The sequence below is a fragment of the Ferruginivarius sediminum genome, assembly GCF_003344765.1.
Taxonomy (GTDB): domain Bacteria; phylum Pseudomonadota; class Alphaproteobacteria; order Kiloniellales; family Rhodovibrionaceae; genus Ferruginivarius; species Ferruginivarius sediminum.
The window spans coordinates 1-47104 of sequence record NZ_QPMH01000024.1 but is presented as its reverse complement, the minus strand read 5'-3'; the positions used below and the strand labels follow the sequence as shown (position 1 = coordinate 47104).

At 66.4% G+C, this 47104-nt stretch carries 48 protein-coding genes; 28 read left to right on the top strand and 20 right to left on the bottom strand.

Features of this window, described 5'->3' with window-relative positions:
• Positions 1 to 811: LON peptidase substrate-binding domain-containing protein (locus tag DRB17_RS17495; RefSeq protein WP_193725748.1), on the bottom strand; the 811-nt coding region annotated here is incomplete at its 3' end.
• Positions 812 to 1120: 309 nt separating this feature from the next.
• Between DRB17_RS17495 and DRB17_RS17490 the strand changes: the two genes are divergently transcribed.
• From DRB17_RS17490 to DRB17_RS17480, 3 genes are read left to right on the top strand one after another with little or no spacing between them, the layout of a single operon-like run.
• Positions 1121 to 1450: a non-heme iron oxygenase ferredoxin subunit gene (locus DRB17_RS17490; RefSeq protein WP_114583522.1), complete on the top strand. Its 330-nt coding sequence runs from the start codon at positions 1121 to 1123 to the stop codon at positions 1448 to 1450.
• 31 nt (positions 1451 to 1481) lie between these two features.
• Complete coding sequence (locus DRB17_RS17485) at positions 1482 to 2714, top strand: NAD(P)/FAD-dependent oxidoreductase (RefSeq protein ID WP_114583521.1); 1233 nt, start codon at positions 1482 to 1484, stop codon at positions 2712 to 2714.
• A 4-nt stretch (positions 2715 to 2718) separates the two neighbouring features.
• On the top strand, positions 2719 to 2991 hold the full coding sequence (locus tag DRB17_RS17480) for a hypothetical protein (protein WP_114583520.1): 273 nt from the start codon (positions 2719 to 2721) through the stop codon (positions 2989 to 2991).
• Here the strand turns inward: DRB17_RS17480 and DRB17_RS17475 are convergent.
• Entirely contained in the window at positions 2988 to 3620 is a 633-nt protein-coding gene (locus tag DRB17_RS17475; protein WP_161958880.1) for an exopolysaccharide biosynthesis protein, read from the bottom strand. The two genes, DRB17_RS17480 and DRB17_RS17475, sit on opposite strands and share 4 nt — an antisense overlap.
• Before the next feature lie 156 nt (positions 3621 to 3776).
• Between DRB17_RS17475 and DRB17_RS17470 the strand changes: the two genes are divergently transcribed.
• The gene (locus DRB17_RS17470) at positions 3777 to 4772 is read left to right on the top strand and encodes a ribose-phosphate diphosphokinase (RefSeq protein WP_114583518.1); all 996 of its coding nucleotides are present in this window, start codon (positions 3777 to 3779) and stop codon (positions 4770 to 4772) included.
• Positions 4773 to 4776: 4 nt separating this feature from the next.
• Here DRB17_RS17470 and DRB17_RS17465 read toward each other — a convergent pair whose 3' ends face one another.
• A complete protein-coding gene (locus DRB17_RS17465; RefSeq protein ID WP_206607932.1) occupies positions 4777 to 5865 on the bottom strand; it encodes a hypothetical protein in 1089 nt (362 codons plus the stop codon).
• 59 nt (positions 5866 to 5924) lie between these two features.
• Here DRB17_RS17465 and DRB17_RS17460 point away from each other — a divergent pair, with 59 nt between their 5' ends.
• Positions 5925 to 6578 carry a phosphoribosyltransferase gene (locus DRB17_RS17460; protein ID WP_114583516.1) on the top strand — a complete coding sequence of 218 codons (654 nt, stop codon included), beginning with the start codon at positions 5925 to 5927 and terminating at the stop codon, positions 6576 to 6578.
• Between the two features lie 3 nt (positions 6579 to 6581).
• Here the strand turns inward: DRB17_RS17460 and folE are convergent, their stop codons facing one another.
• Complete coding sequence (gene folE, locus DRB17_RS17455) at positions 6582 to 7238, bottom strand: GTP cyclohydrolase I FolE (RefSeq protein WP_114583515.1); 657 nt, start codon at positions 7236 to 7238, stop codon at positions 6582 to 6584.
• A gap of 210 nt (positions 7239 to 7448) precedes the next feature.
• A complete protein-coding gene (locus tag DRB17_RS17450; RefSeq protein ID WP_114583514.1) occupies positions 7449 to 7871 on the bottom strand; it encodes a GlcG/HbpS family heme-binding protein in 423 nt (140 codons plus the stop codon).
• Positions 7872 to 8035: 164 nt separating this feature from the next.
• Here DRB17_RS17450 and DRB17_RS17445 point away from each other — a divergent pair, with 164 nt between their 5' ends.
• From DRB17_RS17445 to DRB17_RS17425, 5 genes are all read left to right on the top strand, one after another.
• Positions 8036 to 8998 (top strand): 2-hydroxyacid dehydrogenase, encoded by a 963-nt coding sequence (locus tag DRB17_RS17445; protein WP_114583513.1) that lies wholly within the window; start codon positions 8036 to 8038, stop codon positions 8996 to 8998.
• Positions 8999 to 9390: 392 nt separating this feature from the next.
• On the top strand, positions 9391 to 10551 hold the full coding sequence (locus DRB17_RS17440) for a TRAP transporter substrate-binding protein (protein WP_114583512.1): 1161 nt from the start codon (positions 9391 to 9393) through the stop codon (positions 10549 to 10551).
• Positions 10552 to 10655: 104 nt separating this feature from the next.
• Complete coding sequence (locus tag DRB17_RS17435) at positions 10656 to 11276, top strand: TRAP transporter small permease subunit (protein WP_114583511.1); 621 nt, start codon at positions 10656 to 10658, stop codon at positions 11274 to 11276.
• On the top strand, positions 11273 to 12592 hold the full coding sequence (locus DRB17_RS17430) for a TRAP transporter large permease (protein ID WP_114583510.1): 1320 nt from the start codon (positions 11273 to 11275) through the stop codon (positions 12590 to 12592). The genes DRB17_RS17435 and DRB17_RS17430 overlap by 4 nt, the downstream gene beginning before the upstream one ends.
• A gap of 127 nt (positions 12593 to 12719) precedes the next feature.
• Positions 12720 to 14066, top strand: a complete 1347-nt coding sequence (locus DRB17_RS17425; RefSeq protein WP_241503882.1) for an amidase — start codon at positions 12720 to 12722, stop codon at positions 14064 to 14066.
• 68 nt (positions 14067 to 14134) lie between these two features.
• Here DRB17_RS17425 and DRB17_RS20270 read toward each other — a convergent pair whose 3' ends face one another.
• On the bottom strand, positions 14135 to 14302 hold the full coding sequence (locus DRB17_RS20270; protein ID WP_153242383.1) for a hypothetical protein: 168 nt from the start codon (positions 14300 to 14302) through the stop codon (positions 14135 to 14137).
• A gap of 195 nt (positions 14303 to 14497) precedes the next feature.
• On the opposite strand from DRB17_RS20270, the gene DRB17_RS17420 reads away from it, so the two are divergent.
• Complete coding sequence (locus DRB17_RS17420; protein ID WP_114583509.1) at positions 14498 to 15388, top strand: 2-hydroxy-3-oxopropionate reductase; 891 nt, start codon at positions 14498 to 14500, stop codon at positions 15386 to 15388.
• A 53-nt stretch (positions 15389 to 15441) separates the two neighbouring features.
• Here the strand turns inward: DRB17_RS17420 and eno are convergent, their stop codons facing one another.
• Together eno and DRB17_RS17410 are read right to left on the bottom strand one after the other, a co-directional pair.
• Positions 15442 to 16740 carry a phosphopyruvate hydratase gene (gene eno, locus DRB17_RS17415; protein WP_114583508.1) on the bottom strand — a complete coding sequence of 433 codons (1299 nt, stop codon included), beginning with the start codon at positions 16738 to 16740 and terminating at the stop codon, positions 15442 to 15444.
• Positions 16737 to 17741, bottom strand: a complete 1005-nt coding sequence (locus tag DRB17_RS17410) for a phosphotransferase family protein (protein WP_193725747.1) — start codon at positions 17739 to 17741, stop codon at positions 16737 to 16739. The genes eno and DRB17_RS17410 overlap by 4 nt, the downstream gene beginning before the upstream one ends.
• Positions 17742 to 18005: 264 nt before the next feature.
• Here DRB17_RS17410 and DRB17_RS17405 point away from each other — a divergent pair, with 264 nt between their 5' ends.
• From DRB17_RS17405 to DRB17_RS17385, 5 genes are read left to right on the top strand one after another with little or no spacing between them, the layout of a single operon-like run.
• The gene (locus DRB17_RS17405) at positions 18006 to 18761 is read left to right on the top strand and encodes an ABC transporter ATP-binding protein (protein WP_114583507.1); all 756 of its coding nucleotides are present in this window, start codon (positions 18006 to 18008) and stop codon (positions 18759 to 18761) included.
• On the top strand, positions 18754 to 19476 hold the full coding sequence (locus DRB17_RS17400) for an ABC transporter ATP-binding protein (protein WP_114583506.1): 723 nt from the start codon (positions 18754 to 18756) through the stop codon (positions 19474 to 19476). The genes DRB17_RS17405 and DRB17_RS17400 overlap by 8 nt, the downstream gene beginning before the upstream one ends.
• Positions 19477 to 19529: 53 nt before the next feature.
• Positions 19530 to 20738, top strand: coding sequence for an ABC transporter substrate-binding protein (locus DRB17_RS17395; protein ID WP_164496356.1), 1209 nt, complete (start codon positions 19530 to 19532; stop codon positions 20736 to 20738).
• Between the two features lie 57 nt (positions 20739 to 20795).
• On the top strand, positions 20796 to 21686 hold the full coding sequence (locus DRB17_RS17390; protein WP_114583505.1) for a branched-chain amino acid ABC transporter permease: 891 nt from the start codon (positions 20796 to 20798) through the stop codon (positions 21684 to 21686).
• Entirely contained in the window at positions 21683 to 22651 is a 969-nt protein-coding gene (locus DRB17_RS17385) for a branched-chain amino acid ABC transporter permease (protein ID WP_114583504.1), read from the top strand. Before DRB17_RS17390 ends, DRB17_RS17385 begins: the two co-directional genes overlap by 4 nt.
• Positions 22652 to 22725: 74 nt before the next feature.
• Here the strand turns inward: DRB17_RS17385 and DRB17_RS17380 are convergent, their stop codons facing one another.
• Positions 22726 to 23028, bottom strand: coding sequence for a GYD domain-containing protein (locus tag DRB17_RS17380; RefSeq protein WP_114583503.1), 303 nt, complete (start codon positions 23026 to 23028; stop codon positions 22726 to 22728).
• A gap of 138 nt (positions 23029 to 23166) precedes the next feature.
• Here DRB17_RS17380 and DRB17_RS17375 point away from each other — a divergent pair, with 138 nt between their 5' ends.
• The gene (locus tag DRB17_RS17375) at positions 23167 to 23736 is read left to right on the top strand and encodes a nicotinamidase (RefSeq protein WP_114583502.1); all 570 of its coding nucleotides are present in this window, start codon (positions 23167 to 23169) and stop codon (positions 23734 to 23736) included.
• Here the strand turns inward: DRB17_RS17375 and DRB17_RS17370 are convergent.
• Genes DRB17_RS17370 through DRB17_RS17360 form a run of 3 tightly spaced genes read right to left on the bottom strand, consistent with a single transcriptional unit; the run spans position 23733 to position 28595 of the window.
• Entirely contained in the window at positions 23733 to 26357 is a 2625-nt protein-coding gene (locus DRB17_RS17370) for an AMP-binding protein (protein WP_114583501.1), read from the bottom strand. The genes DRB17_RS17375 and DRB17_RS17370 overlap by 4 nt on opposite strands.
• Positions 26358 to 26367: 10 nt before the next feature.
• Positions 26368 to 27132 (bottom strand): slipin family protein, encoded by a 765-nt coding sequence (locus DRB17_RS17365; protein WP_114583500.1) that lies wholly within the window; start codon positions 27130 to 27132, stop codon positions 26368 to 26370.
• Positions 27129 to 28595: an NfeD family protein gene (locus DRB17_RS17360; RefSeq protein WP_114583499.1), complete on the bottom strand. Its 1467-nt coding sequence runs from the start codon at positions 28593 to 28595 to the stop codon at positions 27129 to 27131. The genes DRB17_RS17365 and DRB17_RS17360 overlap by 4 nt, the downstream gene beginning before the upstream one ends.
• Before the next feature lie 709 nt (positions 28596 to 29304).
• Between DRB17_RS17360 and DRB17_RS17355 the strand changes: the two genes are divergently transcribed.
• Positions 29305 to 29733, top strand: coding sequence for a CBS domain-containing protein (locus DRB17_RS17355; RefSeq protein WP_114583498.1), 429 nt, complete (start codon positions 29305 to 29307; stop codon positions 29731 to 29733).
• A gap of 27 nt (positions 29734 to 29760) precedes the next feature.
• On the opposite strand, the gene DRB17_RS17350 is transcribed toward DRB17_RS17355, so the two are convergent.
• A complete protein-coding gene (locus DRB17_RS17350) occupies positions 29761 to 30663 on the bottom strand; it encodes a LysR substrate-binding domain-containing protein (RefSeq protein ID WP_114583497.1) in 903 nt (300 codons plus the stop codon).
• A 104-nt stretch (positions 30664 to 30767) separates the two neighbouring features.
• Between DRB17_RS17350 and DRB17_RS17345 the strand changes: the two genes are divergently transcribed.
• Entirely contained in the window at positions 30768 to 32015 is a 1248-nt protein-coding gene (locus DRB17_RS17345; RefSeq protein ID WP_206607931.1) for a M24 family metallopeptidase, read from the top strand.
• 67 nt (positions 32016 to 32082) lie between these two features.
• Positions 32083 to 32946 carry a glycine betaine ABC transporter substrate-binding protein gene (locus DRB17_RS17340; RefSeq protein ID WP_114583495.1) on the top strand — a complete coding sequence of 288 codons (864 nt, stop codon included), beginning with the start codon at positions 32083 to 32085 and terminating at the stop codon, positions 32944 to 32946.
• An 81-nt stretch (positions 32947 to 33027) separates the two neighbouring features.
• Here the strand turns inward: DRB17_RS17340 and ccmI are convergent, their stop codons facing one another.
• The 3 genes from ccmI to DRB17_RS17325 are packed head-to-tail and all read right to left on the bottom strand — an operon-like array spanning position 33028 to position 37273.
• Positions 33028 to 34785, bottom strand: a complete 1758-nt coding sequence (gene ccmI / locus DRB17_RS17335) for a c-type cytochrome biogenesis protein CcmI (protein ID WP_114583494.1) — start codon at positions 34783 to 34785, stop codon at positions 33028 to 33030.
• On the bottom strand, positions 34782 to 35255 hold the full coding sequence (locus DRB17_RS17330) for a cytochrome c-type biogenesis protein (RefSeq protein ID WP_114583524.1): 474 nt from the start codon (positions 35253 to 35255) through the stop codon (positions 34782 to 34784). Before DRB17_RS17330 ends, ccmI begins: the two co-directional genes overlap by 4 nt.
• A gap of 5 nt (positions 35256 to 35260) precedes the next feature.
• Positions 35261 to 37273, bottom strand: a complete 2013-nt coding sequence (locus DRB17_RS17325; RefSeq protein ID WP_114583493.1) for a heme lyase CcmF/NrfE family subunit — start codon at positions 37271 to 37273, stop codon at positions 35261 to 35263.
• Positions 37274 to 37473: 200 nt separating this feature from the next.
• On the opposite strand from DRB17_RS17325, the gene DRB17_RS17320 reads away from it, so the two are divergent.
• The 7 genes from DRB17_RS17320 to DRB17_RS17290 are packed head-to-tail and all read left to right on the top strand — an operon-like array spanning position 37474 to position 42930.
• On the top strand, positions 37474 to 38760 hold the full coding sequence (locus tag DRB17_RS17320; RefSeq protein WP_161958879.1) for a PP2C family protein-serine/threonine phosphatase: 1287 nt from the start codon (positions 37474 to 37476) through the stop codon (positions 38758 to 38760).
• Positions 38757 to 39212 carry an ATP-binding protein gene (locus tag DRB17_RS17315; RefSeq protein WP_114583491.1) on the top strand — a complete coding sequence of 152 codons (456 nt, stop codon included), beginning with the start codon at positions 38757 to 38759 and terminating at the stop codon, positions 39210 to 39212. The genes DRB17_RS17320 and DRB17_RS17315 overlap by 4 nt, the downstream gene beginning before the upstream one ends.
• Positions 39212 to 39553, top strand: a complete 342-nt coding sequence (locus DRB17_RS17310; RefSeq protein WP_241503881.1) for an STAS domain-containing protein — start codon at positions 39212 to 39214, stop codon at positions 39551 to 39553. Before DRB17_RS17315 ends, DRB17_RS17310 begins: the two co-directional genes overlap by 1 nt.
• Entirely contained in the window at positions 39553 to 40365 is an 813-nt protein-coding gene (locus DRB17_RS17305) for an MlaE family ABC transporter permease (protein ID WP_114583490.1), read from the top strand. The genes DRB17_RS17310 and DRB17_RS17305 overlap by 1 nt, the downstream gene beginning before the upstream one ends.
• Positions 40362 to 41210, top strand: a complete 849-nt coding sequence (locus DRB17_RS17300) for an ABC transporter ATP-binding protein (protein ID WP_114583489.1) — start codon at positions 40362 to 40364, stop codon at positions 41208 to 41210. Before DRB17_RS17305 ends, DRB17_RS17300 begins: the two co-directional genes overlap by 4 nt.
• Before the next feature lie 41 nt (positions 41211 to 41251).
• Positions 41252 to 42304 carry an MlaD family protein gene (locus tag DRB17_RS17295; RefSeq protein ID WP_114583488.1) on the top strand — a complete coding sequence of 351 codons (1053 nt, stop codon included), beginning with the start codon at positions 41252 to 41254 and terminating at the stop codon, positions 42302 to 42304.
• Positions 42305 to 42309: 5 nt separating this feature from the next.
• Positions 42310 to 42930: an ABC-type transport auxiliary lipoprotein family protein gene (locus DRB17_RS17290; protein ID WP_114583487.1), complete on the top strand. Its 621-nt coding sequence runs from the start codon at positions 42310 to 42312 to the stop codon at positions 42928 to 42930.
• Between the two features lie 4 nt (positions 42931 to 42934).
• Here the strand turns inward: DRB17_RS17290 and DRB17_RS17285 are convergent, their stop codons facing one another.
• Positions 42935 to 43345, bottom strand: coding sequence for a hypothetical protein (locus tag DRB17_RS17285; protein WP_114583486.1), 411 nt, complete (start codon positions 43343 to 43345; stop codon positions 42935 to 42937).
• On the bottom strand, positions 43342 to 43524 hold the full coding sequence (locus DRB17_RS17280) for a YqaE/Pmp3 family membrane protein (protein ID WP_114583485.1): 183 nt from the start codon (positions 43522 to 43524) through the stop codon (positions 43342 to 43344). The genes DRB17_RS17285 and DRB17_RS17280 overlap by 4 nt, the downstream gene beginning before the upstream one ends.
• 385 nt (positions 43525 to 43909) lie before the next feature.
• Here DRB17_RS17280 and DRB17_RS17275 point away from each other — a divergent pair, with 385 nt between their 5' ends.
• Positions 43910 to 44533, top strand: coding sequence for a peptidoglycan-binding domain-containing protein (locus tag DRB17_RS17275; protein WP_114583484.1), 624 nt, complete (start codon positions 43910 to 43912; stop codon positions 44531 to 44533).
• Between the two features lie 36 nt (positions 44534 to 44569).
• Here the strand turns inward: DRB17_RS17275 and DRB17_RS17270 are convergent, their stop codons facing one another.
• Together DRB17_RS17270 and DRB17_RS17265 are read right to left on the bottom strand one after the other, a co-directional pair.
• Entirely contained in the window at positions 44570 to 45433 is an 864-nt protein-coding gene (locus DRB17_RS17270; RefSeq protein ID WP_114583483.1) for a mechanosensitive ion channel family protein, read from the bottom strand.
• Between the two features lie 138 nt (positions 45434 to 45571).
• Positions 45572 to 47041 carry a trimethylamine methyltransferase family protein gene (locus tag DRB17_RS17265; protein ID WP_114583482.1) on the bottom strand — a complete coding sequence of 490 codons (1470 nt, stop codon included), beginning with the start codon at positions 47039 to 47041 and terminating at the stop codon, positions 45572 to 45574.
• Positions 47042 to 47104 lie beyond the last annotated feature (63 nt).

Genomic DNA, 47104 nt, shown 5'->3' with positions numbered 1-47104 from the left:
CCTTCTCCCGAGCCTCCTTCGACAGCTTCGCCCTGGCAATCCGATCCTCAAGCTCCTGAAGCTCGTCCTGGCCCTCCTCGCCCTCGCCAAGCTCCTTCCGGATCGCCTTCAGCTGCTCGTTCAGGTAGTACTCGCGCTGCGTCTTCTCCATCTGCTTCTTGACGCGGTTGCGCACGCGCTTTTCCGCCTCGAGGCCGCCGATCTCGCCCTCGATAAAGCTGTAGACCTTCTCCAGGCGCTCGCTGACCGCCTCGGTCTCCAGAAGCTCCTGCTTGTCCGGGATCTTCAGCGACAGGTGCGAGGCGACGGTGTCGGCCAGCTTGCTGGCATCCTCGATCTGGCTGACGGTGTTCAGCACCTCGGGCGGGATCTTCTTGTTCAGCTTGATGTACTGCTCGAACTGGGAGACGACGGTGCGCCGGATCGCATCCAGCTCGCGCTCGTCCCCGGTTTCCTCGGCGATCACTTCGGCGCCGGCCTCAAGGAAGCTGTCGTTCTCCGTAAACTCGCGCACACGCGCGCGTTGCCCGCCCTCGACCAGCACCTTGATGGTGCCGTCCGGCAACTTTAGAAGCTGCAGGATGCTGGCGAGCGTGCCGACCTGATAGAGGTCGCCGGGCTGCGGGTCCTCCTGCTGGGCATCCTTCTGCGCCACGAGCAGAATCTGCTTGTCCTCGCTGCGGACCTCTTCAAGCGCGTTCACGGATTTCTCGCGCCCAACGAACAAGGGCACGATCATGTGCGGGAACACGACGATGTCGCGCAGCGGCAGGACGGGGTAACGGGTCGAGCTTTCCGACAATTCCAGCATGTTTCCTCTGATTTCGCCGCCATTAACGGCCTTAGCAGCAGCGCGCTCGCGCGGGTTTCTTACAGACTACCCTGAGCGCCATTGTTGCAACAGTATTTTGGCGTCTTCGAAGGCCGCTTCAAGTGCGCCTCATGGATGAGGCGGTGCAACAGTGCGTGAGAGTCCCGCGACCGCTGACGCACGTCATTGGATTCGTTCGTCGCTTTCGCTCGCGGCGATGGCGAATCCGGCGCAGCGATGCTACAAGCCTATACGCTGCGGTCCTTGGCCGGACCGCGACGACGTGAATCGGGAGAGGGGTACAGGGACATGGCTGATCAGAACGTCGAGTGGCACGCCGTCGCCAAGGCCAGCGAGCTGGAGGCGGAAGAGCCCGAATTCGCGAAGGTCGGGGACACGCTGGTTTGCGTCGTCCGCCTCGACGACGGCATCTATGCGATCAACGATGTCTGCACGCACGAATTCGCGCAGCTTTCCGAGGGGTTCGTCGATGGCTGCGAGATAGAGTGCCCGCTGCATCAGGCGCGCTTCAACCTCAAGACCGGCAAGTGCACCGAGTTGCCGGCCGAGGATGACGTGGCCAGCTATCCGGTGAAGGTCGAGGGCGACGACGTCTACGTCGGCCTGCCCAAGGGCTGAGCCGGCAGTCCGTTCCGATCGGGGGCGCGCCATGAGCCGCACGGATACCTATGTGGTCGTCGGCGCCGGCCAGGCCGGCGGCCGCGCGGCCGAAGCGATACGCGGCGCCGGGTTCTCCGGCCGCCTTGTCGTTGTCGGGGCAGAGCGGGTTCGGCCCTATGAACGCCCGCCGCTGTCGAAGCAGGTGCTCACGGGCGCGGCGGCGCCGGATACGGCCTTCCTGCGCGCGCCCGACTACTACGACGAGCATGGCATCGAGCTGATGCTGAACCAGCGCGTCGAGGCCATCGACCGCGGGAGCGCGCGCCTGACCTTGGCCGGCGGCGAGACCCTTGCCTACGACAAGCTGCTGCTGGCCACCGGCTCGCGGGTGCGGCGCCTGGCGCTGCCGGGCAGCGAGCTTGCGGGGATCCACTACCTGCGCGATCTCGATGACAGCCTGACCATCGCCAAGGCCCTGCGGGCCGGGGCGCGGGTGGTCATCGTCGGCGGCGGGTATATCGGCCTGGAGGTCGCCGCCGCGGCGCGCAAGCGTGGCTGTGCCGTCACCGTGCTGGAAGCGGGCGATGGTCTGATGCGCCGGCAGGTCGCCGAGGAAGTGGGCGACTGGTACGCGGATCTGCACCGCCGCCACGGCGTCGAGATCGTGACCGGCGCCAATGTGGAAGCCTTCGAGGGCGGGTCGCGCGTGCAGGCGGTGCGCCTCGCCGACGGCACCGCTTATCCGGCCGATCTGGCGGTCGTCGGCGTGGGCATTCTGCCCAATGTCGAGCTTGCCGCCGATGCGGGGCTGGAGGTCGACGACGGAATCGTGGTGGACGCGTGCGGGCGCACCTCCGATCCGGCGATTTTCGCGGCCGGCGACGTTACCCGGCATCCCAATCCGATCCTGGGCCGGCGCGTGCGGCTGGAGTCCTGGCAGAACGCGCAGAACCAGGCGGTGGCTGCGGGACGGACCATGGCCGGCGAGGAAACGCCCTATGCGCAGGTGCCGTGGTTCTGGTCGGACCAGTACGACGTCAACCTGCAGATGGTCGGCTTGCCGGATCGAGTGGACCGGCTGGTCCGGCGGGGCGATCCGGAAGGCGGGGCCTTCACGCTATTCTACTTGAAGGATGGCCGGATCGTCGGCGCCAATGCCGTGAACAGCGCCAAGGATATTGCACCGACGCGGAAATTCATCGAGACGGGCGCGAAGCCGGATCCGGACATGCTGTCCGATCCCGAGACGTCCCTGAAGAAGGTTCTGAAAGCCGCGGGTTGATGGGATGGCCCGGATACGCGTGCGTGTCGAGTGCTATGCCGGACATCGCGGCGAGCAGGAGCCGCGGCGCTTCTTCCTGGGCCAGGGCGAGCGGGCAATCCAGGTCGTGGCGATCCTGGACCGCTGGATCGGTCCCGATCACCGCTATTTCAAGCTGACCGGCGACGATCACGCTCTCTACATTCTGCGCCACGACGAAACCGCCGGTGAGTGGGAGATGACTTTCTACGACGCGCGCGGTGGAACCACCCCCGGTGGCGGATCAGCCACGGGCTAGCCCCCGTTCGCCAGCCGCTCGACGTTTGCGCCCACCTCGGCCAACCCCCCGACGACGAGCGCGAAAACAGCGACCGCCACGGCACCGATGCCCAGGCCAAGGAGCACGACGGCGCCGTCACGCTCCAGCAATCCCAGGGCGACGATGATCAGCGACAATGCCGGCAGCCACCCGGTGAGCGGCAGCGGCGCCACGGAAACGCAGGCGATGAAGAAACAGCTCACGCCCAGCAGGTGTGTCGCCGGGCGTGCCCAGACCCACTGGTATCTAGGTCGGATTACCACCTCGACGCGCCGCAGGATGGGCACCATGCGGTTCGTGGCCATCAGCAGACGATCGCGGGACAGCGGCCTGTCCAGCAGCCAGTCGGGTAGCCACAGCGATTTCCGGCCAAGCGCCATCTGCCCGGCCACCAGCAGGATCGGCAGCGCCAGCGCATTCGACAGGCCGAGGGGCATCGGCACAAGCTGCGGCGCCGTCAGCAGAAGCAATGCCGAGGCCAGGCCCCGGTCGCCCAGCACGGCGAAGATGAGCCTGAGACGCACCACCTCGTCCCGGAAGATGTAGGGAAACGAAGCAAGCAACTCGGCCGTGGTCGGCGCCAAGGTGGGCAGCGAACGTTTGTCCACCAGGAGTCTCCTTCAACCTGCGGCGCCGGCATGGGAGCCGATGGCGCGCGCGGACGCAAGCCCGATCGCCCCTTGTGCCTGCCGAGGTATGTCGTCTTGACCCGGCAAGCCGCGCGCTACACCTGTTAGCGGTGGACCTGCCGGGAGGCTGAGGCAATGGTGGCCGACGATGCCCCGCGTGTTTTTGCTCTGGGCGGCAGCCGGGATTTCGGACGCGGCGTCGCCGCACGGCTGAACGTGCCGCTCTCGGAGCATGAGGAGCGCGACTTCGAGGACGGCGAGCACAAGGCCCGGCCGCTGGTGTCCGTGCGCAACCGCGATGTCTTCGTCATCCATTCGCTGTACGGCGACGACACGCAAAGCGCGAACGACAAGCTGTGCCGCCTGTTGTTCTTCTGCGCGGCGTGCCGGGACGCGGCGGCGGCCAGTGTCACGGCGGTGGCGCCCTACCTGTGCTACGCCCGCAAGGACCGCAAGACGAAGGCGCGCGACCCGGTGACGACGCGCTATGTGGCGGCGATGTTCGAGGCCGTCGGGGTCGAGCGGGTCATGGCGTTGGAGGTGCACAACCAAGCGGCGTTCCAGAATGCCTTTCGCTGCGCCACCGAGCATCTGGACGCCCGCCGGCTCTTTGTCGAGCCGCTGCGCCCGCTGATCGAAAACGACGACCTGGTGGTGGTCTCCCCCGACTCCGGCGGCATGAAGCGGGCAGAGGCGTTCCGCAAGACGCTCGCGGGCGCGCTGGATCTCGACATCGCCAGCGCCATGATGGAGAAGTACCGCAGCCGGGGGCAGGTCAGCGGCGAAATGCTGGTGGGCGATTTCGCCGGACGGACGGCGCTGATCGTCGACGACTTGATCGCGTCCGGCGGAACCATGCTGCGCACGGCGCGCAAGGCGCGCGAGCAGGGAGCGGCGCGGGTGTTGGCCCTGGCGACACATGGCCTCTTCGTCGGCGAAGCGAACAAGGTTTTCGCGGACGACGCGATCGAGCGTCTGGTTATCACGAACTCCGTGCCGGCGTTCCGGCTGAGCAACGATACCGCGCGCTCGAAGCTGCTGACGGTCGATGCTGCGCCGCTGGTGGGGGAGGCGATCGCGCGCATCCGCTCTGGTGGGTCGCTGGTCGATCTGCTGGGAATCGAGGCGTAGCCCGTTATCCCAGTTCCTTTGCGCAGGTTTCGGCCAGCGAGAGATAGGCCTCCGTCTTGCGTCGCCATTTCCGCGCGTCGATCCGCGGCTCTTGCAGGTGCCACAGCGACAGCTTGGCGCGAAGCAGGGCGCGGTGGGCCTTGTGGAAGGCGACGAGACGATCCGGAATCCAGTCGCCCGTGACCTCCTGGTAGATCGACAACAGGCGGGGGCCGATCCAGTCCGCGCCGCGCCGCTCGCATTCCATCGCCAGGAAGGCCAGTTCGTCCGCCGGATCGTTGATGCGGAACTCGCGGTTGAATTCGATGCAGTCGATCACGGCCTGGGGCGGACCGAGGTAGATGTGGTCGGGGCGAAGGTCGCCGTGGCCCTCGACCAGCCGCGCGGCACGTTCGGCCAGCAGGTCGGCCTCGCGGTTCACGAATCCAATCAGGCTGTTCAATAGATTATCGACGCGCGTCTCGGACACCTCGCCGGGTTGCTCCAGCAAAGCATCCCGGTTGTCGCGCGCGTCACGTTTCAGTGATTGCGCGTACATCGCCGGGCGACGGTTCTGCCTGGGTTGCGCGTGGTAAAACCGGGCCAGGAGGTGTGCCACGCCGTCCAGCCGTTCCGGCCCGACCGGTCCCGCCGCCATCGCCTCGTCGAGCAAGCCAGCCGCCGGCAGGCGCACCATCTTGACCAGCCAGTCCACGGGCTCTCCCGCGCCGCCAAGGCTCAATGCGCCGTCGCCCTGACTGCGCAGCAGCGGCACCACCGCCAGATAGACCCACGGCGCCAGCCGGCGGTTCAGGTGCACCTCGGCCTGGCAATTGCGGAGCCTGGCCGCCGGGGTGCCATAGTCGAGATAGCTGAAACGAACCGGCTTTTTCAGCTTGTAGACAAAGCGGTCGGTCAGGAAGACCCAGGACATGTGGGTTTCGCGCACATCCACCTTGCCGGTGCGGTCCGGATAGGACGCGGGCCGGCGCAAGAAGGCCACGGCCTCCTCGACGGAAGCGGTCGGCGGCTGGTCGGCGCGGGCTTGCGTCATCGCGGCGGTCTGACCCGGATCAAGGCGCAGGGCGGCGTTGGCGTTCAGAGTCTGTGACACGATAGGCGGGCCGAAACAACGGCCTGAAGCAAAACGCGCCGCGGAAAGGTAAGGGGCCAATGTTCCAGGATCGCCGCGATGCCGGCCGCAGGCTTGCGGATGTCGTAAAGTCCAGGTCTTTCGAGCATGCTGTCGTCCTGGCGCTCCCCAGGGGCGGCGTGCCCGTCGCGGCGGAGATCGCGCGCGCGACCGGCGCGCCGCTGGACCTGGTGATGGTGCGCAAGCTGGGCACACCCGGCCAGCCCGAGCTTGCGATGGGCGCCGTCGCCAGAAGCGGGGAGGCCGCCGACATCGTGCTGAACGACGACGTCGTGCGTCTGCTTGACATTTCGCAGCGGGAGATCGACGAGGTGAAGGAGCGCGAGTTGGCGGAAATCGAGGCGCGGGAAAAGCGCTATCTGGCCGGCCGTCGCCGTACCGGCATCGCGGGACGCACGGCTATCGTCGTCGATGATGGCGTCGCCACCGGTGCCACGACCTGCGCGGCCTTGCGCGCGGTGCGGCGCGCCGGGCCGGAGCGGCTGATCCTGGCCGTTCCGGTGGCACCGCCCGAGGCAATGGATCGGCTGCGTGCCGAGGCCGACGAAGTCATCGCCCTGGACCAGCCTTACGGCATGGGCGCCATTGGTCTCTATTATCGCGATTTCCGGCAAACCTCGGACGACGAGGTCATGACGCTACTGGACGAGCTGGCCGAGGACGCGGGGGATTGAGGGTCAGCGCCGGCGGTGCAGGCCGATCATGGCCTCGAACTCCTGCCGCGTGGCGCGGTCTTCGCGGAACGACCCGATCATCCGGCTGGTCACCATGCTGGTGCCCGGCTTCTGGATGCCGCGGGTGGTCATGCATTGATGCTCGCTTTCGAGCACCACGCCGACGCCAAAGGGCTCCAGCACGTCGGAAAGGGTGTTGGCGATCTGGGCGGTCAGGCGTTCCTGGATCTGCAGGCGCCGGGCGAAGATCTCGACGACTCGGGCCAGCTTGCTGATGCCCACGACCCGCCGGCGTGGCAGGTACCCGACATGCGCCCGGCCGATGATCGGCACCATGTGGTGCTCGCAATGGCTGACGAACTCGATATCCCGCAGCACGACCATCTCGTCGTAGCCATCGATCTCCTCGAAGGTCCGTTCGAGGATGGCCGCCGGATCCTCATTGTAGCCGCCGAAGTATTCGTCGTAGGACCGAACCACCCGCGCCGGCGTGTCCATCAGGCCCTCGCGCGCCGGATCCTCGCCGATATAGGCGATCAGCGTGCGTATGGCGTGCTCCGCCTCGCGGCGGCCGGGGCGGTCGGAGGTGTCCAGCGGCGAATCGGGTGCAAGCGACGAATCGGGGGCCGTCGACTCGGCATATGCGTCCAAGGGAGCCATGGATCGGTTTTCCTTCCCTTCCCCGTCAATCGTGTCGAACGTGATCGCGGCCGCCGCCGGAACGTGTCGGTGAATCCGGCGGAAAGTGCACTCACGCAGGTATTTACTGTGCGAACGGCCGATTGGATGCAGCGACAGGCGGACTATCTGGCACGGATGCGTATTTCAAGTCGCAAATCCAAATCAAGACTCTCGTGATGTGCGAATCGGTCAACCGCCGTTGCGGTAGTGCGCGAGGCCGGCCTCGGCGCAGGCGATGTCCTGCTCCGGCGTGCCCGAGGAAAGGCCGATGGCGCCGACGACCTGCTCGCCCTCGAACACGGGCAGGCCGCCGCCCATGACCGAGAAGCGCCCTTCCAGCGCGGTGTGGATGCCGAAGGTCAGGTTGCCGGGAATGCAGTTGGCGTTGTAGTCGGCGGTCGGCTTGCGCGCGATCGCGGCCGTCATCGCCTTGTTCTGCGCCAGCGTGACGCTGAGGATCTTGGCGCCGTCCATACGCTCGAAGGCGATCAGGTTGCCGCTCTCGTCGGTGACGGCGATGCACATCGGTACGCCGATATCGCGCGCCTTTCCAGCGGCGCCTTCGATGAGCCGGCGTGCGTCCGCCAGCGAAAGCCGTGGTATCGACAGCATCGAATATCCCCCTTCATCGTCCTGCGCGGCCGGCGAACCTACCCCGAAGCCAGACGGCCTGGCCACTGCCGGGGGCCTGATCGCGCGCGCCGGCGTATGTTACACAGCACGTGGAACGAAGGATTCGCCTTCCGCATAGCGACCATCGACAGGGAAACACCGTCATGAGCAAGCCCAAGGTCCTGGTGACCCGCCGCCTGCCGGATGCCGTGCACGAACGACTCAGCCGCGACTACGAGCCTGTGTTCAATATGGACGATCACGTTTTCGACAGGGACGAGCTGCTGCGCAAGGCCGAAGGTATGGCCGCGATCGTGCCGTGCCACACCGAGAAGTTCACCGCCGATGTGATCGCCGAACTGCCGGAGAGCGTGCGGATCATCGCCAACTTTTCCGTCGGCGTGGATCACGTGGATCTGGAAGCGGCGGCGAAGAGGGGGATCGTGGTGACCAACACACCGGACGTTCTCTCCGACGCCACGGCCGAGATCGCCTTGCTGCTGACCCTGGGCGCCGCCCGGCGGGCCAGCGAGGGGGAGCGTCTGGTACGCAGCGGCGGCTGGAAGGACTGGAGCCCGGCCTTCATGGTGGGAACGCAGGTGACCGGAAAGACCGTCGGCATCGTCGGCATGGGTCGCGTGGGGCAGGTCGCGGCCAGGCGGTTCCGTGGATTCGACATGACCGTGCGCTATCACAACCGCAGCCGGGTATCAGCGGAGGCCGAGCAGGGTGCGATCTACCACGCCGATCTGGACGAGATGCTGGGCTACAGCGAATTCCTGTCGCTGCACGCCCCCGCGACGCCCGAGACGACGGGTCTTCTGAATGCCGAGCGCCTCGCCAGGCTCCCGGACGGCGCCATCGTCGTGAATACCGCGCGCGGCGCCCTGGTTGACGATGACGCGCTGATCGCGGCGCTGAAGTCCGGCAAGCTGGCGGCGGCCGGCCTCGACGTGTTCAATGGCGAGCCGGGCGGGGACCCGCGCTACCGGGAATTGGAGAACGTGTTCCTGCTGCCTCATATCGGCAGCGCCACGAAGGAGACGCGAATCGCCATGGGCAACCGCGCGATCGACAACATGGACGCGTTTTTCGCCGGGCGCGGGCCGGGCGACCGGGTCGCCTGAAACCTCGGCGCGCAAGTCGGCGCTTGAGTGCCGCCTTCGTGCTCGCTACCATCGAACGGGAAAAATAACGGACAAAAACAACACTTTGGGGATGGGTAGGTCTGTTCACCGGTATTCCAGAGCTACCGGAATACGTCGCTGGCGCGAGTTCCGGGGCGATACGCGCTCGCCGCGGGGACTTGTGCGGAGGTGGTCCTACCGGTAATCTCGCTCACGCTTCCGACCGTGAAATGAACAGTCGCAACCACCTCGGCTGGACGTTTCACCGAGCTACAACGAACGAAGGCCCACGTTGAGATTTTCACAATCCGGCAACGACGATGGGGCCGGGGCCCGCGCGAGACGGGGCCCTTTCGTCTGGGACCAGAAGTCCTGATAGGGAGGTCAATATCATGAGCAACGACAAGGCCAAGGATACCGCGGCCGAAACCGTGGAGACGGGCGGCGCCTCGCGCCGTAAGTTCCTCACCGGGGCGGCGGCGGCCACGGCGGGCGCCACCGCGGCGGTCGCCGCGCCGCAGATTTCGCGGGCGCAGACGACGACCATCAAGATGCAGGGGGCGTGGGGCTCCGGCGACATCTTCAACGAGTACGCCGAGGATTACGCCAAGATGGTCAACGAGATGGGCGGCGGCCGTCTCAAGATCGACTACCTGACCTCCGGGTCCGTGGTGAAGGCGTTCCGCGTGCAGGACGCCGTCGACAAGGGCGTGCTCGACGCGGGCCACCTCGTCGCCGCGTACTGGTACGGCAAGAACAAGGCAGCCTCGCTGTTCGGCACCGCCCCGGTGTACGGCTGGGACGCGCACATGGGGCTGGGGTGGATCTGGTACGGCGGCGGCCAGGAACTCTATAACGAGCTTGTCCAGGACATTCTCGGCCTGAACGTCGTCGGCTTTTTCTGCATGCCGATGCCGGCGCAGCCGCTGGGCTGGTTCAACAAGGAGGTCAACACCGCCTCCGACATGGACGGGCTCAAGTACCGCACCGTCGGCCTCGCCACGGACGTGATGCAGGCCATGGGCGTGCGGGTGACCCAGCTTCCGGGCGGCGAGATCGTGCCGGCCCTGGAGCGCGGCGTCATCGAGGCGTTCGAGTACAACAACCCGACCTCCGACCGCGCGTTCGGTGCCCACGACGTTGCCGAGCACTACTATCTCGGCAGCTATCACCAGGCCATGGAGTTCTTCGAGGTCATCTTCAACAAGGACCTCTTCGACAGCCTGCCGGACGAGCACAAGGCGATCCTGAACCACGCCGCGAAGGCCGCGTCGTCGGACAACTACTGGAAGGGTCTGGACCGCTACTCCAAGGATCTGCAGTGGCTGCAGGACGAGGGCGGCGTGAAGGTGCACCGCACCGATACGTCGATTCTCGAAGCGCAGCTTCAGGCCTGGGATTCTGTCCTGGAGGAGCTCAACAAGGACGCCTTCTTCAAGAAGGTCACCGACTCGCAGAGGGCGTATGCCGAGCGTGTCGGTTACTACCTGCACAGCGACCAGCCGGACTACGTCCTGGCCTGGGAGCACTACTTCGGGAAGCTTCCGTCCTAGATTCCGGGACATCCCGTCGTTTGTCGCACGGGACGGGGCGGCGCACTGCCGGCGCCGCCCCACCTGTGTGAATAGTCCGTAAACCTGGTCAAGGTACGGATCGCATGTCCTTGTTCTACTTCATCGATCGGCTCAGCATGTTCACGGGCAAGGCCTTTGCTTGGTGCATCCTGATTCTGACGCTGGGCGGTTCCTACGAGGTCTTCGTCCGCTATCTGCTGAACGCGCCCACCGGGTGGGCGTACGACATGAGTTATATCATGTACGGGGCGCTGTTCCTGATGGCAGGGCCGTACACCTTGTCGCGCGACGGGCACGTCCGCGGCGACGTGGTGTACCGCCTGATGCCGCAGCGCGTACAGGCAGCGATCGACCTGATCCTGCACATCCTCTTCCTGCTTCCGGCTGTGGGGGCGATGATGTACCAGGGCTACCTGTACGCCCAGGAATCCTGGGGTTACTGGGAGAAATCGATCTTCAGCCCGATGGGTGTACCGATTTACCCGCTGAAGACACTGGTCCCGATCGCCGGGCTCATCCTGTTCCTGCAGGGCATTGCCGAGGCATCGCGTTGTGTCAGGTGTCTGCGGGACGGCTACTGGCCGGAGCGTATGCAGGACGTGGAGGAATTGGAAACGGCCATATTGCATCAGGAAGAAGAGCGTCGGAAGCACGGTGAAACGACGCCGGACATCACTCAGGGACAAGAGGGAGCCAAGCGATGACCGATCCCCAGGTCGGAATCCTGATGATGGGGATCTTCATCTTTACGATCCTCCTCGGCTATCCTATCGCGTTCACGCTGCTGGCGATGGGTCTGGGCTTCGGCTATTACGCGATGGGCGACCGGGTGTTCGACCTTCTGGTGCAGAACACCTTCGACGTCATGGCGAACGATGTGCTGACCGCCGTGCCGCTCTTCCTGTTCATGGGCTATGTGATCGAGCGCGCGAACATCATCGACCGCCTGTTCTTCTCGATCCAGGTCGCCGCGCGCAACATACCGGCATCAATGGCCGTGGCCGCGCTCATCACCTGCGCGGTTTTCGCCACGGCCACCGGCATCATCGGCGCAGTGGTGACGCTGATGGGCCTGCTGGCCTTCCCGACCATGCTGAAGGCGGGCTACGACCAGCGCTTCGCGTCCGGGGTCATATGCGCGGGCGGCTGCCTTGGCATCCTGATTCCGCCATCGATCATGCTGATCGTGTACGCGGCGACGGCCGGCGTGTCGGTGGTTAAGCTGTACGCCGGGGCTCTCTTCCCAGGCATGATGCTGGCGGGAATGTACATCGTCTACGTCATCGGCCGCGCCATGATAAATCCGAGACTTGCGCCGCCGCCGCCGAAGGAGGAACTCGACAGGCCCATGGGCGAGGTCATGCTCTTGCTGATGACCTCGTTCTTCCCGCTGGCGGTCCTCATCCTGTGCGTGTTGGGCGCCATCCTGCTCGGCCTGGCGACACCGACCGAGGCAGCGGCCGTCGGCAGTCTGGGCGGTATTGTCCTGGCAGCGATTTACCGCGCATTGTCATGGGATCGATTGCGCGAATCCGTGTTTTTGACAGCACGGACATCGGCGATGGTCTGTTATATGTTCATCGGTTCGTGGACCTTCGCCTCGATCTTCTCCTATCTGGGCGGCCACGACCTGATCGAACAGTTGATCCTCGACGCCAATCTTGGACGGATCGAGTTTCTGATCCTGGCGCAGCTCATCATCTTCCTGCTGGGATGGCCGCTGGAGTGGACGGAGATCATCATTATCTTCGTGCCGATCTTCCTGCCGCTCCTGGAGCCGTTCAACGTCGATCCGCTGTTCTTTGGCATGCTGGTGGCGTTGAACCTGCAGACCTCGTTCCTGACACCGCCAATGGCGATGTCCGCGTACTACCTCAAGGGCGTGGCGCCGCCCCACGTGGAATTGATGAGCATCTTCCGCGGCGTCCTGCCGTTCGTGGCTATCGTCATACTGGCGATGGTTGTGCTCTACGTGTTCCCGGAGGTCGCCCTCTGGCTGCCGAACACGATGTACAGATAGCGGTAACGCGCGGCTGCCGGTAAGCCACCGGCGGCCGCGCTGCGCGTAGTCTCGGCCGCGTGGCATTGCTGCTGCGTTGCCGGGCTTTTCGCGTCCCTGATCAAGTAAAGACAAGGAGACGGAGATCGTGTCCGACGTCGCAAACGAAACGCCGGCTTTGACCGCGACGGAAATGGTGCGGCGCATCCGCGAGGGCGAAATCACCGCCGCCGAGGTGGTCGAAGCGTGCCTTGCCCGGATCGACGCCGACGAGGAGCGTGTGCAGGCCTGGGAAGTGATCGCCCGCGACCACGCCCGCAAGCAGGCGGAGATCGCCGACCGTGCCCGTAAGCGCGGCGCGCCGTTGGGGTCGCTCCATGGCGTGCCGGTTGGTATCAAGGACATCTTCGACACCTTCGACATGCCCACGCAGAACGGGACGCCGCTGCACAAGGACCGGCAGCCGCGCAAGGATGCCGCGGCGGTCGAACGCCTGCGCGAGGCCGGCGCGATCATCCTGGGCAAGACGGTGACGACCGAGCTTGCGGTCTATCATCCCGGCAAGACGCGAAATCCGCACAATCCGGCGCACACGCCCGGCGGCTCCTCAAGCGGCTCGGCCGCCGCCGTGGCGGCGGGCATGGTGCCGCTCGCCCTGGGCACGCAGACGAACGGATCGGTCATCCGCCCGGCCTCGTTCTGCGGCGTGTTCGGGTACAAGCCCAGCTTCGGCTCGATCTCTCGCCGAGGTTGCCTGATGCAGTCGCCGTCGCTCGATCATCCCGGTGTTTTCGCGGGTACGCTGGAGGACGCCGCGCTGATGGCGGAATCCCTCATGGCTTACGACGCCGAGGACGGTGCGATGCGTATGCGGGCGCGACCGGCCCTGCGCCAGGCGGCGGTGGATACGCCGCCGGTCCCACCGATGCTGGCGTTCTGCAAGACTCCGGTCTGGGACCAGGCCGACGCGGATACGCAGGCCGCCTTTGCCGAGTTGGTCGAGGTTTTGGGGGACGATGTCAACGAGCTCGAACTGCCCCAGTCCTTCAATTCGGTGCACGAGATGCACCGCGTCGTCATGGAATCGGATCTTGCCCGCAACTTCGCCCGCGAGTACGAGCGCGGCCGTGACCAGCTCTCCGCGAAACTGGTGGAGATGATCGAACGCGGCCAGCAGGAGCGCGCGGTCGATTACGCCCGCGCAATCGACGGCGCGCGCATCCTGAACAACGTCGCGGATGGCATATTCAGCGATTTCGATGCGATTGTGACACCGGCGACCCCCGGCGAAGCGCCCCACGGCCTGGATGCAACGGGGAACCCGACGTTCTGCACGATCTGGACCTATACCGGCATGCCGGCGGTCAGCATCCCGCTGTTTACGGGGTCGAACGGCCTGCCCATCGGGGTGCAACTGGTCGCCGCGCACGGCGACGACGCGCGCCTGATGCGCACGGCCAACTGGCTGATCGGGAAGGTAAACGGCGCGGCCTGACGGATAGCCTGAAGAGGCTTGGAAGGCGCGGGGCCGTGCCGCGCCTTGCTTGCCGGTCGGTGGTGAAACTAATGCTCACCCAGGCTTTGGTAGAAGTCGTAGATCATCATGCCCATTGTGGCGACGATGATGATCCAAAGGGGTGCTTGGTTGAGCGAAATCATCAGCCAGCCCAGGAACCAAAGGGCCACCAGTAAGGAAATGATCCCGGCGATCATGGCCAAGATTCGCGACATCGACCTCGTCCCCCAGATTGATTGCCTTTGCGCCCGGCGTTCGCCGCGGGGCGGGATTGTCGTTGCGGCGTCGCGGTTGCGCCGCCGTTGGGTGGGTGGATTGAAGCATTCCCGGTCGCCGGGCGCAACTGTAACGCTACATTCGCGCCGTGCGGCGGTGCGAGAGCGCCAACGAAGCATGGAGGGAAAACCGTCATGAAGATCGGATTCATCGGCCTCGGCATTATGGGGCGGCCCATGGCGGGCCACCTTGCCGATGCCGGCCACGAGCTCTTCGTCGTCAAGCATCGCTCCCCGATCCCGCAGGATATCCGCGACAAGGGCGCGAGCGAGTGCGCCTCCAACAAGGAAGTGGCGGAGAAGTCCGACGTCGTCATCATCATGGTCCCCGACACCCCGGACGTCGAGGCCGCGCTGTTCGGCCCGGACGGCGCCTATGAGGGACTGAGCGAGGGCAAGCTGCTGATCGACATGTCGTCGATCTCGCCCACCGCCACCAAGGACTTCGCCCGGCGGGTGAACGAGAAGGGCTGTCAGTACCTCGACGCGCCCGTTTCCGGCGGCGAGGCCGGGGCGAAGAACGCCGCGCTCACGATCATGGTGGGCGGTCCCCAGGAAGCCTTCGACCGCGCCAAGCCGCTGTTCGAGATCATGGGGAAGACCATCACCCTGGTCGGCACCGAGAACGGCGACGGCCAGACCTGCAAGGTGGCGAATCAGATCGTTGTCGCGTTGACCATCGAAGCGGTGGGTGAGGCGCTTGTCTTCGCTTCAAAGGCCGGGGCTGACCCTTCCAAGGTGCGCGAGGCGCTGCTGGGCGGCCTGGCGCAGTCCAAGATCCTGGAAATGCACGGCCAGCGGATGATCGACCGCACCTTCGACCCGGGCTTCCGGATCGAACTGCACCAGAAGGACCTGAACCTCGCCCTGCAATCCGCGAAGGAGCTGGGCGTCAGCATCCCAAACACCGCGACGGCGCAGGAACTGTTCAACGTCTGCAAGGCCCTGGGCGGCCAGGCCTGGGACCATTCGGGGCTGGTCAAGGCGCTGGAGCACATGGCGCAGCACAAGGTTAAGGAGGACTGACCGCGGCTTCGGGGTCGGCTCCTATCCGATAGGGCGAGGGACAGACTGGAACGTCAGCGGATGGGAACCGCGCCAAGGTCTTCGATGGCGTGAAGCTCACCTCTTCCGCCAAGCGCCTCGGCGATGCGGATTCCCTCGTTCCATTTTGCCGTCCGTTCGCCCCGCGCGAAGGAGCCGACCTTGAGCTGCGGAACCTGCCAGCCGACGGCGAGGTGGGTGACGGTGACGTCCTCGCTTTCGCCGGAACGGGCGGAGACGATGGCGGCGAAGCCGGACTCGCGCGCGGCGTCCAGGGCTTCCCTGGCCTCGCTCAGCGTGCCGGCCTGGTTCGGCTTGATAAGGACGGCGTTGGCCGCACTCTTTGCTGCGGCCTCACGGATTCGCCGGGCGTCGGTCACCAGGAAATCATCGCCCACGATCTGCACGCGCTGGCCGACCGCGGCGGTGAAGCGCCTGAAACCTTCGGGGTCGTCCTCCGCGAAGGGATCCTCGATCGAGACGATCGGATAGCGCCGCAGCCAGTCCTCCAGCAACTCGCCCAGACCGTCGCTGTCCAGCGAGCGCCCGTCGGCCGCCAGCCGATAGCGGCCGTGCGTGCCGAACTGCGAGGCGGCGATATCAAGCGACAGCGCCATGTCCTGGCCGGGCGTGAGGCCGGCACGCTCGATGGATTCGACGGCGGCGCCAAGGGCGGCTTCATTGCTGTCGAACGCCGGCCAGTAGCCGCCCTCGTCCGCCAGGCCGAAGAGTTGCCCGCGCGCGTCCAAGAGGGCGCCGGCGGCGGCATAGACCTCGGCCGTCCAGTCGAGCGCCTCGACATAGTCCCTCGCGCCGATGGCCGTTACCATGATGTCCTGCAAGTCGATGCGGTGACCGGCGTGCGCGCCGCCGCCGAAAAGTTGGATCTCGGGCAGCGGCAGCCGTAAGTCCTTGCCACTGCTGCCGGCCAGACAGGCCCATAGCGGCTGCTCCCGCGCCGCGGCGGCAGCCTTGGCGCTGGCCATCGAAACCGCGATCAGCGCGTTGCCGCCTAGCCGGCTTTTGTCCGGCGTGCCGTCCAGGTCCCGCAACGCGGCGTCGACGGCGCCCTGGTCGGTGGCGTCAAGGCCGTGCAGCCCCTCCGCGATCTCGTCGTTGACGCCCGCCACGGCCCGACTGACGTCAAGGCCGCCGAATTCCGGCCCGCCGTCGCGCAGATCGACAGCCTCGCCGCTGCCGGTCGAAGCGCCGGCCGGGGCAATGGCGCGGCCCTGGGCGCCGCCGGCGAGCACGACGTCCGCCTCGACGGTGGGGCGGGCGCGCGAATCCCAGACGCGGCGCCCGATGACGCGTGCGATTGCCGTCGATCTCATGCCTTCAACTCCGCGTGCCAGGTTTCCAGGATGTCCGCCAGTCTTGTCGCCGGCCGCCGCAGGAGGGCGCGGGCGGTGCGGCGGACCCGGCTCTTGTCGGCCTCGTCCGTCAGATACTCGACCGGCGACTTGCCGTCGACCCTGGCCAGGAACAAGCCGGGCAACAGCCGGGCGGTGCGCGCCTCCATCGCCGCCGATGGTTCCCAGGTGACTCCGCCCAGGTAGGTCGTGGCCAGCGCCGTGAAGCTGTCGGAAAGTGCCTGTCGGGCGGCGGGCACCGCCAGGGCCTTGAGCAGCAGGTGGTTCAGGCAGAACGCTAGGTCGAAGGCCGGATCGCCGAACCACGCGCACTCGGCGTCGAGGAAAACCGGCCCTTTGGGGCCGATCTGGATGTTCTTCGGGCTGACATCGCCATGCACGAGACAACGCCTGGTCCGTGCGGTCGCGCGGCTCAGTTCCATAAGCGCGCCCGCGACGTCCGGGTGTGCCCTGGCCGTGGCCTCCAGGTACGGCTCCAGACGGATTGCGTGAAAGATCGCGTCGCTGTCGAAGCGCCGGGCGACTCCGCTGTCGTCGGCGGTGTCCGCGTGGATTCGCACAAGGCGATCGCCGACCGCGGCGGCATCATCGGGCTTGGCGCGTCCCGCCAGTAGTTCCGCCTTCCAAAGCCGGTATTCGGCGGGGTCGAGATAGCTCATCGCGAACAGGCCCGCCCGCGGTGCGTGGCCCAGCAGGCGCGGCACGGCGTCCGGCACGATCCGGCCGGCGGTCTCGAACCAGGCGACTTCGTAGGCATTGCGCTCCACCGGCGCGCGCCAGTCGGCGGCGACGCGCAGCTTTGCCAGGGCGCGCTTCACGCAGAAGCATCGCTCCGGCGTCTCCACCTTCCAGATATCCGAGGCGACCCCGCCGGTCAGCGGGGTCAGCCGGGGCGTGACGCCGCTGCCGACAAGGCCCAGACGTACCAGTTCGGCGACGACCGTGGCCGTTTCCTCCGTCATTCTCATATTGCCGCCGTTTCCGACATGGGCGGGGCAGCTTGGCACAGAGCGGCCGCGGCAGCCACTTTCGAAATGCAAAGTACGCACCATGATGAACATCAAATTTGCATTACATCGGTCCTGCCTGTAGCTTGACCGAACCGCGGCGGGCAGGAGGCCCGGACAGCGGGGCAATGCCGCCGAATGGGGAAGCGCGGGCTTCGCCATCAAAAAAGCGAGATAAGGCGGGCTGAACAGGGACGGGCGGACGAAATCGCGGTGGGGATGGCGCAGGAATATATCGTCGAAACAACGGGTCTGACCAAGCATTTCAAGGGGTTCGTCGCGGTCCGCGATGTGTCTCTTCGGGTGCGGCGCGGGACGATTCACGCTCTCATCGGCCCGAATGGCGCGGGCAAGACGACGGTGTTCAACCTGATCACCAAGTTCCTCGATCCCAGCGCCGGGCAGATTCTCTATAACGGGGACGACATCACGAAGGCGAATCCGGCCGATATCGCGCGCCGGGGCATGGTGCGGTCGTTCCAGATTTCGGCCGTGTTCCCGCATCTTTCCGTGCTGGAGAACGTGCGGATCGCCCTGCAGCGGCCGACCGGCGTGTCATTCCATTTCTGGCGGCCGCACACCGTCCTGGACAACCTGAACGACAAGGCGCGGGAACTGATCGCCGCCGTCGGCCTGTCGGATGTCGAAACGGAACCCGCGGTCGAGTTGCCCTATGGCCGCAAGCGGGCGCTCGAGATCGCGACGACGCTGGCGCTGGATCCGGAGCTTATGCTGCTGGATGAGCCGATGGCCGGCATGGGCCACGAGGATATCTCGCGGGTGTCGGACCTGATCCGTCGCGTTTCCAAGGACCGCACCGTGCTGATGGTCGAGCACAACCTGAATGTCGTCGCCGACCTTTCGGACACCATCACCGTCCTGCAGCGCGGCGAGATCCTGGCCGAAGGCAGCTACGAGGACGTGTCCAACAACAGCGAGGTGCGCGAGGCCTACATGGGGACCGGGCATGCCTGAGGCGGCGGGCGGCGGCGAGGCGCTTCTGCGGGTGAAAGACCTGCATGCCTTCTATGGCGAATCGCATATCCTGCATGGCAGCGAGTTCGAGATTGACGCCGGCGAGGTCGTGACGCTGCTGGGGCGCAACGGCGCGGGCAAGACGACGACACTGAAGTCGATCATGGGCATGGTCGAGCAGCGTCAGGGTTCGATCACGCTGGACGGGACAGAACTGATCCGCCTCAGCCCGGATCGGATCGCCCGGCGCGGTATAGCCTATTGCCCGGAAGAGCGCGGCATCTTCGCCAGCCTGGATGTGGAGGAGAACTTGATGCTGCCGCCCACGGTGCAGTCCGGGGGCATGAGCGTTCAGGAGATCTTCCAGCTTTTCCCGAACCTGAAGGAGCGGCTGCGCAGCTCGGGCACGCAGCTGTCCGGCGGCGAACAGCAAATGCTGGCCATCGGCCGCATCCTGCGCACGGGCGCCAAGCTGCTGTTGCTGGACGAGCCGACGGAGGGGCTTGCCCCGGTCATCGTGCAGCAGATCGGCGAAGTGATCCGCAAGCTCAAGGCCAAGGGTTTCACGATCCTGCTCGTCGAGCAAAACTTTCATTTCGCATCAACGCTTGCCGACCGGCACTATGTGGTCGAGCACGGTCGTGTCGTGGACGAGATCCCGAACGAACGGCTGCAGGAGAACATGGGCAAGCTGCATGAATACCTGGGCGTGTAGCCTCGTCCGGGTGGCACAGGGAGTATCGGTTCATGTCTGAGGGAGGAGCCTTGATGAAACTGGGCAAGATGGCCGCGTGCGCGGCCGCGTTCAGTCTGGCCGCGGGCGCGGCGCAGGCGGAACTCTCCGATGATGTCGTGAAGATCGGCGTGCTGAACGACCAGTCCGGGCTTTACACCGATCTGGCGGGCCCCGGCTCGGTCGAGGCGGCGAGGATGGCCGTGGAGGACTTCGGCGGGACGGTCAACGGCAAGGCGATCGAGATCCTGTCCGCCGACCACCAGAACAAGCCGGACGTCGGCTCCAACATCGTGCGCGAGTGGATCGACGTGGAAGGCGTCGATGTCGTGGTCGATGTGCCGACTTCCTCGGTGGCGCTGGCGGTGCAGCAGGTCACCAGCGAGAAGGACACGGCGTTCCTCGTCAACGGCGCGGCGACGACGCGCCTTACCAACGAGGATTGCGCGGCCACCGGCGTGCATTACACCTATGACACCTATTCCCTGGCGATCGGCACCGGTAAGGCGATCGTCGAGGAAGGTGGCGATTCCTGGTTCTTCATTACCGCCGACTACGCCTTCGGTCATTCGCTGGAGGAGGACACCTCCAACGTGATCAAGGAGAACGGTGGCGAGGTCCTGGGTGCTGTCCGGCATCCGCTGTCCAGCTCGGACTTCTCGTCCTACCTGCTGCAGGCACAGGGTTCCGGCGCGAAGGTGATCGGCCTGGCCAACGCCGGCTCCGACACCACCAACGCCATCAAGCAGGCCAACGAGTTCGGCATCGTCCAGGGCGGCCAGTCGCTTGCCGCGCTGCTGATGTTCATCACCGACGTCGACTCGCTGGGCCTGGATGTGGCCAAGGGCCTGAAGCTGACCACCGGCTTCTATTGGGATCAGAACGACGATACCCGCGCCTTCGCCGATCGCTTCTCGGAGCGGATGAATGGCCAGCGGCCGACCATGGTCCACGCGGGCGTGTACTCGTCGGTCATGCACTACCTGAAGGCGGTTGCCGAGACCAACGATGACGGCGGCAAGGCGGCCGTGGACCAGATGAAGAAGATGCCGGTCAACGATTTCTTCGCGCAGGACGCCGAGATCCGCGCGGATGGCCGCATGGTGCACGATATGTACCTCGTCGAGGTCAAGGATCCGTCGGAATCCTCGGGCAAGTGGGACTACTACAACGTGCTTCGCACCATTCCGGGCGATGCCGCGTACCAGCCGCTTTCCGAGAGCCGGTGCCCGCTTGTGAACTAGGGCGGACACCGCCAAAGGCCTGATCGAGCCGCCGACCATCGGGGAGCCAGGACGGCGATGACAGAACTGCTTGGGGTTCCCGCCCCGGTCCTGTTCGGCCAGCTTCTGCTGGGACTGATCAACGGGTCCTTCTATGCCTTGTTGAGCCTTGGGCTTGCCGTCATTTTCGGCATGCTCAACGTGATCAACTTCGCCCACGGGGCGCTCTACATGACGGGGGCGTTCGTGGCGTGGTTCCTGCTCAACTACCTGGGCATCGGGTACTGGCCCGCGTTGATCCTGGCCCCCCTGGTGGTCGGCGCGTTCGGCATCGTCCTCGAGAAGACGATGCTGAGCCGGCTCTACAAGCTCGATCACCTCTACGGCCTGCTTTTGACCTTCGGCCTCGCCTTGATCATCGAGGGCCTGTTCCGCAATGCCTATGGCGTGTCGGGGCAGCCTTATCCCATTCCATCGGCCCTGCAGGGCGGGCAGAACCTGGGCTTCATGTTCCTGCCGACCTACCGGGGATGGGTGGTCGTCGCCTCGATCATCGTGTGCTTCGGCACATGGTTCCTGGTGGAGCGCACGCGCTTCGGGGCGTATCTGCGCGCCGCCGTAGAAAATCAGGAACTGGTGCGCGCCTTCGGCATCAACGTGCCGCTCTTGATGACGCTGGCCTACGGTTTCGCGGTGGCGCTTGCGGGCTTCGCCGGCGTGCTGGCCGCGCCCATCTATCAGGTCAACCCCTTGATGGGGCAGGATCTTATCATCGTGGTGTTCGCCATCGTGGTGATCGGCGGCCTCGGCTCGATCCTGGGCTCCATCGTGACGGGCCTGGGGATCGGTGTCGTCGAGGGGCTGACGAAGACTTTCTATCCGGAAGCATCCGCGACTGTCGTATTCCTCATCATGGCCATCGTGCTGGCGCTGCGCCCGCACGGGCTCTTCGGTAGGCCAAGGGCATGACAACGCTGAACGCGAGAACCGAGACCAGGGCGATCCTGGGAAGCCCCCAGGCGGGCTACGTGCTGACGGGCGCGGTGGCCCTGTTCGTGCTGGCCGCGCCGTTCCTGGGGATCTATCCGATCTTCCTGATGAAGCTGCTGTGCTTCGCGCTGTTCGCCTGCGCCTTCAACCTGATGCTGGGCTATGTCGGGTTGCTGTCCTTCGGGCACGCCTCATTCTTCGGTATGGCGGCCTACATCACCGGGCATACGGTAAAAGTCTGGGGACTGACGCCGGAGCTTGGCATCATCGCCGGCGCGCTTGTCGCCGCCGCGCTCGGGTTCGCCTTCGGTGCACTGGCGATCCGGCGGCAGGGCATCTATTTCGCCATGATCACCCTGGCGCTGGCCCAAATGGTCTATTTTTTCTCGGTCCAGGCGCCGTTCACGCACGGCGAGGACGGGATTCAGGGCATCCCGCGCGGCGCGTTCCTGGGGCTGGTCGACCTGGGCGAGACGCTGAACATCTACTATTTCGTGGTTGCCGTCTTCGCCATCGGCTTCTTCATCGTCTATCGCACCATCCATTCGCCCTTCGGGCAGGTGCTGAAGGCGATTCGCGAGAACGAGAACCGGGTGATATCGCTCGGCTACCGCGTGAACCACTTCAAGATCGCCGCTTTCACGCTGTCTGCCGGGCTTTCCGGCCTTGCGGGCGCCACCAAGTCGATCGTGTTTCAGGCGGCCACGCTTACCGACGTCCACTGGACCATGTCGGGCGAAGTCGTGCTGATGACCCTTCTGGGCGGCATGGGCACGATTCTGGGCCCTATCGTGGGCGCGGGTGTGGTGATCTCCCTGCAGAACTATCTGGCGACCGTCGGTTCATGGGTGACGGTGATCATGGGCGCGATTTTCGTGATCTGCGTCCTGACATTCCGCCGCGGCGTTGTGGGCGAACTGGCGCGCATCCTTCGCGGACGGTAAGAGCGGGGGCTACAACGACCGTCGGCCGGTGGCGCCCGCCATTACTACGTCCAGGCCCTACGTCGAGGCACGCCCTATGTCGAGGTCCGGTCGATCGCCTGCTTGAAGTGTTTCCACTCGGTCGCCGGCCACAGTTCCGTGTGGGCGCGGCCGAAGCTGCGGACGATCATCGAGACCATCTGCGCGGTCTGCAGGTCCGGCGCGAGGAAAATATCGATGTAGTCGTAAGGGCCGCAGACGGCCAGGTTCTGCACCCACTCGACCTTCGGACAGTCCTTCTCGATTCGTGTCTGCGCCTGCTTTTCGAGATCTTCAAGCGCATGCGGCGAGCTGAGTGTCTGCGGATCGATCCGCGTCGCCATGACGAATGTTTCCATTTCGCTCTCCCGGGTTCATCCCTGTCTCACACCGCCTAACGTCTATTGGGGCGTGGACGTTGCCGATGCTTGCATTGCCGCCGTCGGGCGACCTACATCGAAGACAGGATCGAATGAACCGTGGGAGTGGTTGAAGCCATGAGTGCCGACCCGCGAAAGGAACTGACGCAGGGCGACGCGCTGCTCGTCGTCGACGTCCAGAACGACTTCTGCCCGGATGGCGCGTTGCCCGTACCGCGCGGCGACGAGGTCGTGCCGGTCCTCAACGACTGGGTTGCAGCGGCGCGGGAAGCGGGTGCCCAGGTCTACGCGTCGCGCGACTGGCACCCCCGCGATCACATCAGCTTCGAAAGCCAGGGCGGACCCTGGCCGGTGCATTGCGTGCAGGATACCGAAGGCGCTGCCTTTCACCGCGATCTGAAGCTGCCGGACGATGTGATCGTGGTAACCAAGGGCACGCGCTTCGACCAGGACCAGTACAGCGCCTTCGACCAGACCGGTTTCGCCGAGGAGTTGAAGCGCAAGGGTATCGGGCGTGTCTGGATCGGCGGTCTTGCCGAGGACGTCTGCGTGCGCGCCACCGCGCTGGACGCGCGCAAGCAGGGCTTTGACGTCCACGTCGTCCTCGACGCCACGCGCGCGATCACCGACGAGAGCAAGCGCTCCACCGAGGACGAGTTGAAGGAGGCCGGCGTCTCGCTGGTTTAGCGCTCTTCCCGGCTTTGCAGGAGAGCCACTCTGTCCCGCAGCGCGGCGGCCAGCGCCTTGTCGTCGTCGCTGCCGGCGGCGGCTTTCAGTTCGTCGTAGGTCACCGCGGGACCGAAATGCACGGTCACTGGATGCGGCCTCGGCAGCCGCGCCTGACGGGGCATCGCCTCGAACGCGCCGGCAATGTAGCACGGCACGACGCGGGCATGCGTTTGGTTGAGGATGCGGCCGATGCCGGGCAGGAAGCGCTGCAACCCGCCGTCGGGAGAGCGCCATTCCTCGGGGAACCAGATCAGGATACGCCCGCGCGACAGCACTTCCGCCGCCACGGCGAGACTGGCCGCCGGCGCGCGGTCGTCCACCGGGAACAGGTGGCCAAGTCTCGCCAGCAGACGGCCGGCCGGGTTCCCGAACAGCCTGTCCCGGTCGGCGCCCCACGTCAGCTCTCCGCGCACCCGCCCGGGTAGGGCGGCGGCCAGCACGAAGGGGTCAATGTCGCTGACGTGGTTTGGCGCGATGATGATCGGCCCGCGCCCCGGCAGCGCCTCGCCACCCTCCACCCGCAGGCGGAACAGCAGCTTGCACAGCATCTTCAGCAGGACGTGCAGGGTTGCCGCGCCGGCCGACAGCAGCGCGCCGCGCGGCCGCAGCCAGCGCTCCGCCTCGGCGATCAATGCCCGTTGCTTGTCGGCTCCCGCTTCCGCGGCAGGCGCGGCCTCGACCTCGCGCAACAGGTCGCGCACCGTCAGCGTGCGGCCGATCGCTTCCTCCGACAGCGCGACGGCGAATTGCTCCTCGATCTCCAGGCCAAGCTGCACCCAGGCCAGCGAATCGATGCCGAGGTCGAGCTGCGGGCTGGTGTCCGGCGACAGCTTGCGGTCGGGGAACTTGGCCTGCAGCCAGTCGAACACCCGCCGCACCCGCGGCTCGCGCAGCAGCTCGTTGTCGGCATCCGACCAGACGGCCTCGCCCGGCCCCTGGCCGCGCTCCGCCCGCTCGTAGATCGGCGGCAGCTTGTGGCGCTGGAACTTGCCCAGATGCGTGCGCGGCAGCCGCTCGCGCGTGATCGCCCAGTCGCCCAACCGCTTGTAGGCCGGCAGGCGCGGGCCGTTCTCGGCCAGTGCGATGCGGATCAGGTCCTCGATGCGCCCGCCCGCGCCGCGCAGCGCCTCCAGGTCGGGCACGACCAGCCCGACAAGCTGGCCGCCATGCTCCAGCACGGCGATTTCGCGGATGTACGGGCTCTCGGCATAGACCGCCTCGACCTCCTCGGGCGCGATGTTCTTGCCGTCGGGCAGGACGATCATCTCCTTCACCCGCCCGGCGAGCCAGAGGTAGCCCTCTTCGTCGCGCCAGCCGAGGTCGCCGCTGCGGAACCAGCCGTCCTCGGTGAAGGCTTCCGCGTTGGCTTCCGGATTGTGGCGATAGCCCTGGAACACGTTCGGGCCCTTGATCTGCACCTCGCCATGGCCCTGCGCGTTCGGCTCGGCGATGCGCAGCTCGACGCCGGGCGCGGGCAGGCCGGCACTGCCGAGGCGCGCGCGGCCCGGCGGATTGAAGGTGGAGATCGACGCGGTCTCCACCAGTCCATAGCCGGAAAGCACCATCCAGCCGAAGGCTTCCAGCGTCCACGACGTTTCCGCCTCAAGCTTGGCGCCGCCGGAGGCCAGCAGGCGCAGCTTCGGCGCCACACGCTTGTGCAGCGGCTTCAACAGCGTGCGGCCCCAGCGCACCCCGAAGCGCCGGCGCAGCAGCCCGGACAGCCGCAACAGCCAGTACATCGCCTTTTCCACACCGCCGCCGGTGCGCAGCCGCTGTGTCAGGCCGCTGGCCAGGGCGTCGTAGAGGCGCGGTACGCCGACGACCACCGCCACATCCCCCTCGGCAAGCGCGCGGCGGATCTCGGGCCCGCTGACCCCGGCCGGCAGCACGATGGTGGCGCCGACGATCAGCGGGATCAGCATGCCGACGATGAAGGGATAGGAATGGTGCAGAGGCAGCGGCAGCAGCACGCTGTCGGCTGCCTTTACCAGATTGTGTGCCAGGATGGCCTCGATATTGCCGACGATGTTGCGATGCGTCAGCGGCACACCCTTGGGCTGCCCCGTGGTGCCGGAGGTGTAGAACAGCGTCGCCACCTCGTCCGCCGCCACCTTCGGCGACTCGGCCAGAGGCTCATCAAGCAGCCGTGCGAGAGATCGTGGGTCGTCCTCGCCCGCGTCGAGCAGCCAAGTCTCCAGCTCCCCGCCGCCTGCTTCCTTCAGCGTGTCCAGGTGGTCGCCAGCCGTGAAGATCCGCCGCGCGCCGCTGTCGGCAAGCTGCTGGCGAAGTTGCTCGATACTCAGGTCGCTGTCCAGCGACACCGCCACGCCGCCCGCCAGCAGCAGGCCCACGCGGGCAGCGATCCACGCCGGCGAGTTGGGGGCGTAGATGCCGACGAACTCACCCGGCTCCAGCCCCGATGCCCGCAAGCCCCCGGCAACTCGCCGGGCCTGTTGCGCCAGATCGCGAAAGCTTATGGTTTCGACCGTGCCGTCCTGGCGGAAAGCGCGGATGGCGGGACGGTCGCCCCCGTCCTCCAGGGCGCCCAGCGGGTCGATCAGCGTCGCGGCGGCCGGCATTCGCACGGCGTCAGCCTTCCGCCTGTGTCTTCGCGACCAGCCCCTTCAGCACGTCGATGGGGAAGGGGAAGACGATGGTGCTGCTCTTGTCGCCGGCGATGTCCTGCAGCGAGGCCAGATAGCGGAGCTGCATCGCCTGCGGTTCCTGGCCCAGGACCTGCGCGGCTTCGACCAGCTTTTGCGCGGCCTGCTGCTCGCCCTCCGCATTGATGATCTTGGCCCGTCGCACGCGCTCGGCCTCGGCCTGCTTAGCGATGGCGCGGACCATCGATTCGTCGATGTCCACGTGCTTGATCTCGACGTTGGCGACCTTGATCCCCCACTTGTCGGTCTGTGAATCCAGGATCTCCTGGATGTCGCGGTTCAGCTTGTCCCGCTGCGAAAGCATCTCGTCCAGGTCGTGCTTGCCCAGCACCGATCTCAGCGTGGTCTGCGCCAACTCGCTGGTGGCCCGCTGGAAGTCCTCCACTTGGTTGATCGCGTACTCGGCATTGACCACACGGAAGTAGATGACCGCGTTCACCTTGACCGAGACGTTGTCCTGGCTGATCACGTCCTGGCTGGGCACATCCTGCGTGATGGTGCGGATATCGACGCGGACCATCTGCTGCACCACCGGGATCAGGATCAGGAAGCCCGGCCCCTTGACCCCGGTGAAGCGGCCGAGCGTGAAGACCACGCCGCGTTCGTACTCGCGCAGGATGTTGATGGCCGAGGCGAGGAAGGCGATGACGAGGGCGGCGATGGCCGCGGCGATGATGGCGTTGATGATCATCGGCGTTCTCCTGCCGTTTTGTCTCGTCCTTCGGGATCGGATTGCGGCGGGCTGTCGTCGGGCGCGACGGTGAGTTCCAGCCCGTCGATCGTTTGCACGCGCACGGTCTGTCCCTTGTGCAGGCGCGGCGGTCCGATGGCGTTCCACAGCTCTCCATGCAGACGCACCCGGCCGCGTCCGTGCGACCAGCTTTCCACCTGTGCCTTGTCGCCCAGGTGCGTCTGCTCGCCGGTCGTGACCGGCCGGCGCTGCGCCCTGACAAGATAGCCGATCAGCAGCACCAGGATCGCGCCCGTCACCGCCGTGACCGAGCCGATAGTCCAGTAGGACAGCGCGAAGGCGGGCGAGCCGGTATCGAACAGGATCGTCGAGCCCAGCGCGAAGGCGGCAAGTCCGCCCAGGCCCAGGGCGCCGAACGAGGGCACAAAGGCCTCCGCCGTCATGAAGGCGATGCCCAGCACCACCAGTCCAAGCCCTGCGTAGTTCACGGGCAGCACGTTCAGGGCGTAGAGCCCCAGCATCAGGAAGATCGCGCCCAGCACGCCCGGAATGATCGCGCCGGGATTGGCCAGTTCGAAGATCAGGCCATAGACGCCCAGCATCATGAAGATGAAGGCGATGTTCGGGTTCGTCAGGATGGAGAGCAGTTCGTCGCGCCAGTCGGGCGGCGCCGTCTCGATCCGCGCGTCGGCGAGATCGAGTGTCGTGCCGCCTTGCCGCAATGCGATTTCGCGGCCGTCCAGCTTATCAATCAACTCGGCGACGCCCGCCGCCTCCAGGTCCACGACGTTCTTGGCCACCGCTTCCGTGTTCGTCAGCGTCGCCGCCTCTTCCACCGCCTTCTCCGCCCAATCCGCGTTGCGGCCGCGCAGTTGCGCCAGCGCCCGGATGTAGGCGACTGCGTCGTTTACCGCCTTTGCGGTCTTGGCGTTCTTCGGTGCCGGGCTTTCGCTGCCCGCTTCCTTGTCATTCCCACCGTCCTTGGGCGCCTCGCCGCCGGGAAGCGGGCTTGGCGCGCCGCCAAGCTGCACGGGCGTTGCCGCGCCCAGCGTCGTGCCGGGCGCCATGGCGGCAACGTGGCTGGCGTAGAGGATATAGGTGCCGGCACTGGCCGCCCGCGCGCCCTGCGGCGCGACATAGCTGGCGATCGGAACCTCGGATTGCAGGATCGCGTGGATGATTTCGCGCATGGAGGCGCTGAGGCCGCCCGGCGTGTCCATGCGCAGGACGACCAGTTCCGCGCCGCGGTCGGTGGCCTCCGCGATGCCGTCGGTCAAATAGCCTGCGGTGGCCGGCCCGATAGGGCCGTCGACCTCCAGGACTATTATAAGCGCGCCCTTCGCCCTTGTTTCCTGGGCATGCGTTCCGAGGCCGGAAAACAGGAAGGCCACGCCGATCGCGATCAGGGCGATGGCGAAGGCCGGTGGACGCCGGACACGGTCACGCTCGCGGCATGCCTTCATGCCTGCAAGGTAAGCGTCCGGCGCCCGTCGGCAAAGGGGAAGTTAGCGCCGGCCGTCGATCTGCCCGGCGTCGTTATTGAACTCTTGCAGCTTGCGGATACGCACAGCCAGGTCGGCCATCTCCGTCGTCATGCGCTGCTGAACCGCTTGCCGGGCCACGCGGCGCACTTGATGCCAAGCCTGGCGCCAGGGGAGGGCTCGCAGGGCTGCGAGCCGGCCTGGAGTGGAGCGAAGGTATAAGCGGCTACCACGTCCGCTCTCATCCGTCGGTATGTCTACCATCATCGTCGCCTCCCCAGCCGATGATGCCGTTACCGAGAACGTGGACTATGCATCAAACCAATAAAGCGACGCTAGATCAAAATGGTTGTAGCGCGGTGCGGCATTTTGTCGATACGCGGAAAACTGCACCACGGCACCTCAAAAAATTGCCCCGCCTCTGAGGCGGGGCAAGGCACTGGGGATCGTGAAGACAGAGCTTCGCAATCGCGGGGTCGGGATGCTCATCGGGGATCAGCGTGCCTTCCGCGAATGTATGCTTAACAATAAATGAATGATTTAGCCGCGGCGTGTGGCAAGCTTGTGTTCGAACGGTGCATCGCTGCCCGGTGCTAGGGTGCAGGGTGGCATTGTGGCACACTATACGATTGGCGCGGCAAAGGCCGTGCCCACTGCGTTTTCTGTCGGCGAACGGGAGGAGAGGCGTACTATGAAGGTCTCGCAGATCCTGCAGACGAAGGGCCGCGACGTTGCGACGGTCTCGCCCGACGATGCGATCCTGGACGTCGTGGCCCAGCTCAAGGCCCGGCGGATCGGTGCCGTCGTGGCCTTGGACGGCAGCGGACACATCGCCGGCATTCTCTCAGAGCGCGATGTTGTGCACGCGCTAGCCGAACACGGTCCGAACCTGGCGAAATTGAAGGTCGCCGACCTGATGACGAAAGACGTGACGACCTGTACGCCCTCGAACGACGTCAACCACGTTATGCGGGAGATGACGCAGGGGCGCTTTCGCCACGTACCGGTCATCGAGAACGGCAAGCTGGCCGGCCTCGTGTCCATTGGCGACGCCGTGAAGGCCCGGATCGAGGAACTGGAGCACGAGCGCGAGGCGCTGCAGAGCTATATCGCCGGTTAGCTTCCACGCGCTGAGAGGCCGCACGCTTCAGACGCTGCCAAGCAGCCAGTCGTGCAGGTGCCGCACGGCGGGCGCGCAGGGGACATCCGCCGGGAGGGCCAGGTAATAGCCGCGTCCGGTGCGCAGGCTTCCCGGAAACGGGCGCACCAGATGGCCGTCGGCCAGATAGCGATCCAGCAGATGGCGTGTGCCGATGGCCATCCCCTGCCCGTCGAGCGCGGCTTGCAGCAACAGGACGAAGTTGTCGAAACGCGGCCCCTCCGCCGCGGCCTCCGTCGGTTCCGCGCCGAGGGCGCGGACCACGTTGGCCCAGGTAACCCAGTCCGGGCCCTGCTGCTCCATCTGTAGAAGTCTCTCGCTCTCCAGCGCGCCCGGGCCGTCGAGAGGCGGGCGGCTGGCCAGATAGGCCGGGCTGCAGACCGGGAAAACCTCCTCCTCGAACAAAAGCGACGCCTCGACGCCTGGCCACTGTCCGTCGCCGTAGCGCACCGCCAGGTCGACGCCCTCGTCCATGAAATCCAGGTGCCGGTCCGAGGTCACGAGGCGCAGGTCGACCTGCGGGTGCGCGGCCACATAGCTGGTCGTGCGCGGCTGTAGCCAGAGGAACGCCACCGCGTTGTTGGCCACCAGCGTCACCTGCCGGTCGCTGTGCCGGCGGCGCAACTGGTCGGTGGCGTTGGCGATATGGTCCAGGCCCATCGCGACGGCGCGCTGCAGGAAGCGTCCGTCCGCCGTCAGCGCCAAGCCCCGCCATTCGCGGCGGAACAGGCGGATGCCGAGATCGTCCTCCAGCCTGCGGATCTGCCGGCTCACAGCCGCTTGCGTCACGAGAAGCTCCGCCGCCGCGCGGGTGAAGTTCAGATGGCGGGCGGCGGCCTCGAAAGTGACGAGCGCGGTGGGGGAGGGTAGTTTGCGACGAAGCGATGTCATGAGTTCAGGTTATGGCAATGGGGCGACAATTGCTGTGGTTTACAGGCGTGGCCCCCTCTGACCCTATACCTGTTTTAGGAGCAATGCACGTGGGAGGGCGAGCGGTGCTGCCTGAACAGCCGTACATCGGGGATGTCGAAGCGGCCGCGCGGGCACACTCGCGGGAGCTGGATACGCCCGAGCTTCGGCTGGGGCGCCTGCGGCGGCTGCGCATGGAGATGGCGCGCCAGGATGTTGCCGCCGTTGTGCTGTTCGACCCGGTCAACGTGCGCTATGCCACCGGCGCGCGGAACATGCAGGTGTTCATGGCGCGCAATCCGGCGCGCTATGCCTTCGTTCCGCTGGAAGGGCCGGTCGTCCTGTTCGAGTTCACCGGTGCCCACCACCTGGCCGACGGTCTGGAGACGGTGGACGAGGTGCGCCCGGCGACAACCGTGTCCGCCGTCGCCGCCGATACGCACCTCGATGCGCGCGCGGCCGCATGGGCCGCGGAAATCGCGGATCTCGTCCGCTGCCACTGCGGCGAGCGGGTGCGCGTCGGTGTCGAGCGTATCTTTCCGGGCGCCGCGCAAGACCTGGCCGCAAAGGGCTTCGAGATCGTTGACGCGCAGTTGCCGGTGGAGCGGGCGCGCGCCATCAAGTCGGAGGCCGAGCTTGCCTGCATCCGCGCCTCCGTGCGCGCCACCGAGATTGGCGTGCGCCGTCTGGAGCAGGCGATCCGCCCCGGTGCCAGCGAGAACGAGGTTTGGGCCGAGTTGCATGCCGCGAACGTGGCCCAGGACGGCGACTACATCGAAACGCGGCTGTTCGCCTCCGGCCCCCGAACCAACCCCTGGTTTCAGGAAAGCTCGCCGCGCCTGCTGCGCGACGGAGAACTGGTGGCCCTGGATACCGACGTAGTGGGGCCGTACGGCTATTACAGCGATTTCTCCCGCACCTTCCTGTGCGGCGATGGCAAGCCGACGGCCGAGCAGCGCACAATGTACCGCCTGGCCCACGAGCAGATCCACCACGACATGGAGCTGCTGGTGCCCGGCCGCAGCTTCCGCGAGGTGGCGGAGAAGGCGTGGCAAATCCCCGACCGCTTCGCCGCCAACCGCTATTTCGTCCTGGCGCACGGCTGCGGCATGACCGGCGAATATCCTTACATCCTGCACCTGCGCGACCTGGAAGCGGTCGGCTACGACGGCATCGTCCAGCCCAACATGACGCTCTGCGTCGAAAGCTATATCGGCGCGGAAGGTGGCGCCGAGGGCGTCAAGCTGGAAGAGCAGATCCTGATTACCGAGACCGGCATCGAGCCGCTGTCGCGCTATCCCTTCGACGACCGCCTGCTCGGCACGGCGGGCTGAAGGTGGCTGCGTGCCGGGACCGGTTCTTGGAGCCCATAAGGGAACCACAATAGAGGGAGGTTATGACATGTTGCGTAGAAGCATATTGCGTACCGCTGCCCTGGCGGCCGCGGCTGTCGTCGCGTCCGCCGGCTGGAGCGCGCCGGCGAGCGCGGACGAGGGAGAACTGCGTATCGGCCTGAACAACTGGGCGGAAAACGTCGCCGTCTCCAACATGTGGAAGATCCTGCTGGAGGAGAAGGGTTACGACGTCGAGCTGATCTCTGCCGGCAAGTCGGTGATCTACGACGGCGTGGCGCGGAAGAACCTCGACATCGGCCTTGAGGTGTGGATGCCAACGACCGACAAGCCGTTCTATTCCAAGTACGAGGACAGGATCGCGCTGCAGGATGCCTGGTATCGCGGCACTGGCCTGGGTCTCGTCGTGCCGGCCTATGTCGACGAGGTCGACACCATTCCGGAGTTGAAGGCGAACGCGGAGATGTTCGACGAGAAGATCGTCGGCATCGACCCCGGTTCGGCGCTGATGGGCCTGACAGAGGACGCGATCGACGCCTACGGCCTCGAAGACTTCGAGTTGGTGGCGTCCTCCGGTCCTGGCATGACCTCGGCGCTGAAAAAGGCGATCAGGCAGGATGAGCCGGTCGTGGTCACCCTGTGGAATCCGCATTGGGCCTTCGCGGACTTCGACTTGAAGTACCTGAAGGACCCGAAGAACGTCTACGGCCAGGGCGAGAACATCCACTGGATGAGCCACATGGACCTGAAGGACGAAAACCCGAAGGTCGTGGAGTGGCTGAACGCCTGGGATATGAACGATCAGCAGCTTGGCGGGCTGATGGCCGTCATCAACGAGGTCGGCGACCCGGCCAAGGGCGCCAGCCAGTGGATCGGCAACAACCGCGAGCTTGTCGACTCCTGGATGCAGTAACGGTGTAGCCGGCCGAACAGCCGGGACGGAGGGAACGCCCGGACCCGTATCGGTCTGGGCGTTTCGCGTTGGAGCGCTCTCCTAATCGGCCAGCACCTGCTCGGCGCGGCGGCGAAGTTCGGCGGTTTGCGGTGTGTCCTGGGGAAGCTGCGCCAGGGCCCGGTCGAACATTTCCCGCGCCTTCGCCCTGTCGCCGTTGGCAGCGTGGCGCAGCGCGGTGAACCACAGCGCCTGCGGATTGTCGGCGTCCAGTTCCAGGATACGCTGCGTCACCTCATAGGACTCGTCCGTCTGGCGCTCTCCGGCTGCGGCGCGGATGGCACGGGCATAGCGTGAAAGCACCTCGACATTGTCCGGCGCCAGTTCCGCCGCCTTTGCCAGCGCGTCACGCGCCTTTGCCGGCTCCTCCAGCACCCGGTAGGAACGGCCGAGCATCAGCCAGCCCTCCAGGTCGTCGGGCCGTTCCTCCAAGCGCTTGGCAAGGCCGTCGACCATGCCGGCGATCATTTCGCGGCGCTGCTCCGGCGACATGTCCTGCGCCGCTTCCATCTGCTCTTGGGACGGCCCGCTGGTATCGCCCGTAGCGCCATTGCCGACGCCTTCGGGTAGCGAAAGGTTCTGTTCCCGTGCCTGCGCGATCAGCTGCTGGCGGACGAAGGGGGCGTTCTGGAAGGTTTCCAGCGCGGTGCGCAGGGCGTCCTCCGCGTTTTCCGTCTCCCCCAGCACACCGTAGGAGCGAATCAGCCGTTGCCAGCCCTCGAAGTCCCGCGGGTTTTGTTCCAGCCGCGCGGCCAGCCCCTCGACCATGCCGCGCACCATCTGCCGGCGCTCGTCCGGCGACATGTCCTGCGCCGCCTGCTTCTGTTCCCGCGTTGGGCCGGAAGCGCCGTCGGCCCCGGCCGGAGCCTCGGGCTTCACTTCGGCGAAGGTGGTGCCGGGCTCGCGGCCGAGCTGCTCCTCGGCGGCGGCCATCTGCCGGCGAACCACCTCCAGCCAGGGTGCGTCGGCCGGCGCGGCCTTCACCATCGCCGCCCACTGGTTCAGCGCGGTCTCGGCATTGCCTTTCTGCAACTCCGCCAGGGCCAGATAGTATTGTGTGCGCGTGTCGCCGGGGTTCGCCTTCGCCGCCGCCTTGAGGGCGGTTTCGGCGGCCTGCGTGACGGTTCCGCCCGAGGCCATGACCACCGACTCGCCGAACATCGCGGCGACGTTCGGGTCCTCCGGTCGCAAATCACGCGCCCGGCCAAAGGCTTCGGCGGCGCCTTCGTAGCGGCCCATCGCCATTCGCGTGCGGCCCAGCAGGACCCAGCCATCGGCATCCCGAGGGTTCTCGTTCAGCCGGGCGGCGAGGTTCTGCTCGGCTTCCCGCAGTTGCGGCGCTTGGCCCTGCTGGCCGTTGCCATTGCCGCCTCCGCCGTTCCCGCGCGCGACCTGCGTGCCGCTTTCCTGGATATCGCGTTCGGCGAACGGCAGCCCCTCCATGCCGGGGGAGCCGAGTTCCAGGTAGAGCCCGACGGCGCCGGCCGGCACGGAGACGGCCAGGATCGCGGCCAGTGCCCGCCGCAGGCCGCTGGAGGCGCCGACCATATCCTCCGCCGCGCTGCGCCGCTGATCCGCGGCCAGGATGCGCCGCCCGATCTCCGCCTTCGCGGCCTCGGCCTCGGCGTCGCCGATCTGGCCGCGCTCGTGGCTGCGCTCCACCTCGGCAAGCTGGTCGCGATAGACCTCGATGTCGTAGTCCGCTGCCTGGCGCGCGTTCTTCCGGCTGCGTAGCAGCGGCCATGCCACCGCCGCCACGACCGCCGCCGCCATCAGCGCGGCAAGGATCCAGAAAATCATGCGGCCCCGTCGCGTTCTTCCAGGATTTTGCGCAGGCGCTGCTGCTCCGCCGCGCTGAGATGGTCGCTGGCCGAAGCGCCGCCGCGCCGGCGGCGCCAGAAATAGACGCCGACGCCGAAGGCGCCAAGGACGACCAGCACTGCGGGTGCGTACCACAGGATATAAGTTTCCGGCTTCATCGGCGGCTTCAGCAGGACGAAGTCGCCGTAGCGGGCGGTCAGGTAGTCCTTGATCTCGGCATTGCTGTCACCAGCCTTGATGCGCTCGCGGATCAGCAGGCGCATGTCCTCGGCGAGCCCGGCGTTGGATTCGTCGATGGACTGGTTCTGGCAGACCAGGCAGCGGATCTCGGCGGACAGTTCACGCGCCCGTTGTTCCAGCTTCGGATCGTCCAGCATCTCTTTCGGCTCCACCGCCAACGCGGGGGCCGTCAGGAGAATGAGGACAAGGGACAGGATCGCTCCGCGCACCGTATTCAATCCTCCCGCCGGGCGGCGCCGAACGATGGTTGCGCCACGCCGCCGCGCGGGGCACCCCGGCGTGTCGGGGCGCCCACGCGCAGGCGCCGGTCACTGAGGCTGAACAGCCCGCCGATCGCCATCAACAGCGCGCCCGACCAGATCCAGGACACGACCGGCTTGAAGTAAAGCCGGACGGTGAACGCCTGGCCGCTCTGCTGCTCGCCGATGACCGCGAAGAGATCGCCCAGCGGCCGGGTCACGATGGCCGCCTCGGTCGTCTCGCGCCCGCTGACGACGTAGCGCCGGCGCTCTGGATCCAGGTTGGCGATGAGGTCGCCGCCGGAGGTCACGGTGAAGTGTCCGCGCGTGGCGGTGTAGTTCGGCCCCTCGACCTGCTCGGCGCCCTCGAACGTGTAGCTATAGCCGCCGACCTGCGCCGTCTCGCCGGGGCGCATGACGCGGATCTCCTCGCTCTGCCACAGGGCGGAGCCGGTCATGCCGACCATGCAGACGGCAAGGCCAAAGTGCGCCAGCGTCATGCCCCAGGCCGCGCGCGGCATGCCACGGGCACGTTTCAGCCACGTGGCCGGACCGCCGCGCTTTCCGACGCCGCAACGCTCGGCGAACTCGATGGCGACAGCCGTCGCCAGCCACGCCGCCAGCGCCATGCCGAGCACGCCGAAGATGCTGCGGCCCCACAGCAGGTAGCCCATGACCGCGAAGACGACCGCCGTCACCACGAACGCGAGCTTCAGGCGCGACAGCGCGCCCTTCAGATCGGCCCGCTTCCAGGCCAGCAGCGGACCAACGCCCAGCGCCGCGATCATCGGCAGCATCAGCGGGATGAAGGTGGCATTGAAGTAGGGCGGGCCGACCGACACCTTGCCACCGCCCAGCGCCTCCAGGAACAGCGGGTAGAGCGTGCCGATCAGCACCGTCGCCGCGGCGGCGGAGAGCAGCAGGTTGTTGAGGACGAGCGCGCCCTCGCGGCTGATCGGCGCGAACAGGCCGCCGCCCTTCAGTGTCGGCGCGCGCCACGCATAGAGCAGCAGGCTGCCGCCGATAGCGACGATCAGCAGACCCAGGATGAAAACGCCCCGGTCCGGGTCGGTGGCGAAGGCGTGCACCGAGGTCAGCACGCCCGAGCGCACCAGGAACGTGCCGATCAGGCTGAGCGAGAAGGCCAGGATCGCCAGCAGGATGGTCCAGGTCTTCAGCGCGTCGCGCTTCTCCACCACGATGGCGGAGTGCAACAGGGCCGTGCCGACCAGCCACGGCATGAACGAGGCGTTCTCGACCGGGTCCCAGTACCACCAGCCGCCCCAGCCGAGTTCGTAGTACGCCCACCAGCTTCCAAGCGCGATGCCCAGCGTGAGGAACACCCAGGCCAGCAGCGTCCAAGGCCGCACCCAGCGCGCCCAGGCGGCATCCACCCGGCCCTCGATCAGCGCCGCGACTGCAAAGGAGAACACGATCGAGAAGCCGACATAGCCGGTGTAGAGCATCGGCGGATGGAAGGCGAGGCCGGGGTCCTGCAGCAGCGGGTTCAGGTCCTGCCCGTTGGCCGGCGGCGGGAACACCCGCTCGAACGGGTTGGAGGTGAACAGCATGAACAGCAGGAAGCCGACCGCGATCAGCGCCTGTACCGACAGCGTCCGCGCCTTCAACGTCGGCGGCAGGTTGCGCCCGAACACCGCGACGATCGCCCCGAACAGCGCCAGGATCAACACCCACAGCACCAGCGAGCCCTCGTGGTTCCCCCAAACGCCGGAGATCTTGTAGAGCATCGGCTTCAGCGAGTGCGAGTTCTGCACCACGTTGAGCACGGTGAAATCGCTGGTGACATAGGCGTGCATGAGCGCCAGGAAAGCGACGGCGATCAAAGCCAGTTGCACCACCGACGCCGGCGTCGCCAGCGCCATGAAGCCCGGAATCCGCCGTTGCGCGCCCCACATCGGCAGGACCGCCTGGATCAGCGCCGTGAACAGTGCCAGCACGAGCGCAAAGTGGCCGAGTTCGACGATCATCGCAGGTCTGCTCTCCGCTTGGCCGCCGGGGAACCGGCACGCCGGTCCGCCCCCTCGTCGAAAGTGGTGGTTTTATACATCAAGTGATGTCCTCATCCCATACCGGCCACGGTGCGACCCCGGGTCGCGCCAAGCTTGCCGCCGGCCCTATCGCTCGGCTAGCCTTCCAGGCGCGCGAGGCCCTATCCGTGGACAATGGCATGACCGGCCGTACAGCCACCGCCGTGCCGGCGGACACCATCGATCATCTCGCCCTGGTCGCGGAGATGAGCCGCGATTTCGCCGAATCGCAGGATATCGACGCGACCTTGCAGCGCGGGCTGGAGCGTATCGCGCATACGCTCGATGCGGAAGCGGCTTCTTTATTCGTGCTTGAGGACGGCACGCTCGTCTGCCGTGGCTGCTATGGCCCGGTGGACATCGCGGGCCTGCGACTGGCGTCCGATGCCGGCATCGTTGGCCGCGCGGTGCAGACGGGACACTCGCAGATTGTCCGGGATGCCGCAAAGGACCCGGATTTCGCCGATAACGTCGACGAGCAGACCGGGCTCACCACGCGCTCGGTCCTCTGCGCGCCGCTGGGCGTGCGCGACCAGTTGCTGGGCGCGATCGAGCTGATCAACAAGCGCGGCGGCCGGCTGTTCGACGACCGCGACCGGCGGTTGCTGGAGGCGCTGGCGGCGTCGGCGGCGCTGGCGCTGATCAACGCCCGGCTGGCCGCCGAGATGGTGGCCCGCGAGGGCCTGCGCCGGGAGATCGAGCTGGCGGCCTCGATCCAGCGGAGCTTCCTGCCCGCCGACTGCCCGGATGACTATCCGGTTCATGGTATCAACTGGCCGGCGCGGCAGGTTTCCGGCGATTTCTATGACATCGTGGCGCGGCCGGACGGCCGGCTGTGGTTCAACGTCGGCGACGTTTCCGGCAAGGGCGTCAACGCTTCGCTGCTGATGGCCAAGACTGCCAGCCTGTTCCGCTATCTAGCGAAGACGGCGGACGACCCCGCCGCCGTGCTCGCCAGCATCAACCGGGAACTGAACGAAACCGCGACGCAGGGCATGTTCGTCACCATGACCTGCGGCATCTATGACCCGGAAAGCGGCGTGGCGCGGCTGGCCAACGCCGGGCACGAGCCGGCGCTGCTCTACGCCGCCGACGGCAGGGAGGCCGATGTCGGCGAGTGCGTGCGCGCCCATGCGCCGCCGCTTGGCATCCTGCCGGAACTCGATTTCGAACACGAAGAGGACGCGGCCGGAATCGTCCTGAAGGGCCGCCGCCTCTACCTCTTCACCGACGGCCTGACCGAGGCGCGCCGCCCCGACGGCGAACCCTGGGGGCAGGACGGCATCGCCGATCTCATCCGTACCGTGGAGGGTGAGAACCTGCCTCCCGGGGAGCGCATCCGCCGCATCGTGGAGCAGGTGGCGCCGCGCGGCGGCGCCCCGGCGGACGACCTGACCCTGGTCATGGTGCAGGGGCCGGACGCATGACCGGGGGGCGCGACGTCGTGCGAAGCGGCGACTCCGAGTCGGACGAGATGGTCTGCGAACTGCGCGTTCACGCGCTGCCCGCGCGGCTGCGCCTGATCCGCCGGGTGGTGGGCGAGGCCGCGCGCGAACTCGATTGCTCGCCCGGCGTGGTCGAGGGGCTGGTGAGTGCCGTGGACGAGGCGTGCCAGAACATTATCCGCTATGCCTACAAGGGCGATCCCAAAGGCGTTATCCTGCTTCGTATCGAGCGCGCGGGGGACAACGCGGTCATCCGGTTGATCGACTATGCCGAACCTGTCGATCCGGCGGGCATCCAGCCGCGTCCGCTCGACGAGTTGCGCCCTGGCGGGCTTGGCACGCATCTGATCCAAGCGGCGGCGGACAGCGTGGAGTTCGAGCCGCCGACGCAGGGGGCCGGGAACATCTTGAAACTGGTGAAACGGATCGAGTGATGGCGCGGGACCTGGAGATGCAGAGCGAGCGGCACGGCGGCGTGGACGTGCTGCACCTTGCCGGCGAGGTGGATCTGGAGGTGTCCTCCCAGCTTCGCCGTACCTTGCTGGAGCGCGTCGAGGGCAAGCGGGACCTGCTTATCGATCTCAACGGCGTCAGCTACATCGATTCGTCGGGTGTCGCCAGCCTGATCGAGGCGTTCCAGCGGGCGCGCAAGGACGGCCTGCGCTTTGCCCTGGCGCGCGTGCCGGAGGGCGCCATGCGCGTATTGAAGATCGCCCAGCTCGACCGGATATTCCCGATCCTGCCCGACATCGACATCGGCTTCGGGGAGGCCTGATGGCGATCTCTCGCGATGGCGGCGTCACGGGGCTCCTCGACCGTATCGGCCGCGCCGCCGTGACCGGTATCGGCGAGGTTGGCTATGCCGCCACGTTGCTGGGCGAGGGGGTGATGTGGCTGGTCGTCGGCCATGCCCGGCGGCAGCCGGTGCGCATCCATCAGGTGTTCCAGCAGGCGATGGAGATCGGTGTCCTCGCGGTGCCGATCGTCACCGTGCTGGCGATGACCATCGGTGTGATGCTGGCGATCCAGGGCATCCACACGCTGCGCACCTTCGGCGCGGAATCGAGGGTCACGCTGGGCATCGCGCTTTCGGTGACGCGAGAGTTCGCGCCGCTCATCACCGGTATCCTGGTGGCTGGCCGCTCCGGCTCGGCGCTGGCGGCGCGCATCGGCACCATGCGGATCACGCAGGAGATCGACGCGCTGCGGGTCATCGGCATCGCGCCGGTACGCTTTCTGGTGACGCCGGCGCTGCTGGCCATGCTGGTGATGGTGCCGGTGCTGACCTTCTGGGCCGACTGCGTCGCGCTGCTGGGCGGCGGGCTTTTCGTTTCCATCGACCTGGGGATGAGCCTTGGCGCCTATTTCGACCAGGTGCTCGACGCTATCGCCCTGGACGACGTTCTGCACGGTCTTGGCAAGAGCGCCATCTTCGCGGTGCTGATCGCGCTGATCGGCGTGGTCAACGGGGCGTCCGTCACCGGCGGGGCCGAGGGCGTCGGCCGGGCCACCACGCGCGCGGTTGTGCAGGCGATCAGCGCCATCGTCATCACCGACATGATCTTCGTGTTCCTGCTGACCCGATGAGCCAGGCAACCTCACAGATCCTGCCGGATGCGGACGAAACGGCGGCCGGCGCCGGCGGGCCGGTGATCGAGGTCAGCCACCTCAACACCCATTACGGCGACAGGCACGTGCTGAAGGACCTGAACCTCGGCATCCAGCCGGGCGAGATCATGGTGATCATGGGCGGCTCCGGCAGCGGCAAGTCCACGCTGCTGAACCACCTTCTGGGCCTGCTGCACCCGACCTCGGGCACGGTGCGGATTCTGGGCCGGGACATCAGCAAGCTCTCCCAGGTCGAGCTGACGAAGCTGCGCTGCAAGATGGGCGTCGCCTTTCAGGGCGGGGCGCTGTTCTCCTCCATGACCGTTGGCGAGAACATCATGCTGCCGCTGCGCGAGCACACGAAGCTGGACGAGCAGACGATGCGCATCATGGCGCGCATGAAGATGGAGGTGGTGAACCTGGCCGGTTTCGAGGACCTGATGCCCGCCGAGCTGTCCGGCGGCATGGTCAAGCGCGCCGCCTTCGCCCGCGCCATCATCATGGACCCGAAGATCCTGTTCTGCGACGAGCCCTCGGCCGGCCTGGACCCGGTGGTGGCGTCGGCCATCGACCAGCTCATCCTGAACCTGCGCGACGCCTTCGGCATGACCATCGTCGTCGTAACGCACGAACTGGAGTCGGCGTTCACCATTGCCGATCGCATCTGCGTGCTCGATCAGGGCGAGATCCGCATCGTCGGCACGCCGGAGGAAGTGCGGGCCAGCGAGGACGCGCGCGTTCAGGATCTGCTGAACCGGCGGCCCGAGGGGCAGGAGCAGGACCCCGACGCATACCTCCAACGATTGACGGGAGGCATACACTGATGATCATGCTTTCCCCTCCGGAAACCGTTTAGGCGAACCGCATGCGCAGCAGCCGGGTCAATTATGTCGCTGTCGGGGCCTTCGTCATTCTGGTGGTGGCCGGCTTCCTGGTCGCCATCGCCCTGCTGACGGGGCGCACGGGCGCCAGGGACAGCTATTACACCGTCTACGACAATGTCTCCGGGGTGGCGTTCGGCACACAGGTTATGTTCGAGGGCTATCCCGTCGGCCAAGTGGAAAGCGTTGAGCCGCTGACCGCCGACGGGGATGTCCGCTTCCGGGTCGAGATGTCGGTCCGCAAGGGCTTCCCGATCCCCGAGGACAGCCAGGCGGTGATTGCCTCCAGCGGCCTGCTGGCCGGCGTGGGCATCGAGATACAGGAAGGTCAGGCGGCGCGGACGCTGGAGCCCGGCGCGATGATCGAGCCGGGGGCGTCGGCCGATGTCTTTGCGGCCGTGTCGAAGGTGGCGGGCGAGATCAACAGCCTGAACCGGGAGGGCCTGATGCCGCTCCTGGACAAGATGAACCGCTATGTCGACACCTTCGGCAGACTGATGACGGAACGCGCGCCACGCCTGCTGGACGATCTGGAAAGCACGACGGGCGCACTGGCCGGAACCGCCCCGCGCGTCACGGGAAACCTGGAGAATTTCACCGAGCGGCTGAACGACGGTGTCGCCTCGCCGGAAAACCTGGCGTTGATCCGCCGCACCCTGGCCAACCTGGAGCAGGCGTCGAAGAACCTGAGCGAGGGGCTTCTCGGCGACGCCAACCGTCAGGACGTCCGCCGGACGCTGTCGAACATGCGCGGCTTCTCCGAGGAATTCGTGCAACTGGCCCAGGAGCTGCGACGTAGTCAAAAGAGGATCGACGGCTTGATCGCATCCCTGGACGACACCGTCTCCGAGAATTCGGAGGCCGTGAGCCAGAGCGTGAAGGACCTGCGCTACACGCTGCGCGTGGTCTCCGAGCACATCGACGCGATCAGCTACAACCTGGAGGGCACGAGCCGCAACATGCACGAGTTCGCGCGCGAGATCCGCCAGAATCCGGGCCTCCTGCTGGGCGGCCGGACAAGTTCCGGGGAGAGGTGAGGGCCATGCGGCGACGCGACCTTCTGCTGCTGGCGGGATCGGGCTTGGTGCTGGCCGCGTGCGGTGGCGGCGGCAGCGTGCCGCGGGACAGCTTCTATCGTTTGGCCATCGACGATCCGGGGCGGCGCTATGGCATGCCGGTCCTGGACGGCACTGTGGAGGTGACGCGCTTCGAGGCCGATGGCCTGACCTCGGAGCGGGCGGTGATCTATCAGGAAAGCGGGCCGGCGCTGCGCCAGTACAGCTATCACTACTGGGTCGATTCGCCGACGCTGCTGTTGCAGGAAGCGATCGTGAACGCCCTGCGCCAGTCCCGGGCGGCGCCACGCGTGGTCACGCCGGGAGCCCGCGTGCGCAGCGACTACCAAGTGACGGGCAAGCTGAACCAGCTTCAGCACACCATCCGCGGCGGCGGCGGCGCCGAGGTGGTAATCGCTCTCGACATCAACGTCACCCGCACGGCGGATGGCCGGCTCGTCCTGCACAAGCGCTATATCGAGCGCTCGCCGGTGCAGGGCGAGGGGGTTCCGGCGGCGGTGGAGGAGTTCCAGACGGCCCTCACCGGTGTCGCCGCGCGCTTCCTCGACGACCTCGCCGAAGCGAACGGCGTGGAGAGCACGGGGTAGGGGATCAAGGCTGCGCGCCTTGACCTTCGCCTTCGCCGTTCTTGCTGCGGATGGCGTAGGCCATGAGTTCGCGGATCATCTCCAGCATCCTGTCAAGGAACGCGATCTGTTCCTCGGCCTCGGCCTGTTCGTGCTGCTGGCGCTCTTCCTGAAGTGCCTCGTAGCTCTTTTCCGGCGGCGTGGCCGCGCCCGTGCTGGTGGAGCAGATGAGGCGATCGCCTTCCAGGGTGCAGACGGCGATCTCCCCGGTCTTGGTATCCAGCCGCCAGACGCGCGTCTCGCTGGCCCGCACGATCTGATAGCGCCCCTCGCCGGAGTCGCCCTGCGTCGGCATTGCCGACTGTGCCCAGGTGCCTTGCGTGGGAAGGGCAATGGTGCTGGCCAGCAGGATGCAGTGAAGCACCCTGCTGCTCATTGCCCGGTTCCCGGCTTCTGGGCATGGCTGACGACGAGCCACAGGGCGTGGATCATGCCCGGCACGAAGAAGATCAGCGTGAGGATCAGGTTCAGCCAGAAATGCAGGCCCAGCCCGACGGTCAGGAAGGCGGCCACGGGCGGCAGGAAGATGGCGAGGATGATGCGGATGAGGTTCATTCAGCAAACTCCAAAACCAAATGCCGATTCATTGAAACACAATGTTTGTTTGCCGTGGAGAAAGACAACTGCTTTCTTGTTCCTACCTCGTTTGGTTACAGCAACCCGTCAGGATTTCGCCGGACGACAATGACATTCGGACACGATAGTCATGCGGGGCGCCCTTCATCGTATCGCGGCAGGTTTCGCGCGTGATCATCGCGACGGTGTCGCCGCTTTGGGCGCCGCGCCGGCCACGCCAGACCAATAGCGGTGGCTTGGCCCAGGCGGCCTCGCAAGCGAATCGGTCATCCCCTCAGCTCCGGCGTCGGGTATTGGGTGTCTTCCGGGACCCCCACGCTTCCTGTAGCCTGCGCGCAAACCCGGAAACGATGCGAGAGCGATCATGGAGAGCCTGTCTGGTCGTACAATCCGCGGCTTTGCGCTTGCCGCGGCTGTCGCCACCCTTGTCTTTCACGCCCAACCGGCCGGCGCGGCCGACACCGACGGCACATTCGCCGTGGAAGGGGTCGGGCAGACAGCCTGCCGCGAGTTCGTCGCGGCCGCGAAGGAGCGTTCGGCGAAGTACTACAACTACGGCGGCTGGATCGAGGGCTACCTCACGGCCTACAATCAGGTTTCGGACGACACCTACGACGTTACGCCGTTCGAGGGCATCGACCTTTTGGCCGCCCTGCTTCGCGGGTTCTGCACCAACAACCCGGACGTACCTTTTTTCCAAGCCATTTCCAGCATGGTCCGCGAGCTTGAGCCGCACCGCCTGAAGGTGCGGGATGAGCCGGTGACGACGGAGGCCGGCGGCAAGCAGGTGATGGTCTATACCACCGTCCTGAAGCGTGCGCAGCAGGCCCTGGCCGAGGCCGGGTTCTACGACGGCGGTATCGACGGCGCCTATGGCCCGCGTACGCGCGACGCCTTCAAGGCGTTCCAGGCCGCCGAGGGCCTGGAACAGACGGGCCTGCCGGACCAAGTGACGCTGCTGCGCCTGCTGCGCGCCGCCCGCCAATAGCCGCCGCCGGCCGACTGTACGGTTTCGCGGCAAGGCTCACGCCGACTTGCGCTCGGTCGTTTCGGATTTGTGCTCGAAGACGTGCACCTCACGCTGCGGGAAGGGGATGGAAATGCCCTTTGCGTCGAAGGTTTCCTTGAACTTCCTGGTCAGATCGAACCTCACTGGCCAGTAGTCCTCCGCCTTGGCCCAGACGCGGACGATGATGTCGACCGAGCTGTCGCTCAGCGCGCCGACGACGACCTGCGGCTCCGGCTCGCCCAGGATTCGGCTCTCCGCTTTCAGCACCTCATGGATCGCGCTCATCGCCCGCTCGATGCTGTCGGCGTAGGCGATGCCCAGCGTGAAGTCCACCCGCCGGGTCGTGTGGTGGGAATAGTTCACCACCGAGGTGCCCCAGACCTGCGAGTTCGGGATGATGATCTGCACGTTGTCGGGCGTGGCAAGCTCGGTCACGAACAGGTTGATCTCCCGCACCGTGCCGGCCTGGCCGGCGACCTCGACATACTGGCCGACCCTGATCGGGCGGAACAGCAGCAGCATCACCCCCGCCGACACGTTCGACAGCGTGCCTTGCAGGGCCAGGCCGACGGCGAGGCCGGCGGCACCGAAGATGGCGATCAGGCTGGCCGTCTGGACGCCAAATTGGCTCAGCACGGCGATGACGACGAAGGCCAGGATGACGTATTTGACAAGGCTGACCAGGAAGCCGCGTAAGGTATCGTCCACCCGCTTGGCGCGCGTAAGGCTGCGCCGCACGCCGCCGGAGATCCAGTTCGCCGCGATCCAGCCGACGATGAGAATGGCGATACCGCCCAGCACGCTCATCCCATAAGAGGTGACGAGTTCCATCGCGCGCTGAAGCGTTTCGCCACCCTCCAGGTTGCTTGCCTGATCCATGCCGTTCCCTTCCCGAATCAGCACCGGCCGCGCTGGGAGTATCACTCCCAGCGCGGCCCGGCGTCGATAATCATTTTCGGGTAGTAAAACGGCCTTTCCGGGGATCGGTTCCGTGCAGGAGTGCCCGGGCTCGGGTTATCAGGCCGAGAAGCTATCCGGCATCGATTCCTTTTTGCGGGCGACGAAATCCTGCAGCGCCTCGTCGATGGCCGGGTCGAGGCCAGGGTCTTGGTATTCCTCCAGCCGCTTCTTCCACAGCGCGTTGGCGCGCTGGCTGGCATCCTGGCCGCCCTCGGACTCCCACTGCTCGAAGGAGTTGTTGTCGGCGATCTGCGAGCGGAAGAAGGCGGTCTGGAAGTTCGCCTGCGTGTGAGTGGCGCCCAGATAGTGGCTGCCGGGGCCGACCTCGCGGATGGCGTCCATCGCCTGGCCGTTCTCGGACAGGTCCACACCCGCCAGCATGTTGTGCATCATCGCAAGCTGGTCGCCGTCCATCACCAGCTTCTCGAAGGACGACACCAGCCCGCCCTCCAGCCAGCCGGCTGAGTGCAGCGCGAAGTTGACGCCCGCAAGCACCGTCGGCAGCAGGGTGTTGGCGCTTTCGTAAGCCGCCTGCGCGTCCGGCACCTTGGAGCCGCAGAGCGAACCACCCGAGCGGAAGGGCACACCCAGGCGGCGCGCCAGCGCCGAGCAGCCGTAAAGCACCAGCGCCGGCTCGGGCGTGCCAAAGGTGGGCGCACCCGACTGCATCGAGATCGAGCTGGCGAACGAGCCGAAGACCACGGGCGCGCCGGGCCGCACGAGCTGCGCGAACGCCATGCCGGCCATTGCCTCGGCCAGTGTCTGCGTCAGCGTGCCGGCAATCGTGACCGGCGCCATGGCGCCCGCCAGGATGAACGGCGAGACGATACAGGCCTGCCCGGCCGCCGCATAGACCTTCAGCGCGCCCAGCATGGTGGCGTCGAAGGTCATCGGCGAATTCGCGTTGATCAGGTTGATGATGCAGGTGTTGTTGTCGACGAATTCCTCGCCGAACAGCAACTTCGCCATCGCCACGGTGTCCTCCGCGCGCTCCGGCGCGGTGACCGAGCCCATGAAGGGCTTATCCGAGTTGCGCATGTGCGTGTACACCATGTCGAGGTGCCGCTTGTTCACGGGCACGTCGACCGGCTCGCACACGGTGCCGCCGGAATGGTGCAGCCCCGGCGTCATGTAGATGATTTTCACCAGCTTCTGGAAGTCGGCCAGCGTGGCGTAGCGGCGCCCCTCGTCCAGGTTGCGGATGAACGGCGGGCCGTAGACCGGCGCAAAGACCGTGTTGTTGCCGCCGATTTGCACCGAGCGCTCCGGGTTGCGGGCATGCTGGGTGAACTCTGCCGGGGCCTGCTTCAACAGCTCGCGGGCCATGCCACGCGGGATGCGCACGCGCTCTCCGTCCACGTCGGCGCCGGCGTCCTTCCAAAGGCGCAGCGCCTCGGGGTCGTCACGGAACTCGATGCCGACCTCTTCCAGGATGGTGTCGGCATTGTGTTCGATCAGCGACAGCCCTTCCTCGGTGAGGATTTCGTAAAGGGGAATGTTCCGGCTGATGTAGCGGCGTACAGCCACTCCGCTACATCAGCCGGAACATTCCCCTTTACGAAATCCTCACCGAGGAAGGGCTGTCGCTCA

Excerpts from the sequence above, each read along its gene's own strand:
- DRB17_RS17320 (WP_161958879.1), top strand. The coding sequence starts at position 37,474 with ATGACCGGCCGTACAGCCACCGCCGTGCCGGCGGACACCATCGATCAT.
- DRB17_RS17390 (WP_114583505.1), top strand. The coding sequence starts at position 20,796 with ATGACAGAACTGCTTGGGGTTCCCGCCCCGGTCCTGTTCGGCCAGCTT.
- DRB17_RS17460 (WP_114583516.1), top strand. The coding sequence starts at position 5,925 with ATGTTCCAGGATCGCCGCGATGCCGGCCGCAGGCTTGCGGATGTCGTA.
- DRB17_RS17280 (WP_114583485.1), bottom strand. The coding sequence starts at position 43,524 with ATGAACCTCATCCGCATCATCCTCGCCATCTTCCTGCCGCCCGTGGCC.
- DRB17_RS17435 (WP_114583511.1), top strand. The coding sequence starts at position 10,656 with ATGTCCTTGTTCTACTTCATCGATCGGCTCAGCATGTTCACGGGCAAG.
- DRB17_RS17400 (WP_114583506.1), top strand. The coding sequence starts at position 18,754 with ATGCCTGAGGCGGCGGGCGGCGGCGAGGCGCTTCTGCGGGTGAAAGAC.
- DRB17_RS17480 (WP_114583520.1), top strand. The coding sequence starts at position 2,719 with ATGGCCCGGATACGCGTGCGTGTCGAGTGCTATGCCGGACATCGCGGC.
- ccmI (WP_114583494.1), bottom strand. The coding sequence starts at position 34,785 with ATGATTTTCTGGATCCTTGCCGCGCTGATGGCGGCGGCGGTCGTGGCG.
- DRB17_RS17450 (WP_114583514.1), bottom strand. The coding sequence starts at position 7,871 with ATGCTGTCGATACCACGGCTTTCGCTGGCGGACGCACGCCGGCTCATC.
- DRB17_RS17300 (WP_114583489.1), top strand. The coding sequence starts at position 40,362 with ATGAGCCAGGCAACCTCACAGATCCTGCCGGATGCGGACGAAACGGCG.
- DRB17_RS17485 (WP_114583521.1), top strand. The coding sequence starts at position 1,482 with ATGAGCCGCACGGATACCTATGTGGTCGTCGGCGCCGGCCAGGCCGGC.
- DRB17_RS17315 (WP_114583491.1), top strand. The coding sequence starts at position 38,757 with ATGACCGGGGGGCGCGACGTCGTGCGAAGCGGCGACTCCGAGTCGGAC.
- DRB17_RS17385 (WP_114583504.1), top strand. The coding sequence starts at position 21,683 with ATGACAACGCTGAACGCGAGAACCGAGACCAGGGCGATCCTGGGAAGC.
- DRB17_RS17270 (WP_114583483.1), bottom strand. The coding sequence starts at position 45,433 with ATGGATCAGGCAAGCAACCTGGAGGGTGGCGAAACGCTTCAGCGCGCG.
- DRB17_RS17370 (WP_114583501.1), bottom strand. The coding sequence starts at position 26,357 with ATGCCGGCCGCCGCGACGCTGATCGACCCGCTGGGCGCCCTGGAGGAC.
- DRB17_RS17285 (WP_114583486.1), bottom strand. The coding sequence starts at position 43,345 with ATGAGCAGCAGGGTGCTTCACTGCATCCTGCTGGCCAGCACCATTGCC.
- DRB17_RS17405 (WP_114583507.1), top strand. The coding sequence starts at position 18,006 with ATGGCGCAGGAATATATCGTCGAAACAACGGGTCTGACCAAGCATTTC.
- DRB17_RS17325 (WP_114583493.1), bottom strand. The coding sequence starts at position 37,273 with ATGATCGTCGAACTCGGCCACTTTGCGCTCGTGCTGGCACTGTTCACG.
- DRB17_RS17470 (WP_114583518.1), top strand. The coding sequence starts at position 3,777 with ATGGTGGCCGACGATGCCCCGCGTGTTTTTGCTCTGGGCGGCAGCCGG.
- DRB17_RS17380 (WP_114583503.1), bottom strand. The coding sequence starts at position 23,028 with ATGGAAACATTCGTCATGGCGACGCGGATCGATCCGCAGACACTCAGC.
- DRB17_RS17375 (WP_114583502.1), top strand. The coding sequence starts at position 23,167 with ATGAGTGCCGACCCGCGAAAGGAACTGACGCAGGGCGACGCGCTGCTC.
- DRB17_RS17420 (WP_114583509.1), top strand. The coding sequence starts at position 14,498 with ATGAAGATCGGATTCATCGGCCTCGGCATTATGGGGCGGCCCATGGCG.
- DRB17_RS17275 (WP_114583484.1), top strand. The coding sequence starts at position 43,910 with ATGGAGAGCCTGTCTGGTCGTACAATCCGCGGCTTTGCGCTTGCCGCG.
- DRB17_RS17440 (WP_114583512.1), top strand. The coding sequence starts at position 9,391 with ATGAGCAACGACAAGGCCAAGGATACCGCGGCCGAAACCGTGGAGACG.
- DRB17_RS17445 (WP_114583513.1), top strand. The coding sequence starts at position 8,036 with ATGAGCAAGCCCAAGGTCCTGGTGACCCGCCGCCTGCCGGATGCCGTG.
- DRB17_RS17340 (WP_114583495.1), top strand. The coding sequence starts at position 32,083 with ATGTTGCGTAGAAGCATATTGCGTACCGCTGCCCTGGCGGCCGCGGCT.
- DRB17_RS17305 (WP_114583490.1), top strand. The coding sequence starts at position 39,553 with ATGGCGATCTCTCGCGATGGCGGCGTCACGGGGCTCCTCGACCGTATC.
- DRB17_RS17350 (WP_114583497.1), bottom strand. The coding sequence starts at position 30,663 with ATGACATCGCTTCGTCGCAAACTACCCTCCCCCACCGCGCTCGTCACT.
- DRB17_RS17490 (WP_114583522.1), top strand. The coding sequence starts at position 1,121 with ATGGCTGATCAGAACGTCGAGTGGCACGCCGTCGCCAAGGCCAGCGAG.
- DRB17_RS20270 (WP_153242383.1), bottom strand. The coding sequence starts at position 14,302 with ATGTCGCGAATCTTGGCCATGATCGCCGGGATCATTTCCTTACTGGTG.
- DRB17_RS17310 (WP_241503881.1), top strand. The coding sequence starts at position 39,212 with ATGGCGCGGGACCTGGAGATGCAGAGCGAGCGGCACGGCGGCGTGGAC.
- DRB17_RS17355 (WP_114583498.1), top strand. The coding sequence starts at position 29,305 with ATGAAGGTCTCGCAGATCCTGCAGACGAAGGGCCGCGACGTTGCGACG.
- eno (WP_114583508.1), bottom strand. The coding sequence starts at position 16,740 with ATGAGATCGACGGCAATCGCACGCGTCATCGGGCGCCGCGTCTGGGAT.
- DRB17_RS17290 (WP_114583487.1), top strand. The coding sequence starts at position 42,310 with ATGCGGCGACGCGACCTTCTGCTGCTGGCGGGATCGGGCTTGGTGCTG.
- folE (WP_114583515.1), bottom strand. The coding sequence starts at position 7,238 with ATGGCTCCCTTGGACGCATATGCCGAGTCGACGGCCCCCGATTCGTCG.
- DRB17_RS17430 (WP_114583510.1), top strand. The coding sequence starts at position 11,273 with ATGACCGATCCCCAGGTCGGAATCCTGATGATGGGGATCTTCATCTTT.
- DRB17_RS17360 (WP_114583499.1), bottom strand. The coding sequence starts at position 28,595 with ATGAAGGCATGCCGCGAGCGTGACCGTGTCCGGCGTCCACCGGCCTTC.
- DRB17_RS17295 (WP_114583488.1), top strand. The coding sequence starts at position 41,252 with ATGCGCAGCAGCCGGGTCAATTATGTCGCTGTCGGGGCCTTCGTCATT.
- DRB17_RS17395 (WP_164496356.1), top strand. The coding sequence starts at position 19,530 with ATGAAACTGGGCAAGATGGCCGCGTGCGCGGCCGCGTTCAGTCTGGCC.
- DRB17_RS17365 (WP_114583500.1), bottom strand. The coding sequence starts at position 27,132 with ATGATCATCAACGCCATCATCGCCGCGGCCATCGCCGCCCTCGTCATC.
- DRB17_RS17410 (WP_193725747.1), bottom strand. The coding sequence starts at position 17,741 with ATGACGGAGGAAACGGCCACGGTCGTCGCCGAACTGGTACGTCTGGGC.